Annotated in this window: 53 protein-coding genes, 4 tRNA genes and 1 other annotated feature (1 of these 58 only partly in view); of the genes, 34 read left to right on the top strand and 23 right to left on the bottom strand. The window is 63.0% G+C overall.

The window, feature by feature from the left end:
* The 5 genes from C7H85_RS05415 to tesB form a co-directional block, all read left to right on the top strand.
* On the top strand, positions 1–217 hold the 3' end of the coding sequence (locus C7H85_RS05415; protein WP_106728704.1) for a tRNA/rRNA methyltransferase. It extends 476 nt beyond the left edge of the window; only the last 217 of its 693 coding nucleotides appear in the window; the start codon falls outside the window, past its left edge; the stop codon is at positions 215–217.
* A 220-nt stretch (positions 218–437) separates the two neighbouring features.
* Positions 438–2,897, top strand: coding sequence for a bifunctional aspartate kinase/homoserine dehydrogenase I (thrA, locus tag C7H85_RS05410; RefSeq protein WP_106728703.1), 2,460 nt, complete (start codon positions 438–440; stop codon positions 2,895–2,897).
* Complete coding sequence (thrB, locus tag C7H85_RS05405; protein ID WP_106728702.1) at positions 2,898–3,854, top strand: homoserine kinase; 957 nt, start codon at positions 2,898–2,900, stop codon at positions 3,852–3,854.
* A complete protein-coding gene (gene thrC, locus C7H85_RS05400) occupies positions 3,851–5,125 on the top strand; it encodes a threonine synthase (RefSeq protein WP_106728701.1) in 1,275 nt (424 codons plus the stop codon). Before thrB ends, thrC begins: the two co-directional genes overlap by 4 nt.
* Positions 5,126–5,929: 804 nt before the next feature.
* A complete protein-coding gene (gene tesB, locus C7H85_RS05395) occupies positions 5,930–6,796 on the top strand; it encodes an acyl-CoA thioesterase II (protein ID WP_106728700.1) in 867 nt (288 codons plus the stop codon).
* Positions 6,797–6,839: 43 nt separating this feature from the next.
* Here the strand turns inward: tesB and C7H85_RS05390 are convergent, their stop codons facing one another.
* Positions 6,840–8,027, bottom strand: a complete 1,188-nt coding sequence (locus C7H85_RS05390; protein ID WP_106728699.1) for a dicarboxylate/amino acid:cation symporter — start codon at positions 8,025–8,027, stop codon at positions 6,840–6,842.
* Between the two features lie 205 nt (positions 8,028–8,232).
* Between C7H85_RS05390 and ung the strand changes: the two genes are divergently transcribed.
* Positions 8,233–8,907 carry a uracil-DNA glycosylase gene (ung, locus tag C7H85_RS05385; protein ID WP_106728698.1) on the top strand — a complete coding sequence of 225 codons (675 nt, stop codon included), beginning with the start codon at positions 8,233–8,235 and terminating at the stop codon, positions 8,905–8,907.
* A 174-nt stretch (positions 8,908–9,081) separates the two neighbouring features.
* Here the strand turns inward: ung and C7H85_RS05380 are convergent, their stop codons facing one another.
* Both C7H85_RS05380 and tal read right to left on the bottom strand, forming a co-directional pair.
* Positions 9,082–9,273, bottom strand: a complete 192-nt coding sequence (locus C7H85_RS05380) for a DUF3545 family protein (RefSeq protein ID WP_106728697.1) — start codon at positions 9,271–9,273, stop codon at positions 9,082–9,084.
* 200 nt (positions 9,274–9,473) lie between these two features.
* Positions 9,474–10,427, bottom strand: coding sequence for a transaldolase (gene tal / locus C7H85_RS05375; RefSeq protein ID WP_106728696.1), 954 nt, complete (start codon positions 10,425–10,427; stop codon positions 9,474–9,476).
* Between the two features lie 403 nt (positions 10,428–10,830).
* Here tal and C7H85_RS05370 point away from each other — a divergent pair, with 403 nt between their 5' ends.
* Positions 10,831–12,255 carry an alanine/glycine:cation symporter family protein gene (locus C7H85_RS05370; RefSeq protein ID WP_106728695.1) on the top strand — a complete coding sequence of 475 codons (1,425 nt, stop codon included), beginning with the start codon at positions 10,831–10,833 and terminating at the stop codon, positions 12,253–12,255.
* A 113-nt stretch (positions 12,256–12,368) separates the two neighbouring features.
* On the opposite strand, the gene C7H85_RS05365 is transcribed toward C7H85_RS05370, so the two are convergent.
* Both C7H85_RS05365 and C7H85_RS05360 read right to left on the bottom strand, forming a co-directional pair.
* Complete coding sequence (locus tag C7H85_RS05365) at positions 12,369–12,920, bottom strand: hydrolase (RefSeq protein WP_106728694.1); 552 nt, start codon at positions 12,918–12,920, stop codon at positions 12,369–12,371.
* A 100-nt stretch (positions 12,921–13,020) separates the two neighbouring features.
* Positions 13,021–14,904, bottom strand: a complete 1,884-nt coding sequence (locus tag C7H85_RS05360; RefSeq protein WP_106728693.1) for a methyl-accepting chemotaxis protein — start codon at positions 14,902–14,904, stop codon at positions 13,021–13,023.
* A 450-nt stretch (positions 14,905–15,354) separates the two neighbouring features.
* Here C7H85_RS05360 and C7H85_RS05355 point away from each other — a divergent pair, with 450 nt between their 5' ends.
* The 3 genes from C7H85_RS05355 (at position 15,355) to C7H85_RS05345 (ending at position 17,377) form a co-directional block, all read left to right on the top strand.
* Positions 15,355–15,690, top strand: a complete 336-nt coding sequence (locus C7H85_RS05355) for a YkgJ family cysteine cluster protein (protein ID WP_106728692.1) — start codon at positions 15,355–15,357, stop codon at positions 15,688–15,690.
* Positions 15,691–15,845: 155 nt separating this feature from the next.
* Positions 15,846–16,664 (top strand): shikimate 5-dehydrogenase, encoded by an 819-nt coding sequence (locus tag C7H85_RS05350; protein ID WP_106728691.1) that lies wholly within the window; start codon positions 15,846–15,848, stop codon positions 16,662–16,664.
* An 80-nt stretch (positions 16,665–16,744) separates the two neighbouring features.
* Positions 16,745–17,377 (top strand): YceH family protein, encoded by a 633-nt coding sequence (locus C7H85_RS05345; protein WP_106728690.1) that lies wholly within the window; start codon positions 16,745–16,747, stop codon positions 17,375–17,377.
* 74 nt (positions 17,378–17,451) lie between these two features.
* Here C7H85_RS05345 and C7H85_RS20225 read toward each other — a convergent pair whose 3' ends face one another.
* The 4 genes from C7H85_RS20225 to nirK all read right to left on the bottom strand — a co-directional run bounded on the left by C7H85_RS20225 (position 17,452) and on the right by nirK (position 21,375).
* A complete protein-coding gene (locus C7H85_RS20225) occupies positions 17,452–18,579 on the bottom strand; it encodes a methyl-accepting chemotaxis protein (protein ID WP_106728689.1) in 1,128 nt (375 codons plus the stop codon).
* Positions 18,580–18,681: 102 nt separating this feature from the next.
* On the bottom strand, positions 18,682–19,221 hold the full coding sequence (locus tag C7H85_RS05335) for an SCO family protein (protein ID WP_106728688.1): 540 nt from the start codon (positions 19,219–19,221) through the stop codon (positions 18,682–18,684).
* Positions 19,181–19,954 carry a formylglycine-generating enzyme family protein gene (locus tag C7H85_RS05330; RefSeq protein ID WP_106728687.1) on the bottom strand — a complete coding sequence of 258 codons (774 nt, stop codon included), beginning with the start codon at positions 19,952–19,954 and terminating at the stop codon, positions 19,181–19,183. The genes C7H85_RS05335 and C7H85_RS05330 overlap by 41 nt, the downstream gene beginning before the upstream one ends.
* Positions 19,954–21,375 (bottom strand): copper-containing nitrite reductase, encoded by a 1,422-nt coding sequence (gene nirK / locus C7H85_RS05325; RefSeq protein WP_106728686.1) that lies wholly within the window; start codon positions 21,373–21,375, stop codon positions 19,954–19,956. The genes C7H85_RS05330 and nirK overlap by 1 nt, the downstream gene beginning before the upstream one ends.
* Before the next feature lie 486 nt (positions 21,376–21,861).
* Between nirK and C7H85_RS05320 the strand changes: the two genes are divergently transcribed.
* Together C7H85_RS05320 and C7H85_RS05315 are read left to right on the top strand one after the other, a co-directional pair.
* A complete protein-coding gene (locus C7H85_RS05320) occupies positions 21,862–22,842 on the top strand; it encodes a calcium/sodium antiporter (protein WP_106728685.1) in 981 nt (326 codons plus the stop codon).
* Positions 22,843–23,021: 179 nt separating this feature from the next.
* Positions 23,022–23,798: a nuclease-related domain-containing protein gene (locus C7H85_RS05315; protein WP_106728684.1), complete on the top strand. Its 777-nt coding sequence runs from the start codon at positions 23,022–23,024 to the stop codon at positions 23,796–23,798.
* An 80-nt stretch (positions 23,799–23,878) separates the two neighbouring features.
* Here C7H85_RS05315 and C7H85_RS05310 read toward each other — a convergent pair whose 3' ends face one another.
* Positions 23,879–27,004: a DEAD/DEAH box helicase gene (locus tag C7H85_RS05310; protein ID WP_106729376.1), complete on the bottom strand. Its 3,126-nt coding sequence runs from the start codon at positions 27,002–27,004 to the stop codon at positions 23,879–23,881.
* A 285-nt stretch (positions 27,005–27,289) separates the two neighbouring features.
* Between C7H85_RS05310 and C7H85_RS05305 the strand changes: the two genes are divergently transcribed.
* Together C7H85_RS05305 and C7H85_RS05300 are read left to right on the top strand one after the other, a co-directional pair.
* Positions 27,290–27,772 carry a nucleoside deaminase gene (locus tag C7H85_RS05305; RefSeq protein WP_106728683.1) on the top strand — a complete coding sequence of 161 codons (483 nt, stop codon included), beginning with the start codon at positions 27,290–27,292 and terminating at the stop codon, positions 27,770–27,772.
* A 110-nt stretch (positions 27,773–27,882) separates the two neighbouring features.
* Complete coding sequence (locus tag C7H85_RS05300; RefSeq protein WP_106728682.1) at positions 27,883–28,260, top strand: TonB-dependent receptor; 378 nt, start codon at positions 27,883–27,885, stop codon at positions 28,258–28,260.
* Positions 28,261–28,348: 88 nt separating this feature from the next.
* On the opposite strand, the gene trpA is transcribed toward C7H85_RS05300, so the two are convergent.
* The 7 genes from trpA to C7H85_RS19705 are packed head-to-tail and all read right to left on the bottom strand — an operon-like array spanning position 28,349 to position 35,023.
* Complete coding sequence (trpA, locus tag C7H85_RS05295) at positions 28,349–29,155, bottom strand: tryptophan synthase subunit alpha (RefSeq protein ID WP_106728681.1); 807 nt, start codon at positions 29,153–29,155, stop codon at positions 28,349–28,351.
* Positions 29,152–30,345, bottom strand: coding sequence for a tryptophan synthase subunit beta (gene trpB / locus C7H85_RS05290; protein ID WP_106728680.1), 1,194 nt, complete (start codon positions 30,343–30,345; stop codon positions 29,152–29,154). The genes trpA and trpB overlap by 4 nt, the downstream gene beginning before the upstream one ends.
* Positions 30,342–31,730, bottom strand: a complete 1,389-nt coding sequence (trpCF, locus tag C7H85_RS05285; RefSeq protein WP_106728679.1) for a bifunctional indole-3-glycerol-phosphate synthase TrpC/phosphoribosylanthranilate isomerase TrpF — start codon at positions 31,728–31,730, stop codon at positions 30,342–30,344. The genes trpB and trpCF overlap by 4 nt, the downstream gene beginning before the upstream one ends.
* Positions 31,724–32,731, bottom strand: a complete 1,008-nt coding sequence (trpD, locus tag C7H85_RS05280) for an anthranilate phosphoribosyltransferase (protein WP_106728678.1) — start codon at positions 32,729–32,731, stop codon at positions 31,724–31,726. Before trpD ends, trpCF begins: the two co-directional genes overlap by 7 nt.
* Positions 32,728–33,324, bottom strand: coding sequence for an aminodeoxychorismate/anthranilate synthase component II (locus C7H85_RS05275; protein ID WP_106728677.1), 597 nt, complete (start codon positions 33,322–33,324; stop codon positions 32,728–32,730). Before C7H85_RS05275 ends, trpD begins: the two co-directional genes overlap by 4 nt.
* Positions 33,317–34,867 carry an anthranilate synthase component 1 gene (locus C7H85_RS05270; protein WP_106728676.1) on the bottom strand — a complete coding sequence of 517 codons (1,551 nt, stop codon included), beginning with the start codon at positions 34,865–34,867 and terminating at the stop codon, positions 33,317–33,319. The genes C7H85_RS05275 and C7H85_RS05270 overlap by 8 nt, the downstream gene beginning before the upstream one ends.
* A gap of 18 nt (positions 34,868–34,885) precedes the next feature.
* Positions 34,886–35,023 (bottom strand): hypothetical protein, encoded by a 138-nt coding sequence (locus C7H85_RS19705; RefSeq protein ID WP_158260065.1) that lies wholly within the window; start codon positions 35,021–35,023, stop codon positions 34,886–34,888.
* 21 nt (positions 35,024–35,044) lie between these two features.
* Positions 35,045–35,147: a sequence feature (Trp leader region), on the bottom strand.
* 109 nt (positions 35,148–35,256) lie between these two features.
* Between C7H85_RS19705 and rnm the strand changes: the two genes are divergently transcribed.
* Genes rnm through rluB form a run of 3 tightly spaced genes read left to right on the top strand, consistent with a single transcriptional unit; the run spans position 35,257 to position 37,658 of the window.
* Complete coding sequence (gene rnm / locus C7H85_RS05265) at positions 35,257–36,081, top strand: RNase RNM (protein WP_106728675.1); 825 nt, start codon at positions 35,257–35,259, stop codon at positions 36,079–36,081.
* A 23-nt stretch (positions 36,082–36,104) separates the two neighbouring features.
* On the top strand, positions 36,105–36,725 hold the full coding sequence (locus C7H85_RS05260) for an L-threonylcarbamoyladenylate synthase (RefSeq protein ID WP_106728674.1): 621 nt from the start codon (positions 36,105–36,107) through the stop codon (positions 36,723–36,725).
* 9 nt (positions 36,726–36,734) lie between these two features.
* The gene (rluB, locus tag C7H85_RS05255; protein ID WP_106729375.1) at positions 36,735–37,658 is read left to right on the top strand and encodes a 23S rRNA pseudouridine(2605) synthase RluB; all 924 of its coding nucleotides are present in this window, start codon (positions 36,735–36,737) and stop codon (positions 37,656–37,658) included.
* A gap of 200 nt (positions 37,659–37,858) precedes the next feature.
* On the opposite strand, the gene C7H85_RS05250 is transcribed toward rluB, so the two are convergent.
* The 6 genes from C7H85_RS05250 to C7H85_RS05225 form a co-directional block, all read right to left on the bottom strand.
* Positions 37,859–38,830, bottom strand: coding sequence for an alpha-L-glutamate ligase-like protein (locus tag C7H85_RS05250; RefSeq protein WP_106728673.1), 972 nt, complete (start codon positions 38,828–38,830; stop codon positions 37,859–37,861).
* Entirely contained in the window at positions 38,823–40,337 is a 1,515-nt protein-coding gene (locus C7H85_RS05245; RefSeq protein ID WP_106728672.1) for an inactive transglutaminase family protein, read from the bottom strand. Before C7H85_RS05245 ends, C7H85_RS05250 begins: the two co-directional genes overlap by 8 nt.
* Before the next feature lie 5 nt (positions 40,338–40,342).
* Positions 40,343–41,113: an ATP-dependent zinc protease family protein gene (locus C7H85_RS05240; RefSeq protein ID WP_106728671.1), complete on the bottom strand. Its 771-nt coding sequence runs from the start codon at positions 41,111–41,113 to the stop codon at positions 40,343–40,345.
* Complete coding sequence (gene cmoB, locus C7H85_RS05235; RefSeq protein ID WP_106728670.1) at positions 41,106–42,113, bottom strand: tRNA 5-methoxyuridine(34)/uridine 5-oxyacetic acid(34) synthase CmoB; 1,008 nt, start codon at positions 42,111–42,113, stop codon at positions 41,106–41,108. Before cmoB ends, C7H85_RS05240 begins: the two co-directional genes overlap by 8 nt.
* Positions 42,110–42,838 (bottom strand): carboxy-S-adenosyl-L-methionine synthase CmoA, encoded by a 729-nt coding sequence (gene cmoA, locus C7H85_RS05230; RefSeq protein WP_106728669.1) that lies wholly within the window; start codon positions 42,836–42,838, stop codon positions 42,110–42,112. Before cmoA ends, cmoB begins: the two co-directional genes overlap by 4 nt.
* 187 nt (positions 42,839–43,025) lie before the next feature.
* On the bottom strand, positions 43,026–43,868 hold the full coding sequence (locus C7H85_RS05225) for a DUF72 domain-containing protein (RefSeq protein ID WP_106728668.1): 843 nt from the start codon (positions 43,866–43,868) through the stop codon (positions 43,026–43,028).
* Between the two features lie 283 nt (positions 43,869–44,151).
* On the opposite strand from C7H85_RS05225, the gene aspS reads away from it, so the two are divergent.
* The 17 genes from aspS to C7H85_RS05140 all read left to right on the top strand — a co-directional run bounded on the left by aspS (position 44,152) and on the right by C7H85_RS05140 (position 55,476).
* Positions 44,152–45,933: an aspartate--tRNA ligase gene (aspS, locus tag C7H85_RS05220; RefSeq protein ID WP_106728667.1), complete on the top strand. Its 1,782-nt coding sequence runs from the start codon at positions 44,152–44,154 to the stop codon at positions 45,931–45,933.
* Between the two features lie 3 nt (positions 45,934–45,936).
* The gene (gene nudB, locus C7H85_RS05215) at positions 45,937–46,398 is read left to right on the top strand and encodes a dihydroneopterin triphosphate diphosphatase (RefSeq protein WP_106728666.1); all 462 of its coding nucleotides are present in this window, start codon (positions 45,937–45,939) and stop codon (positions 46,396–46,398) included.
* A complete protein-coding gene (locus C7H85_RS05210; protein WP_106728665.1) occupies positions 46,385–47,125 on the top strand; it encodes a YebC/PmpR family DNA-binding transcriptional regulator in 741 nt (246 codons plus the stop codon). Before nudB ends, C7H85_RS05210 begins: the two co-directional genes overlap by 14 nt.
* A 168-nt stretch (positions 47,126–47,293) precedes the next feature.
* Entirely contained in the window at positions 47,294–47,815 is a 522-nt protein-coding gene (gene ruvC, locus C7H85_RS05205) for a crossover junction endodeoxyribonuclease RuvC (protein WP_106728664.1), read from the top strand.
* A 125-nt stretch (positions 47,816–47,940) separates the two neighbouring features.
* On the top strand, positions 47,941–48,546 hold the full coding sequence (ruvA, locus tag C7H85_RS05200) for a Holliday junction branch migration protein RuvA (RefSeq protein WP_106728663.1): 606 nt from the start codon (positions 47,941–47,943) through the stop codon (positions 48,544–48,546).
* Positions 48,547–48,549: 3 nt separating this feature from the next.
* On the top strand, positions 48,550–49,557 hold the full coding sequence (ruvB, locus tag C7H85_RS05195) for a Holliday junction branch migration DNA helicase RuvB (RefSeq protein ID WP_106728662.1): 1,008 nt from the start codon (positions 48,550–48,552) through the stop codon (positions 49,555–49,557).
* 167 nt (positions 49,558–49,724) lie between these two features.
* Positions 49,725–50,135, top strand: coding sequence for a tol-pal system-associated acyl-CoA thioesterase (ybgC, locus tag C7H85_RS05190; RefSeq protein ID WP_106728661.1), 411 nt, complete (start codon positions 49,725–49,727; stop codon positions 50,133–50,135).
* Positions 50,125–50,805 carry a protein TolQ gene (gene tolQ / locus C7H85_RS05185; RefSeq protein ID WP_106728660.1) on the top strand — a complete coding sequence of 227 codons (681 nt, stop codon included), beginning with the start codon at positions 50,125–50,127 and terminating at the stop codon, positions 50,803–50,805. Before ybgC ends, tolQ begins: the two co-directional genes overlap by 11 nt.
* Entirely contained in the window at positions 50,805–51,230 is a 426-nt protein-coding gene (tolR, locus tag C7H85_RS05180; RefSeq protein WP_106728659.1) for a protein TolR, read from the top strand. Before tolQ ends, tolR begins: the two co-directional genes overlap by 1 nt.
* 7 nt (positions 51,231–51,237) lie before the next feature.
* The gene (gene tolA, locus C7H85_RS05175; RefSeq protein ID WP_106728658.1) at positions 51,238–52,350 is read left to right on the top strand and encodes a cell envelope integrity protein TolA; all 1,113 of its coding nucleotides are present in this window, start codon (positions 51,238–51,240) and stop codon (positions 52,348–52,350) included.
* A gap of 2 nt (positions 52,351–52,352) precedes the next feature.
* Entirely contained in the window at positions 52,353–53,651 is a 1,299-nt protein-coding gene (tolB, locus tag C7H85_RS05170; protein ID WP_106728657.1) for a Tol-Pal system beta propeller repeat protein TolB, read from the top strand.
* A gap of 26 nt (positions 53,652–53,677) precedes the next feature.
* On the top strand, positions 53,678–54,196 hold the full coding sequence (pal, locus tag C7H85_RS05165) for a peptidoglycan-associated lipoprotein Pal (RefSeq protein WP_106728656.1): 519 nt from the start codon (positions 53,678–53,680) through the stop codon (positions 54,194–54,196).
* A 94-nt stretch (positions 54,197–54,290) separates the two neighbouring features.
* On the top strand, positions 54,291–54,974 hold the full coding sequence (gene ybgF, locus C7H85_RS05160; protein ID WP_245879582.1) for a tol-pal system protein YbgF: 684 nt from the start codon (positions 54,291–54,293) through the stop codon (positions 54,972–54,974).
* Positions 54,975–55,120: 146 nt separating this feature from the next.
* Positions 55,121–55,196, top strand: a tRNA-Lys gene (locus C7H85_RS05155).
* Positions 55,197–55,203: 7 nt separating this feature from the next.
* Positions 55,204–55,279: transfer RNA gene (locus C7H85_RS05150), tRNA-Val, on the top strand.
* Between the two features lie 37 nt (positions 55,280–55,316).
* Positions 55,317–55,392, top strand: a tRNA-Val gene (locus tag C7H85_RS05145).
* Positions 55,393–55,400: 8 nt separating this feature from the next.
* Positions 55,401–55,476 (top strand) — tRNA-Lys (locus C7H85_RS05140).
* Positions 55,477–55,527: the final 51 nt, after the last annotated feature.

Genomic DNA, 55,527 nt, shown 5'->3' with positions numbered 1-55,527 from the left:
GGAAAACGAGGAAAAAAGCGGCGTTCACACCGAAAATGCCCAATTACGGGTACTGCAGCAAAAAACAGAGCAATTATTTGATCTTGTCGGAGTATCGCAGCAGGAAAAACTGGCGGAGTGGGTCCGTGACCGATTGCCTATGCTGGAACAACGGGATCTGAATCTGCTGCATCTGCTGTATAAAGACCTGGCCCGCGCCCTGAGCGACAGGGATTGAAGTTGACAAGCAGGGAGGCTCGGGTTATTGCTATGCCATCCGTTTTTCGAGGTTGTCCGTCATGTTGCCGAGTGCAAGCCGCATTACCGCCATTATTATTACCGGTACCACCACTGGTGGCACTGGGGCGGGCTGATGCGCTGACGACAAACAGATTTGAATCCAAGAGCCCGTATCCCAACCAGATGCGGGCTTTTTCGTTTTACACAGGGAGTAATGAATGCGTGTCTTGAAATTTGGCGGCACTTCTCTGGCCAATGCCGAACGGTTCCAGACCGTGGCCGATATCGTGGTCAACAATCAGCGCCAGTCCCAGGTCGCCCTGGTGCTGTCGGCGCCGGCCAGGGTCACCAATCACCTGGTGGCGGTGGTGGAGCAGACCATCCGCGGCCTGGATCCGGCCCCGGTGCTGAAGGACATCGAACAGATCTTCCACGCCATCATCGAGGGCCTCCAGGCCGCCCACGGCAACCTGGAGGCGGAGGCGCTCAAGGCCCAGGTGGATCGGGAGTTGGGCCAGCTCACCCGCCTGCTACAGGGCGTCAGCCTGCTGCAACAGTGCCCGGACAATATCCAGGCCCGCATCCTGAGCCGGGGCGAGGCGCTGTCCATCGCGGTGATGGCCGAGCTGCTCAAGGCCCGCGGCGAGCAGGTGGAAGTGATTTCTCCCCAGGCCATGCTGCTGGGCGAGGGCAGCTTCCTCGAAGCCCACGTCAATATCGAAGTCTCCCGCCAGCGCTTCCGCGACCAGGGCCTGCGCAGCGACTGCGTCTACCTGATGCCGGGCTTTACCGCCGGCAACGACAAGGGCGAGACGGTGATCCTGGGCCGCAACGGCTCCGACTACTCCGCCGCCGTGCTGGCCGCCTGCGTGGACGCCGAATGCTGCGAGATCTGGACCGACGTGGACGGGGTCTACAACTGCGATCCGCGGCTGGTGCCCGACGCCAAGCTGCTCAAACAGCTTTCCTACAAGGAAGCGATGGAGCTGTCCTACTTCGGCGCCAAGGTGCTGCATCCCAAGACCATCGCGCCCATCGCCCAGTTCCATATCCCTTGTCTCATCAAGAACACCGGCAACCCCCAGGGTGAAGGGTCGCTGATCGGGCCCGAGTGCAGCGACGACGATCTGCAGGTCAAGGGCATCTCCGATCTGGCCGGCATGACCATGATCAACATCTCCGGCCCGGGTATGAAGGGCATGGTGGGCATGGCCGGCCGGCTGTTCTCCTGCGTGTCCCGTGCCGGGGTCAGCATCGTGCTGATCACCCAGAGTTCGTCCGAGTACAGCGTCAGCTTCTGTATCCACAGCTACGACAAACACAAGGCGCAGAAGGCCATCGCCGACGAGTTCGCCCTGGAGTTCAAGAACAACCTGCTGGAGCCGCTGGACGTGCTCGACGATCTGGCCATCATCTCCCTGGTCGGCGATCGCATGCGCACTGCCAAGGGCGTGTCGGCCCGCTTCTTCAACTCCCTGGCCGAGGCCTCCATCAATATCGTGGCCATCGCCCAGGGCTCCAGCGAGCGCTCCATCTCGGCGGTGATCCGCAAGGAAAAGACCACCGAGGCGATCAAGGCCTGCCACCAGAACTTTTTCTCCAGCCGCCAGTTCATCGATGTGTTCCTGGTGGGCTGTGGCGGCGTGGGCGCGGCCCTGCTCGAGCAGATCCGCCGCCAGCAGCCGGTGCTGGAAGCCCAGGACATCGGTATCCGGGTAGTGGGTATCGCCAACTCCCGCAAGATGGCGCTGGACCGCAACGGCCTCAACCTCAACGAGTGGCGCGACCGGCTGGAGCAGGCCCATGAAGCCTTCAACCTGGAGCGGGTGGCGCGGATGGTGGAAGACAGCCACCTGATCAACCCGGTGCTGGTGGACTGTACCTCCAACGAGCAGATCGCCGACCAGTACGCCGACTTCCTCGCCGCCGGCTTCCACGTGGTGACCCCCAACAAGAAGGCCAACACCGCCAGCCTGGATTACTACCGCGAGCTGCGCCGTACCGCCCAGGCCACCCGCCGCAAGTTCCTCTACGAGACTAACGTGGGTGCCGGCCTGCCGGTGATCGAGAACCTGCAGAACCTGATCCGCGCCGGCGACCAGCTGAAGGCGTTCGGCGGCATCCTGTCCGGCTCCATGTCCTACATCTTCGGCAAGCTGGACGAAGGCATGAGCTTTGCCGACGCCACCCGCATCGCCCGGGAGAACGGCTTTACCGAGCCGGATCCGCGCGACGATCTGAACGGCATGGACGTGGCGCGCAAGCTGCTGATCCTGGCGCGGGAAGCCGGCATGGAGCTGGATCTGAGCGACATCGAGGTGGAGATGGCGCTGCCGCCGGAGTTTGATGCCGACGGCGACATCGAGAGTTTCATGGCCCGGCTGCCGGAGGCCAGCGCCTACTTCGAGGCGCGGGTGGCCGAGGCCGCCGCCGAAGGCAAGGTGCTGCGTTACGTGGGCTCCATCGAAAACGGCCACTGCAAGGTTGCCATCAAGGCGGTAGACGGCGATGATCCCCTGTTCAAGGTCAAGGACGGCGAAAACGCCCTGGCGTTCTATACCCAGTATTACCAGCCGATCCCGCTGGTACTGCGCGGCTACGGCGCCGGTGCCGATGTCACCGCCGCCGGTGTGTTCGCCGACCTGTTGCGCACCCATAACTGGAAGCAGGAGATCTAAATGAATGTTGTAGCGTACGCCCCTGCCTCTACCGCCAATGTGAGCGTGGGTTTTGATGTATTGGGGGCCGCGTTGGCCCCCCTGGACGGCACCCTGCTGGGTGACCGGGTGTTGGTGGGCGAGAGCGACGGCGACTTCAATCTGGTCAATGTGGGTCCCTTCGCCCACAAGCTGCCGGACGATTTTACCCAGAATATCGTCTACGACTGCTATGTGGCCTACGGCAAGGCGCTGGCGAAAAAGGGCCGCGAGCTCAAGCCGCTGGTGATGACCCTGGAGAAGAACCTGCCGGTGGGCTCGGGGCTGGGCTCCAGTGCTACCAGTATCGTCGCCGCCTTCGTGGCGCTCAACGCCTTCCACGACGGGGCCATGAGCGAGCACGAACTGACCCTGCTGATGGGCGAGCTGGAAGGGCAGATTTCCGGTTCAGTTCACTACGACAATGTGGCGCCCTGCCACCTCGGCGGCATGCAGCTGGTGTTGGATGAAGCCGGTGTGGTCAGCCAGTCGCTGCCGGTGTTCGACGAGTGGTACTGGGTGCTGTGCTATCCGGGCATCAGCGTGTCTACCTCCGCCGCCCGTGCTATCCTACCGGCGCAATACCGCCGGCAGGACTGCCTGGCCTATGGCCGCCGGCTGGCGGGCTTTGTGCACGCCAGCCACACCGGCCAGGAGAAGGTGGCCGCCGCCATGCTGAAGGACGTGATCGCCGAACCCTATCGGGCCCAGCTGATCCCCGGCTTCAACGAGGTGCGTGAACACGCCGCCACCATGGGGGCGCTGGCCACCGGCATATCCGGCAGCGGCCCTACCGTGTTCTGCGTGATGAAAGACCTGCATCAGGCGGAAAAACTCAAACACTGGCTGGCCGACCACTTTATTCAGAATCAGGATGGCTTTTGCCATATTTGCAAACTCGATGCCGAGGGCGCTCGGGTAACAGGAACAGAGCTATGAAGTTGTACAACATCAAGGATAATACCGAAACCATCGATTTTGCCGGTGCCGTCAAGCAGGGACTGGGCCGGGGCCAGGGCTTGTTTTTCCCGGAAAGCCTGAGCCCGCTTGCCAACGTGGAGGCCCTGCTGGAGCTGCCGCTGGTGCCGCGCTCCGTGGCCATACTACAGCACCTGATCGGCGATGAAATTCCGGAAAGCACCCTCGCCGCCATGGTGGAGCAGGCCTTTACCTTCCCGGCGCCGCTGGTGAAGGTGGACGATCACACCTACGCCCTGGAGCTGTTCCACGGGCCGACCCTGGCGTTCAAGGACTTCGGCGGCCGCTTCATGGCCCAGTGCCTGGCCACCCTGAGCAAGGATGGTAAGATCACCATCCTTACCGCTACCTCCGGCGACACCGGCGCCGCCGTGGCCCACGCCTTCTACGACCTGCCCAACATCGAGGTGGTGATCCTCTACCCCGAGGGCAAAATCAGCCCGCTGCAGGAAAAGCTGTTCACCACCCTGGGCGGCAATATCCGCACCTTCGCGGTGCAAGGCGACTTCGACGCCTGCCAGGCGCTGGTCAAGCAGGCCTTCGACGACGAAGAGCTGAAAGCGGCGGTGGGTCTCAACTCCGCCAACTCCATCAACATCAGCCGGCTGGTGGCCCAGGTGTGCTACTACTTCGAGGCGGTGGCCGAACTGCCCGCCGAGCAGCGGCACAAGGCGGTGATTGCGGTGCCCTCCGGCAACTTCGGCAACCTCACCGCCGGGCTTATCGCCAAGGCACTGGGCCTGCCGGTGAAGCGCTTCGTGGCCGCCACCAATGCCAACGACACGGTGCCGCGCTACCTGGAAAGCGGCAGTTGGGATCCCCATGCCACCGTCGCGACCCTGTCCAACGCCATGGACGTGAGCCGCCCCAACAACTGGCCGCGGGTGGAAGAGCTGTGCCGGGTCAAGGGCTGGAAACTGTCCGACATCGCCTCCGGCGCGCTCGACGATGAGCAGACCAGGGACGCGCTCAAGCGGCTGTTCGCCCAGGGTTACCTGTGCGAGCCCCACGGCGCCATCGCCTGGGATCTGCTCAACAAGGAGCGGGGCAAGGACGAGGTGGGCATCTTCCTGTGCACCGCCCATCCGGCCAAGTTCAAGGAGAGCGTGGACGAGATCCTGGGCCAGGATATTCCGCTGCCCGGCCCCCTGGCCAAGCACGGCGCCATGGAATCCCTGTCCGAGGCGATCCCCGCCGACTTCGCCGCCCTCAAGGCGAAGATGATGAAATAACCAACCTGGAGCGCAGGCGGCCCGCCTGCCTTGCCGCGCAGCGGCAATATGGAACAAGGGGCGGAGGCATTCACCATTGCCTTCGCCCCTTTTTTGTTGAGGGAAGGGCTGCTGGCCGACGGCAGGGTCGACTTCCGTCGAGCACCCGCTTCTCCGCTATCCGCCATCGCTGCAAGACCTTGTAAGAGATCTCTCAATAAGGCTGGAGACAAGGCGGTTTGTTGGCGTGGATTTTGGTAACGGTTTTCTGTAATTGTTTGTTATTCAATGATTTTCACCAATTGTTTGTTTTGTGTTCAGCCGGTAACCCTCCCCGGGTCAATTGAGCCGGCCCGCTAAATCCGTATAGTTAATAGCAACAGCAAGGCAGGCTGGCTTGTCAGGAAGACAAACGGCAGGAACGCCTTACAGGGACATCCGGCAGGAGCCGGAACAGGGATTAAGGAAGCGATGCCGGAGAGGAATCCGGCAGCCAGGAGGCAAGGGACCGGGCGCGGATCGCCAAAGGAATGACTGAAGGAACGGTCAGGGATACCTCCAGGAAGGAGCGGTTAGTGGCAGGACGCGGCTAGTCAGGATGATGCAGGAACGCCCCGACGGATCGGGAAGGGGAAGACTCGGGACGGGTCGGGTCAGGGAATGCAGGGAGCAATCAGGTTCAGGGAACAAACCGACGACGCCTAAAAGGGGCAGCCAGCTGGCTGCCCCTTTTCTATTGCGCCGTCGCCCGTACCCAGGGGCTACCCCCGGCTTGTCGGCTTATGTTAACTTGTACGACCAGTTGAATTAACCAGGTAACGAGCCATGAGTCAGGCATTGGAGAACTTATTGACGCTGCTGGCGCTGGAGCCGTTGGACGACGGCCTCTACCGTGGTCAGAGCAAGGATCTGGGCTTTGGCGCCGTGTTCGGCGGCCAGGTCATGGGACAGGCGCTGGCGGCGGCCAAGTACACCCTGGCGCCGGAGCGGCCGGTGCATTCCTTTCACTCCTATTTCCTGCGGCCGGGAGACGTCAGCAAGCCCATCATCTACGATGTGGAGAACATCCGCGACGGCAAGACCACCTCCACCCGCCGGGTGCAGGCGCTGCAATACGGCAAGCCCATCTTCTACATGACGGCGTCGTTCCAGCAGCCGGTGGCGGGCTTCGAGCACCAGGCGCCCATGCCACAAGTGGCGGGGCCGGAAGGGCTGGTACCGGAGAGCGAGCGCATCGCCGCCCTGGCCGGCTTTCTGCCGGAGCGGGTCAAGGACAAACTGCTGGCGGAAAAACCGATAGAGGTGCGCCAGGTGAATTACGTCAACCCGATGAAGCCGGAAAAGATGGCGCCGGTGCGCCATATCTGGCTCAGGGCCAACGGCACCCTGCCGGACGATCCCCGCATCCACAAGTACCTGCTGGCCTACGCCTCGGATTTCAATTTCCTGCCCACCGCCCTGATGCCCCACGGCCATTCGTTCTGGGAGCCGCAGCTGCAGGTGGCGACCATCGATCATTCCATGTGGTTCCACCAGGACTTCCGTTTCGACGACTGGGTGTTCTACGCCATCGAAAGCCCGCGCGCCATCGCCGGCCGGGGCCTGGTACAGGGGCATTTTTATACCCGGGATGGCAAGCTGGTTGCCACGGCGATGCAGGAGGGGATTATCCGTCCCAGGCAGGAAGAATGAAAAAAGGGCCTGGCGGCCCTTTTTACTGAGTGATGGCTGGCTGTCAGGCCTTTTCTGCCTGGGCGGGGCTTGCTGCCAGGGCGGCATCTTCGCCGGCGAACCGGTCGACCCACAGGGCGATGACACCGTCACCGGTGACGTTGCAGGCGGTGCCGAAACTGTCCTGTGCCATGTAGAGCGCGATCATCAGGGCGATGGCGCCCTCGCCGAAGCCGAGCATGGTGCCGAGCAGGCCGATGGCCGACATCACGGCGCCGCCGGGGGCGCCCGGCGCCGCTATCATCACCACGCCCAGCATCAGGATAAAGGGCATCATGGTGGCCAGCGACGGGATGGTCAGCTGTTCGGTGAGGTACATCACCGCCACGGCACAGGTGGTGATGGTGATGGTGGAGCCGGACAGGTGGATATTGGCGGTGAGCGGCACGGTGAAGTTGGCGATGCCCTCGCGCACGCCGTTGGCCTTGGTGGCGCGCAGCGACACCGGAATGGTGGCGGCGCTGGACATGGTGCCCAGGGCGGTAAAGTAGGCGGGCAGCATGTTCCTGATAAGCGTGAGCGGGGAGCGTCCCATGGCCAGCCCGGTGAGGGTGTACAGGGTGGTCAGCCAGAGCCAGTGCATCAGTACCGCCAGCAGCAGCACCACGCCGAAGGTCTTGAGGGTGTTGAACACGGTGCCTTCCAGCGCCATCTCGGTGAACACGCCGGCGATATAGACCGGCAGCAGCGGGATGATCACCTTGGCCAGCAGCAGGTCGATCACGTCACGGGCCTGATCGGACACCTCTTTCAGCGCCCTGGCCTGCAGGGCGGAAATGCCGATGCCGAACACAAAGGCGGCCACCAGGGCACTGGTGACCCCGAACAGCGGCGATATTTGCAGGGTGACGAAGGGGGCGAGTTTGCTGCCTTCTTCGGCGGCCACCTGGCCGGCAGGGCTGGCCAGCATGGGAATGAAGGTGCTGGCCACCAGGAAGGCGACGATGCCGGCCACCAGGGTCGAGGTGTAGGCCAGGCCGATGGTCTTGCCCAGCAGTTTGCCCGATTTCTGGGGCAGGCTGGCGATGCCACTGGTGATGAAGAACAGGATCAGCAGCGGTATGGTGAAGGAGATCAGCTGTCCGAACAGCATCTTGAAGGTGAGCAACAGGCGGGCCAGCAGCTCGGGGGCGAACAGCCCGATGACCAGACCGGACAAAATACCGGCGATAAGCTTTATGATTAGCGACATAATTGACCTGCTATAGTGCTTAATTTTGTTAAATTGACGTTAAGCCAGATGCTTAGGCTGACAATTTATCACAATAAGGATTATGTTACTGCTCGTTTTGGCGATTTCATGAGCTCGCTAACAAAACGAACCACAGAGCCGGGCTTGCAGGGGAAATATCGAGCTTTTAAGCTAGGCGCTTTATCTCGAACGGAAAGCACAGCGCATGACACTGACCTGGAGCCAGGTGATCGGACACGAAAAAGAACAGGCCTACTTCCAGCACGCCCTGGCCGTGGTCAAGCAGGAGCGGGCGGCCGGCAAGGTGATTTATCCGCCGCAGCAGGATATTTTCAATGCCTTCAAGTACACCGAGCTGGACGACGTCAAGGTAGTGATGCTGGGCCAGGATCCCTACCATGGCCCCGGCCAGGCCCATGGATTGTGTTTTTCCGTCCTACCGGGGGTCCGGGTGCCGCCGTCGCTGGCCAACATGTACAAGGAGCTGAGTGCGGACATCCCCGGGTTTCAGATCCCCGGGCACGGCTACCTGGAGCCCTGGGCCCGCCAGGGCGTGCTGATGCTCAACACCGTGCTGACGGTACAGGCCGGCCAGGCCCACTCCCATGCCAAACTGGGCTGGGAAACCTTCACCGACCGGGTGATCCAGGCGGTTAACGAGCATTGCCGGGGGGTGGTGTTCCTGCTGTGGGGCAGCCACGCCCAGAAGAAGGGTGCCATGATCGACCGGCAGCAACACCATGTGCTGGCGGCGCCGCACCCCAGCCCGTTATCGGCCCACCGCGGTTTTTTCGGCTGCCGGCACTTCTCCAGAACCAACGAATTGCTCACGCAGCAGGGCAGGGCGCCCATCGACTGGCAGCTGCCTGAGCAGATGTAGCGGCTGCTTTAGGCGCAGGTCATCGCGGTTCTCGCTACGCGGCAATGCAGGCGAGCCGCCTGCGCTCCAGGAACGGCGCCTGCCTCCAAAGCCAAGGCACGGGCATTGGGGCGCGGCCCGCCCGCCTCTCGCAAAAAAGGCGCCCGAGGGCGCCTGAAGGTTTTTCTTCGTGCTCTACAGCTCAAGCCCTTCCAAACCGCCTTCAAATTCGAAGGCGCAGTCGAGCAGCTGAAGTTCTTTTTGTAAGCGCTGTTTGTCCTTTAGGGCTTCTATTTCCCGCCATTTGCGCTTTTTGGCAGGCTCGCGCGATGAACTGCGCGGGGACCGTTCAACCACAAAGTCCTGATCGAAGCTGAACCTTTCCATGGGGCTCCCTCCTGTTGGCTATCAGTTGTAGTCACATTTGGATATATCACAGCTCGTTCTAAAATAGAATCTTGTTATGACATTTTTATTAAGCGGGAGAAAAGAGCAGGAAAGACGCGTTTCCGTCTTCAAATGGATACTTTTTTATACGGTGTTTATGGCCGCCGGTGCGGCGGCCTGAGGGGATTGCGGTGGCGGGGTTACAGCATCTCTTTCAGCATGGCTTCCAGCTTGCCCTGATCCACCGCGAAGTTGCGGATGCCTTCGGCCAGCTTTTCGGTCGCCATGGCGTCCTGATTCTGTTCCCAGCGAAACTCGGCTTCGGTCATGGGCGCGGGGCGGGTCTGGGTGGCGCCACTGTCCTCGAGTTTCCGGATGACCTCGCCGTCGGCCTGGCTCAGCTCTTCCAGCAGGTTGGGGCCTATGGTCAGGCGATCGCAGCCGGCCAGCTCGAGGATCTCGCCGGTGTTGCGGAAACTGGCACCCATCACCACGGTCGTATAGCCGTGCGCCTTGTAGTAGTCGTAAATGCGGCTCACCGACAGGACGCCTGGATCTTCTGCCGGCGCATAGTCCTTCTGGTCGGTGTTTTGCTTGTACCAGTCGAGGATACGGCCCACGAAGGGTGAGATCAGGTAGGCGCCAGCTTCGGCACAGGCCCGGGCCTGGGCGAAGCTGAACAGCAGGGTCAGGTTGCAGTTGATGCCTTCCCGCTCCAGTACCTCGGCGGCACGGATGCCTTCCCAGGTGGAGGCCAGCTTGATCAGGATGCGCTCGCGACCGATGCCGGCCTGGTGGTACAGATCGATCAGGCGGCGGGCCTTGTCAATGCTGGCCTGGGTGTCGAAGGACAGGCGGGCGTCGACCTCGGTGGAGATGCGGCCGGGGATGAGCTTGAGGATTTCACAGCCGATGTTGACCGCCAGCTTGTCGGAGGCGTCGACCAGTTGCCGGGCCGGGTCCTGGCTGTGGGATTTGGCCCAGGCCACGGCATCGCTCAGCAGGGGGCGGTAGTCCGGGATCTGCGCCGCCTTGAGGATCAGCGACGGATTGGTGGTGGCGTCTTCCGGCTGGTACTTGCGGATGGCTTCGATGTCACCGGTGTCAGCGACGACGGTGGTGAGCTTTCTCAGTTGGGTCAGTTTGTCGGCCATGGATTAAAGGTCCTTTGTGCTGGTTCGGAGCCCGAAACGGGTACAGGGCGACAGTATCTCTTATTCCGGACACTAAAATAAAGCGGAGGCGGCCACGGCGGTTCCGGTGCCCGGACCGGGTCGGAAAAGGAAACGTTTGCGGAATCGATGGCCCTGTATTATGTCCGGACTTGTTGCTTTATGTTGGTTTTATATTTTGATGTTCACGTGAAAATGTTCATTTTTTGCTAAAATTTGGCGATTTTTTCAGACATCTCTATTTTAGTGTGATCTGTGTCACGTGGTGATTTTTGCTCACTGTGCTAGATGTGCTAGATTCCGGTGCGCTGCGGACCAGAGAAGATGATAATAATTCTTATCTGGCAAACACATGCTTAATACTTGGAGAAGCAGAGACTCGCCAATGGATACATTTATCGCTTTTATTAATGACCTGCTATGGGGGTCGGTACTGATCTACCTGCTGCTGGGAGTCGGGGTGTTCTTTACCCTGCGCCTGGGCTTTATTCAGTTCCGCCACTTCGGTCATATGTTTTCCGTGCTCAGGAACAGCCGCAAGTCCGATGCGGCGGGCATTTCTTCCTTCCAGGCGCTGTGCACCAGCCTGGCGGCACGGGTCGGTACCGGCAACCTGGCGGGGGTGGCGGTAGCGCTGTACCTGGGGGGACCGGGGGCCATTTTCTGGATGTGGCTGATCGCCCTTATCGGCATGTCGACCGCCTTCGTGGAGAGCACCCTGGCCCAGCTGTACAAGGTCAAGGATGAAGACGGCAACTACCGGGGCGGCCCGGCCTACTATATGGAAAAAGGCCTCGGCATGCGCTGGATGGGGGTGCTGTTCGCCATTTTCCTGATCATCGCGTTCGGCCTGGTGTTCAATGCGGTGCAGGCCAACTCCATCAGCGCCGCCATGAACGTGGCCTTCGGGGTGCCCGCCTGGCTGACCGGGGTGGTACTGGTGTTCCTGGCGGGTCTTATCATCTTCGGTGGCCTGCGTACCATCGCCCGCTTCGCCGAGCTGGTGGTGCCGCTGATGGCCCTGGCCTACCTGCTGATCGCCCTGGTGGTGGTGGCGCTTAACATCACCGAACTGCCCGGGGTGCTGGCGCAGATAATCAAATCGGCTTTCGGCCTGGAGCAGGCGGGCGGCGGCGCCATGGGGTACGCCATTTCCCAGGCACTGATGAACGGCATCAAACGCGGCCTGTTCTCCAACGAGGCGGGCATGGGCTCGGCGCCCAACGCGGCCGCCTCGGCTACCCCCTATCCGCCCCATCCGGCCTCCCAGGGCTATGTGCAGATGCTGGGGGTCTTTGCCGACACCATCGTGATCTGCACCTGTACCGCCTCGATCATCCTGCTTTCCGGGCAGTTCGAGCCGGGCTCGGGCATCACCGGGGTCGAGCTGACCCAACGGGCGCTGTCCAACGAAGTGGGTGAGTGGGGCAACTCCTTTATCGCCATCGCCATCCTGTTCTTCGCCTTCACCTCCATAGTGGCGAACTACGCCTATGCCGAGAACAACCTGATTTTCCTGGAGCACAACCACAAGGCCGGGCTGCTGGTGTTCCGCCTCTTCGTGCTGGGCATGGTAATGTTCGGCTCCGTCGGTGAGCTGCCCACCATCTGGGCCATGGCTGACGCGTCCATGGGCATGATGGCGCTGATCAACCTGGTGGCGATACTGCTGCTGTCGGGAGTGGCCATCAAGCTGGCCCGGGACTATAACGACCAGCTCAAGCTGGGCAAGGTACCCAGCTTCGATGCGGCCAAGTATCCGGAACTGCATCGCCAGTTGGAAGAAGGGATCTGGGACAACAAGAAGTAAGAGCGACAGAGGTCGATCACAAAGGGGCTGCCAGGAGCAGCCCCTCTTTCGTCTGGCCATTTTTTCCGGTCAGGCCGGTTAATCCCTTTGACCTCACTAGCGGCGGTTGCCGGTCAGGGTTGCTCTCCCACCAGGAACTGTTTGCTGATGGTCTTGAACAGCTCGGTTCCGGATTGGTGCATCAGCTCGAACACCACCATCTCGCGGCTGACGATCCGGGCGCCGGCATCGCGCATCCGTGCCAGCCCCAGTTGCCGGTTCTCCTCGGTGCGGCTGCCGACCCCATCGGCGACCACAAACACCTCTTTGCCCGCCTTCAGCAGATCCATCACCGTCTGCAACACGCAAACGTGGGCCTCCATGCCGCACACGATCACCTGGGAATGGCGTTGCCAGCCCTCGGGCAGGCAGTTGGCCGCCACCGCCGAGAAATGCAGCTTTTCCATCACCACCGGCTGCTCGACCAGCACCGTCAGCGCCTGCTGGGTGTGGCCCAGCCCCTTGGGATACTGCTCGGTAAACAGGATGGGGGTGCCCAGCAGCTGGCAGGCCGAGATCAGCCATTGCAGCCGTGCACTCAGCCGCTCGCCCTCGTCGATGGCCGGGATCAGCTTGTCCTGCACGTCGATCACCATCAGTGTCGCCTTATCGAGTTCCATTAACATCATCTTCTCCCTTGGTTAACGTGCTTTCAGTATGACGCCTTTGACCACCAAATAAAAAGGGCGCCGTGCGGCGCCCTTCTGCCGGTTGTTCCGGACCGTCTTATACCTTGAAGCGGCCCAGCAGCTGATCCTGCTGCAGCATCTGCTCCAGCATGGCCTGGCAGTGTTTCACCTGGGCCAGGGCACCGCTGGCCACATCCTGGCTGATGTCGCGGATATTGGTGGTGTTCTGGTTGATCTCTTCGCTGGTGGCGCTTTGCTCCTCCGCAGCGGTGGCGATCTGCAGGTTCATGTCGTTGATCTGGCTGATGGCCACACGGATACGCACCAGTACCTCGTTGGCCTCGGCGGCATCCTCCGCGGTCTGGGAGGCCAGCTCGCGGCTCTGTTTCATCTTGTCTTCCGCCAGGCGCACGCCGGCCTGCAGTTTTTCGATCATGTCGCCGATCTCCTGGGTCGACTGCTGGGTACGGGACGCCAGTGAGCGCACCTCGTCGGCCACCACCGCGAAGCCCCGGCCGGACTCGCCGGCCCGGGCTGCTTCGATGGCGGCGTTCAGCGCCAGCAGGTTGGTCTGCTCGGCGATGCCGGTGATCACCGACAGGATGGACTCGATATTGCGGCTGAGCTTGGCCAGGTCGTTGACCGAGGCCATGGTGTCTTCCATGTCGGCGGCCAGGCGCTCTACCGCCTGGGTGGAGCGGGACACCACCAGGGCGCCCTGCTCGGTTTCCCGGTTGGCGGCGTTGGCGGCTTCGGCGGCGCCCTGGGCGTGCTGGGCCACTTCGGTGGCGGTGGCGGCCATCTCATGCATGGCGGTGGCCAGTTGATCCAGCTCTTGCAGTTGCGACTGCAACCGGCTTTCCGCCTGCTCCGACTGCTCCGAGGTCTGTTCGGTGCTGGCCTTGAGCTGGCGCGAGCTGTCCATGACATCGGCGATCAGTCGCTGCAAATGGGTCAGGAAACCGTTGAACTCGCTGGCGACCTGGCCAAAGTCGTCCTGGCGGGTCACCGGCAGGCGGCGAGTCAGATCGCCCTGGCCACTGTTGACCTCGACCAGGGAGCGGTGCAGGCCGTTGAGCGGCTTGAGCAGGCTGGTCATCAGCACCACCAGGACTGCCAGGCTGATCAGCACCCCGAGAATGGCGATGATCAACGCCTGCCATTGCAGGCTGTCGGCTTCGGCCATGACCGCGGCTTCATCCAGGATCACCCCGATATACCACTTGGCGCTTTGCAGCTCGGCCAGCGGGGTGAACGACACCCAGTGCGGCTTGCCTCCGAGTTCATGGGTGGTGAGGCTGTTGCCGAGGGCGGGGGTGGTGCCTTCGAACAACTCGCTCAGCGACTTGCCGTTCAGCTCGCTGTTCGGGTGGGAGATGATGTTGCCGTTTTCGGCCACCAGGAAGGCGTAACCGGCGCCGTCGAAGTCGATGACGTTGATGGCGTCGGCCACCGTCTGCAGGCTGATGTCACCGCCGAAGGCACCCAGGGGGCGTCCCTTGTCGCTGAGCTTGGCGACGGCGGAGATCAGGATCTCGCCGGTGGTGGCATCGGGGTAGGGCTCGGTCAGGGCGGCGCGGGGGGAGCCCATGGCCACCGAATACCAGGGTCGCTGGCGGGCATCCCAGCCGGCGGGATTCCAGCCGGGATCGCTGCCGATGGGGCGGCCGTTCTGGCTGTCGAGCCCGCCGAAGACCAGGATGAACTCGTCCTTCAGCAGCGGCAGTCTGAAGGTGCTCTGCACCTGCTCCGGGCTGAAGTCGCGGTCGATGTTCTGGGCCACCATGTCGATAAGGCCGAGCTTGGCGTTGAGCCAGTTTTCTATCTGTTTGGCCAGGGTGGAGCTGGTTTCGCTGATGGCCGCCGCCGTCTGGCCACGCAGGCTGTCGCGCACCTGGGAGATCTGCAGCCAGGACAGCACGCTGACGGTAACGAGCAGCACGGCGGCGGCCGTGAGGCCAACTTTATGGGCTATTTTCATACAACTGGGTCCCTGTAGTTATTGTTTGGTCGAGAGCGGCTCATACTTTAGTCGTATGGCTCAGAGTAAAATACTGAAAAAAAATTAAATTTTTGTCATATTCTGCGATAGAGCACAGTTTTTGCCGTGGTACCCCATTCAGCGTTGTTTCATTTGAAGCCATACGTCCGCACCCGGGCGGAAGCCGCTTTTTTTGTGTATCGGCCGCCGCGCCGACCTCTTGATTACGGATTGCTTTCGATTTATTTATAAGGCCCTGATTGCCCGCCGTTGCCGGCAATATGGTTCATTTGGCCCTTTAATGAGGAGAAGACACCGGCCAGCGCGTCACGAGGCTTTGCCTCAAACGCCAATCCTTTCCCGTTGTTATGCTGACGGATCCGACGCCGTCCCCTTAATTCCATCTTTGTTTCTCGTCACTGTTTAGTTTTGCCAGGAGGTAAGGCGTTAATGAGTGGTGGCAATCCCTGTCTGAGCTGCGGCGCCTGCTGCGCCTTTTTTCGTGTTTCCTTTTACTGGGGAGAAATCCACAGCGAGTTCCAGGTGCCCGACGCGCTGACCGAAGCCGTGAGCCCCACCCGGCTGGCGATGCTGGGCACCAACCAGGCCAGCCCGCGCTGTGTGGCGCTGGAAGGCGAGGTGGGCGGCTGCGTATCCTGCCGCATCTACTCCAACCGGCCGAGTCCTTGCCGGGAGTTCGAGGCCTTCGATGCCGACGGCGCCTGCAACCGGGCCCGGGCTGCCTACGGCCTGCCGCCGCTGGGGGATCATCCGGTGGCCGCCTAGGCGTTTCGGTCATTGGGGCGCGAGGCGGTCGTTTTTTTCCGGCCAGGGAAGGCCGGGGGCGGGGCAGGGGGAGCCCATCGTGGTACAGTGATGAATGGCACCCATAATCCTGCCGCCATGTTCACCGTTACCACCACCATAAAGGATGCGCTTTGATGACCAGACCCATCACCAAGGACACCACCCTGTGCATGTCGCTGGCCGCCAGGCCCGGCAATTTCGGCACCCGCTTTCACAACTACCTGTACGATGCCCTGGGGCTGGATTATCTCTACAAGGCGTTCACCACCAGGGATCTGGCGGCCGCCATCGGCGGCGTTCGCGCCCTGGGGATCCGGGGCTGCGCGGTGTCGATGCCGTTCAAGGAAGCCTGCATCCCCATGGTGGACGAGCTGGATCCCTCGGCGCAGGCCATCGACTCGGTCAACACCATCGTCAACACGGACGGCTATCTGAAAGCCTACAACACCGACTACATGGCCATCGCGGGGCTGCTGGCGCAATACCGGGTGCCGTCCGACACCGTATTCGCCCTGCGCGGCAGTGGCGGCATGGCCAAGGCGGTGGCCTGCGCCCTGCGGGACGCGGGCTTTGGCCGGGGCTATATCATCGCCAGGAACGAAGAGAAGGGGAAAAGGCTGGCCGGGCTGTGCGGTGTCGAATGGCGGCCGGACATGGACGGCGTGGCGGCCCGGATGCTGATCAACGCCACCCCCCTCGGCATGGCCGGCGGTGCCGAGGCGGAGCGGCTCGCCTTCGGCGCCGAGGAAATAGCGCGGGCCGGGATCGTCTTCGACGTGGTGGCGCTGCCGGTGGAAACGCCGCTGATCCGGGCCGCCCGGGCGCGGCAGAAAACCGTGATCACCGGGGCCGAGGTGTTCGCCATTCAGGCGGTGGAGCAGTTCGTGCTCTATACCGGCATCCGCCCCGACGAGGCGCTGTTCCGGCAGGCGGCGGCCCACGCCCGGGGCTGAGCCGGTGCCGCGGGCAATCTGTGCTGGCCTTTTTCGATTTGTCCGGTAGGCTTGAAAGCAAAAACGAAGGAGTGTGCCGAATGGAAATGCTGTCCTCCCTGGAACAAAGGGTGATTGGCTGCCTGATCGAGAAACAGGTGTCCACCCCCGAAGTCTACCCCCTGACCCTGAATTCCCTGGTCAACGCCTGCAACCAGAAGAGCAACCGCGATCCGGTGATGAACCTCGGCGAAAAGGAGGTGCAGTCGGTGCTGAACACCCTGATCGCCCGTCGCCTGGTCAACAACGTGGCCGGTTTCAATGCCCGCGCCGCCAAGTTTCAGCATCGCTTCTGCAACACCGAGTTCGGTGAGCTGCAGTTCGGCCCCGGTGAGCTGGCCATCGTCTGCGAACTGCTGCTGCGCGGCCCCCAGACCCCCGGCGAGCTGCGCAGCCGCACCCCGCGGCTGCACGCCTTCGACGACGTGACCCAGGTGGAAGCCTGCCTGCAGAGTCTGACCGACAAGGGTCCCTTCGTGGTCAAGCTGCCGCGCCAGCCCGGCAAGCGGGAATCCCGCTACGCCCACCTGTTCGGCAATACCGACTATGCCGCAGCCGAGGTCGAGCAGGAGTCCGGCGGTCAGGATCGGGAAGCCGAGCTGCAGGCGCGCATCCATGAGCTGGAGGCACAAGTGCAGCGCCTGCAGGCGCGTCTCGATGAGCTGGAAGGCTAGGGCGGGGAGGGGAGGGCGGCCCGCCTGCCTCTCCAGAAGCTTTGTGCTGGTCAGCTTTTACCCTGTTCGGCGCGCTAGGCTGCCTGCCGCGCCGTCTTCTCCCCGGTTTCCCGCAAGGGGGCCAGCATCTGCTCGATTCCCTTGAATACCCTCAGGTTGGCCTGCTCCATCTCGGCCAGGGCGGCCAGCGCCCGCGGGTAATCCTGCTCGTAATAGCAACGAATGGCCTCCCGGGCGAACCGGTGCATGGCCTGGTGCGGTGTTTCCAGCGCCCGGTAGTCGGCCTGCCCGGCATAAAGCGCCTTGCCTTCCCCCTGGTAATACCACTGGCCCAGCCGGCACTGGGTTTCATCCGGGATCTGCTCGGGGCGGCGCTCCGACTGTCCCATCAGCACCCGGTAAACTTCCAGCTTGAGCTGCAGCTCCTCGATGTTGGCCAGCTCCACGCTGGACAACCGGGCGGCGCCCACCACCGCCTGCTCCATATGATGTGCCAGCTGGCTGAGCTGCTCCATCTCGCCGGCGGCGGAGGCGGATTCCTGGGCGCAGAATTCGGCCAGGCGCGCGCTTTCGGTCATGGTGCCGCGGGTGTTGCGGGTTTCCTGCTGAATGGCATCGACCAACCCGGCAATTTCGGTGGTGGCCTGGCCGGTGCGCTCGGCCAGCTTGCGCACCTCGTCGGCCACCACCGCGAAGCCCCGGCCGGCTTCCGCCGCCCGGGCGGCCTCGATGGCGGCATTGAGCGCCAGCAGGTTGGTCTGCTCCGCCACTTCCCGGATCAGCTGCACGATTCGGCCGATCTGCCCGGCCTGTTGCGACAGTTTTTCCACCCCGTCGGCGGTGGTATTGGTTTTGGCGGAGAGGGCGTGCAGGTTGTCGACCATGCCGCTGAGAATGGCCTTGGCATGATCGGACTGCCCGGCGGCCCTGACGGCGGCGGCCTGTTCCCGGTTGAGGTTGCTGGACAGGCTGCCGAAGGAAAAGCACAGGCCGTCGAGCGACTGGCCGAAGCTGGTCATGCTGCCGAACACGCCCTGGCCCAGGGCGTCCCGGGTTTCGAGGTCGGCGAGGCGGGCCCTGAGCCGGGCCAGCTCCGCGTCTTTGGTGTCCAGTTCGGCGGCCAGCCGGTGCAGGCGCTGTTGTTGCTGCTGATCCCTGGCTTCCAGCTCGGCCAACCGTTGTTGCGTGCGCTTGAAAAACATCCTACTCCCCCATATCGTCCCGGCCCGGGTTCGGTTGAATATCAATTAAAGGAGTATCTAAAATGCATCATTAAAATGCACGCTTTTTATCGCGGTTGGCGCTCAGGGCCCGAACAGGGTGTCGACCAGCCCTTGGGCGCCCTCGGGCAGCCCGACCTGCTGCACCAGCAGCCGGCCCTGTTCGTCCAGCACCGTGATGGCATTGGAGTGGGAAATTTCGCCGTCGGCCTGGCCCATGTACTGGATATTCAGCGCCATGGCGAGGCGGCGCACCTCGTCGTCGGTGCCGCTGAGCAGGGTCCAGTGTTGGTCCAGGCCGCGATGCTCGGCGAAGTGGCGCAACACCTTGGGGGTGTCTGTCGCCGGGGTGAGCGAGATCAGCACCAGGCCGAGCCGCTGTTGCTGCTCCGGCGTCAGCGCCCGTTGCACCGCCTGCATATGGGCCACGATCAGCGGGCAGGCGGTGCCGCAGTCGGTGTAGATCAGGCCGATTATCCGTTTCTTGCCGGCCAGTTCGGCGATATTCATGGTCTCGCCCTCACTGTTCTGCCAGCGGCTGTCGAGCTGGTAGACCGAATCGCCGGGCAGGGCCGCCCGGGCACTAAAGGCCGCCAGCAACATCAGCATTAGCAGTGATTTCATCGGTTATCTCCTGTGCACAACGAAAACCCAGGTTGCCCAGGGTGTAGGGGGCCTTCAGGCTGGAACGAAAGCCGAAACGCATAAAGGCGGCGTAATCGGACGGATCGGCGCTGCCGGCCGACCCCGAGCCGCAGAACATGCCCTGATCCAGGCTGCTGTCGCCCCGCGACTCGCCGGTGACCAGGGTGGAGTTGAAATCCTGGGTCCATTCCCACACCAGGCCGTGCAGATCCCGTACCTGCCAGTAGTTGGCCGGGCTCTGCCCCACCGCGGGCAGGGTAGCGGTGGCCGGGCGGGCGTACCAGGACAGGATGCGTCGGCTGTAATCCGGCTCGCTGCTGCCGTTGGCGGCCAGCTCCGAGGCCTGGGCGGCGAATTCCCACTCCGCCACCGTCGGCAGCCGCTGACCCCGGGCGCGGCAGTAGGCATCGGCGGCATACCAGGAAACATGGGTCACCGGCTGATCCAACTGGGATTCATCCGGGCTACTTGTGGGCCAGTGCTGCAGATAGCCCGCCTCCACGAAGAGGGCAGCCGCCTGCCCTTTTCGCCAGCGGGGATGGCCGGCCACGAAGTCGGCGAACTGCCGGTTGGTGACCGGGGTAACATCCAGCCGGAACGGCGCCACCCGGGTGAGCGGGCTGTCCTTGCTGAGATACAGCGGCCGAATCTCCCCACCGGGCAGTTCGGCCATCTGCAGCGCCGCCAGACCGAGCAGCAGCGCCGGAATCATCAGTGGGCGCTCCCTTCCATCACGATGGGCTTGCCGGCTTCACGCCGCTTGGCCACTTCGTCCGGGCTGATTTCGCCACCCTGGTTGTCCCAGCTGTTGAGCACATAGGTGAGCACGTTGGCCACGTCTTCGTCGGACAGGCGCATGGCCGGCATGATGCTGTCGAAGGCCTGGCCGTTGACCTTGATCGGGCCCTTGAGGCCGTGCAGCACGATATCGACGGCCCGGGTCGGGTCTTCGTTGAGGAAGTCGGAGCCGGCTACCGGCGGGAAGGCGCCGGGGATGCCTTCGCCGCCGCCCTGGTGGCAGGCCTGGCAGTTGGCCTCGTACACCCGCTTGCCGTACATCATCCGTTCTTCCTTGTTCTTGGCGGTGACCTTGGGATGGCCGTTGGGCATCACCTGTACCGCCGAGCCTTCGGGCAGGTAGACGTTGTCGGCCACCTTGCCGGAGTAGACGATCTTGTCTTCGTCGCCGTCTACCGCCATCATGCCGAGCGCGCCCTTGTTGAAGGCACGGAAGATGGAGTGATCCACCAGGATGAAGTTGCCGGGCACGTCCAGCTTGAATTCCGCCATGGCGGCGCCGCCGGCGGGCACCAGGGTGGTCTGCACGTTTTCGTTCATCAGGTTGCCACCTTCCACGCTGACCTTGTCGAAGATCTCGCCGATGACGTGGAAGGACGACACCAGGTTGGGACCGCCGTTACCCACGTAGAGCCGCACCGTTTCGCCCACGTTGGCGGTGAGCGCCTTGTCGCCGTTGAGCGCGCCCACGGCGCCGTTGAACACCACATAATCGGGTTGCTCCTTGATCGCCTTGTCCATGTCGAAGGGCTGCAGGCCCTGTTCGCCGTAGGCACCCTTGGTATAGAAATCGCCCTGCATCACGTAGTATTCCCGATCCACCGGCGGCAGCCCTTCCTTCGGCTCGACCAGGATCAGGCCATACATGCCGTTGGCGATGTGCATGCCCACCGGGGCGGTGGCGCAGTGGTAGACATAGAGGCCGGGATTGAGTGCCTTGAAGTTGAACACCGAGGTATGGCCGGGGGCGGTAAAGGAGGCCGCCGCGCCGCCGCCGGGGCCGGTGACCGCGTGCAAATCGATGTTGTGGGGCATCTTGGAATCGGGGTGGTTGGAGAGGTGGAACTCGACCTCGTCCCCCTCGCGTACCCGCAGGAACTGGCCCGGCACCGAGCCGCCGAAGGTCCAGAACATGTACTCCACCCCGTCGGCGATTTCCATCACCTTTTCCACCGTTTCCATCTTCACCACCACCTTGGCGGCATGATCCCGGGTGATGGGAGGCGGCACCAGGGGCGGTGAGGTCAGCACGGCTTCCTCCACCGGCAGGGTATTGGCCTGTACGGATAAGGCGAAGGTCATGCTGATGGCGGCGACAAGCTTGCTCAGTTTCATGGGATGCTCCCTGCGCGTTGGCGCTTTAATTGTTGGTTGACAACTAATCTGTATTTCAAATGTAAGTTTGTTCGGGGCATCGTCAAACAGGGCTGATTTGGATCAATAAATGCCCCTGTACCTCCTTGGAGAGAGGAGGCAGTGTGCAATTTATCGACATGGCGCACAGTTTCGGGGAGGAGGAGCCTGGCCTGGCACCCTTGCCATGCCCATCTGCCTCTTTTCATCACCTAAACAAGCTGTCAGAATGGGCGCTTCTTGGGGGAGTAATCGTTCGGTACCCACCGAAACCACTGTCAACAATCTCTGAGCCGAAGGCTTATGGCAGTGGTGTCCTGATGGATTGATGAGACCTGAGACAGCGTGACTTGCCGGGCGGGACGTCACGAGGTCTCCGGTATCCATGATCCCGCCCCGAAGAGCGCCTATGAAATACAACACACCCTTCTGTTTCTTTGTTACCCCGGCCCAGGGGAGAACCTGCTCATGCTGATGTCGTTAGCCGCCATTGTTCTGGGCCTGGCCGTGCTGGTCTGGAGTGCCGACCGCTTCGTGGACGGCGCCTCGGCCACCGCCCGTTATGCGGGCATGCCGCCCTTGCTGATCGGCATGGTGATCGTGGGCTTCGGTACCTCCGCCCCCGAAATCGTGGTGTCGATCATCTCCGCGCTGGAAGGCAACCCGGGCCTGGCCCTGGGCAACGCCTACGGCTCCAATATCGCCAATATCGGGCTGATCCTGGGGATAACGGCGTTGATCAGCCCCATCGCCGTGCACTCCCAGGTGCTGCGCAAGGAACTGCCGATACTGCTGCTGATCACCCTGCTCTCCCTCGGCCTGTTGTGGAACGGCTGGCTGGCGCGCACCGATGCCCTGGTGCTGCTGGGGGTGTTTGTGCTGCTGATGGCCTGGAGCATCATCCAGGGCATGCGCGACGGCAATGACGCCATGGCGGCGGACGAGGCCAAGGAACTGGACGAAAACCGGATGACCCTGAAGCAGGCGCTGTTCTGGCTGGTGGCCGGCCTGGTGCTGCTGATCATCAGCTCGCGCATCCTGGTGTGGGGCGCGGTCAACGTGGCCCAGTCCTTCGGGGTGAGCGACCTTATCATCGGCCTGACCATAGTGGCGGTGGGCACCTCGCTGCCGGAGCTGGCGTCGTCCATCGCCGCCATCCGCAAGAACGAACACGACCTGGCCATCGGCAACGTGATCGGCTCCAACCTGTTCAACACCCTGGCGGTGGTCGGCCTGGCCGGCATCATCCATCCGCTGGAGGTGGCGGCCGAGGTGATCAGCCGCGACTTTATGGTTATGGGCGCCCTGACCCTGTCGCTGTTCGTGCTGGGCTACGGTTTCAAGGAGGGCCGCCAGGGCCGCATCAACCGGGTGGAAGGCGGCCTGCTGCTGCTGGCCTACGGCGGCTACACCACCTGGCTGGCACTGGGCGTGCTGACCGCCGCCTGAGCCGGGGTTTAAGGCAACGACTCCCGCAGGCCCGGCATATGCCGGGCCTGCCTGTTTCTGAGCCGGTATGGCGCATAAGTCGAATGGCGGCGATTCGACACATGTTGTATTGCTTGCCATCGCCAGACGACGATATAAAGGGTGACGAATAATAAAAATGACGATAAACGGGATTTAAAATGGATATCTATACGATGTTGAGCCAGGTTTTCGGCGCCATCTGGTTTTTTTTTCCGGTCTTGCTTGTGCTGGCGATAGTTAGAACCCCCTGGTTCAAGGGGATCTTTGGTGAATTCCAGGTCAATTTGCTGTTTCGGTTTTTCCTGCCCAGGGACAGATACCATTTGCTCAAGGACGTGACCTTGCCCACGGAAGATGGCACTACCCAAATCGATCACATCCTGGTTTCCTGCTATGGAGTCTTCGTGATCGAAACCAAGAACATGAAGGGATGGATTTTCGGCGCTGCGGAACAAAAGCAATGGACCCAGAAACGCTATAAAAAATCCTTCAAGTTCCAGAACCCACTCCATCAGAATTACAAGCACCTGAAAGCCCTGGAGTCGGTATTGGAGCTCAACCCCGACACCTTGTTCTCGGTCATTATCTTTATCGGAGACAGCCATTTCAAAACCCCGATGCCGGAGAACGTAACCTATGCCGGGGGTGGCATCCGTTTTATCAAATCCAAAACCGAAGAGCAGCTCAGCGAAAAACAGGTGCGGGACATCATTTTCTTTATTGAGCAAAAGCGTTTTCAGCGGGGTCTCAACACCAACCGACGGCATGTGGCCCATGTGAAAGCATTGGTCGAGCGCAAGTCCGGGGAGAAGATTTGTCCCAAATGTGGCTCCGGCATGGAACTGAGAGTGGGGCGAAAAGGGAAGTATGCCGGCCGCCGATTCTGGGGCTGCTCTTCCTATCCCAACTGCCGGACGGTGGAAAAGGCTGACTGAATTAAAATACGGCCGGCAGCGGTAGCCGGGGTGGACCGGCGGTATCCCGGCCCCTCGGCAGCCATTAAGCCGGGGGCCCGCTAGTCCAGCACGCTGAACTCCCTGAACAGCCGCACCGGCAGCGGGTACTCCAACTGCCAGGTGATGTTCATCGGTTTGCTACCATGATAACGAACGAAGTGCACCGGGCCGCAGGCGCGGTAGGGGGCATGCTTGTCGATGCGCACGAACAGTTGAAAGCGCCAGCCATGGTGTTCGCTGTCGAGGTAGCGGCGACCGGCCGGGGTATGGGGACCGGCGCTGTTCTGCGACTGCCAATGGAACTGGTGCTGGCTGATGGCGTAGTCGTTATAGGCCACCCCTTCGTGCAGGGCGGTGCTTTTATCCAGGGTGACGAACAACAGCTCGGTTTTATGTTCTTTTAGCGTCAGTACCCCGGCCTGGAAAGGGGTGCGTTTCTCCTCGGTCAAAAAGCCCACGGCGGTGAGAATTTCCCGGCTGTGATAAGCCGCATGCAGCTTAAGCGGGGTATGCTCCAGCCCGGGCAGCGGCGGGTACTGATGTTGGGTCCTGGCATCCAGGTAGCGGCCGAGCTGAGCCAGCTCGTCGCACACCGCCGGCGCCTGGGCCAGCCGTTCGAGAAAGGCCTGGGCCGAGCCGGTCTGGCTTTGCTGGCCATCTATCTGATAGGCCAGCATCTGCAGCCGCTGCCGTTGTTGCTCATTGTCGATGACGTAGCGGGCCTGATGCTCGGCTACCTGGCCGAGCAGCTGTAGTTGCTCCGGATCGTCCAGGTGCAGCAGGCTGTTCAGGCGACGACTGAGATAACGCTCCTCTGCGGCGGCGGCTCCCGGCAATAAACCGGCATCCCGTTGCAGATTGGTCCAGCCGCTGTTGTTGCCGCCACGATAGAGATCGTCCAGCTCCAGTTGCTGCTCGTGCAGAAAATCCCCAAGCACAACCCGACGGTTTCCCGTCAGGCTGACGTAGGCGTGCAGCTCTTGTTGTAGGCGGCGCCAGTTCTGATTCAGCGCCTGTTTCAGGCTGCTCAGAATATGTTCCTGGGCCTGTTTTTGCAGCTGGATATGGCAACCGCTGGGCAGGCGGCCAAAGCCGTTTTCTATGCAGTCGACCACCTCGCGGCGCGACAGGCCGGTGATGGCGCCATAGAGCAGATCGAAACGGAACCCCTCTTTATGCTGGCCGACAAAGTCCAGGATAAGACAGCTTTCCTTGCCCTCGAACAGGCGCAGCCCCCGGCCTATCTGCTGTTGGAACAGGGTGGCGCTCTGGGTGGGCCGCAACAGCAGCAAGGTGTTGACAAAGGGCAGGTCGACACCTTCGTTATAGAGATCGACCGTCACCAGGGCGTGGATCTCGCCGCGCTCCAGTTGCCTGGGCAGATCCCGCCGCTCCTTGGATGAGCTTTCCCCGGTGATCACCCGGGCGAGGATGCCGGCCTGCGCAAACTGCTCCGCCATAAATTCCGCATGGGCGATGCTCACGCAAAACACCAGGGTTTTACCCCGGCGAGGATCGTCCACCAGCTGTTGCCAGGCGCGGATCACCGCGGCGGCGCGCACCTGGTTGCCGGTCAGCAGGTTATCGAGGGCCTTGAGCTCACTGGCCTGCTGCCAGGGAATGCCCCGATAGTCGGTGTCATCGTCGCAGGCGTAATATTCGAAGGGCGCCAGCAATTGCAGATCCAGCGCCTGCCACAGGCGTAGCTGCGCCGCCGGCGAGCCATCCGGCCGGTTATCGAAATGGCGCAGGATATTCTTGCCATCGGCCCGCTCCGGGGTGGCGGTGAGGCCCAGCAGGCAAGCCGGCTTTAGGGTGGAAAGCAGGGTGTCGAAGCTGTTGGCCTCGATATGGTGGCATTCGTCGACGATCACCATCTGCCAGTAACCTGCGGTTTGCTCTGTTACCAGCTTGCGGGCATTGAGGCTCTGGATGGTGGCGAACAGGTGGTGATCCTGCTCGGGTTGGTGCTCGCCGGTAAAGAGATCGCCGAACTCCGCCTCGCGCAACACCAGGCGAAAGGTGCGCATGGCCTGCAGCAGCAGCTCTTTGCGGTGGGCGATAAACAACAGCCGTGGCCAGCCACCCTGTTTGCGGGCCAGCCGACGGTAATCGAACGCCGCCATCACGGTTTTGCCGGTGCCGGTGGCGGCGACCAGCAGGTTGCGCATCCGGCCATGCTCCCGTTCGTTGTCCAGTTGCTCCAGAATATCCAGCTGAAAGGGCTTGGGCTCGATATCGAAGAAGGTGGGGGTGGCGATCAGATCCCGCCCGGACTCGCGCTTAAGCGCCTTGGCCAGCTCGTTACGGTGCGTCGGATCGTCCGGGTCATAGGGTCGGAACTCGCCGTCTTCCCACAGGGTTTCAAAATTTGCCTGCGCCCGTTGAAAGAGCGGGTTCTGGCCTTTTTCGGTGAATTTGACCGTCCATTCCAGCCCACCCATCAGGGCGGCACCGGAGAGGTTGGCGCTGCCCACATAGGCGGAGCCGAAACCGGTGTCCCGCTCGAAGATCCAGGCCTTGGCGTGCAGCCGGGTGCGGCGGCCGTCGAGTGACACCCGGACTTCGCAGTGGGGCAGCCGAGCCAGCATGTCGAGCGCCTTCTGCTCGGTGGCGCCCACATAGGTGGTGGTCAGTACCCGGATCTTGGCCTGGCTGGCGCCCCCGGCATCGGTGCTGGTGATCCGTTTGAGCACCTCGATGATTTTGCGCACCCCCGACACGGTGATAAAGCTCACCAGCATATCCACGCTGTTGCACGATGCCAGCTCGGCGGTCAGCTCATGCAGCAGGGCGGGAGAGCCCTTGCCGGCGGTAAACAGCCAGGGCTGGGCTAGGCCGATGGCCGGCAGATCCGGCTTTCGCCGGGCTGGATAAAGCGAGCGCAGCACCCGGGGCGGGGTACACAGCAGATCGGGCGCTTCGCTCTGGTTCAGGCGCCGACGGGAGTATTGCAGGATATCGTTGATAAGCTCGGCCTGCGCTTTCACCTTGGCCTCTTTGTCACCAGCGACGCCAGCCAGCAACTGCGACAACTGCTCGGCCAGGGCATCGGCTAGGCGTTCGTGGCTGAACGCCGGGTTCAGCGCTTCGGGTTCGGCACTGAGCCCGGAGCGCTCCAGTGCTGCTGCTATCCCTTGGGTGGTCAGCAGATCGTAGAGTCCCTGTGCCAGTGGCTCGGTCATCTTGTCTTTCATCAGGGGCCGGGCACCGATCTGGAGCCGGCGTGAAGCCAAAGGCAACCATAGAGGGGCGCCATATCGACGGATACCGTATTCCGGTAGAAGCTGAGGGCGTTTTGCTGATAATAATCCACTGGCCGGCGCCGATAGTAAAATCAATGATGGTTCAGTACCTTATCAGAGTTCCGTCGGCGGCACAGCACCCGGTTGCCGGCGTGGCGGGTTTTGTGCCGGCCGGCATGGCATGAACGACGGGGTTAATCGGCCAGCAGTGAAACGGAGGTAAAGATGGCAATTAGCGAACAGGATAAACGGCACCTGCGCCGTTGTGTGGAGTTGGCGGCACAGGCGCTGGCGGCGGGGGATCAGCCGTTCGGCTCCGTGCTGGTAGGGGCGGATGGCGCCGTGCTGGCGGAGGATCGCAACCGCATCCACAGCCGCGAGCCCACCTGGCACCCGGAAATCGCCTTGGCGCGCTGGGCCGCCGAGCATCTCACCGAGCAGGAGCGGGCCGCCGCCATCCTCTATACCTCGGGCGAGCACTGTCCCATGTGCTCCGCCGCCCACGCCTGGGCGGGGCTGGGGCGCATCGTTTACGCCAGCTCCTCGGCCCAGTTCGAGCAGTGGTGCCGGGAGTGGAAGCGGCCGCCGTCGCCGGTGGCGGCCCTGTCCATCCATCAGGTGGTGCCCGGCCTACCGGTGGACGGGCCCGAGCCGGCCTTGGCGGCGGAGCTGCGTGAGTTGCACCGGCGTTATTTCGAGCGCGGATAGCCGGAGCTGTTCACCCTGCCCGGTTATTTGCCGGCGCGGACGAGGCGCCGGCCCGCAACGGGGCTTAAGCTGATGGAGTCGAAACAGCGGCGGTAACGAAGGGGAACATCATGCGGTTTGGCAAACTCTACGTCATCTGTGGCCTGGTATATGGCCTGCTGGGGCTGACCCTGGGCATCGTCATGGCCTCCAGCCACAACTACGGGCAGCACGTTACCCATGCGCACCTGTTGCTGATCGGTCTGGTGCTGTCCGTATTGTACGGCGTGATCCACCAGCTGTGGCTGACCACGCCGAATCGCTGGCTGGCCCGGCTGCAGTTTGGCGCCCATCAGTTGGGGGCCGCGGTGATCGGGGCGGGCCTGTTCCTGCGCTACGGCGGCCTGCGCCCGCCCCAGGTGGTGGAGCCCTTCCTAGCGGTGGCCTCCCTGCTGGTGCTGGCGGCCATGGTGCTGATGCTGGTGATGGTGTTGTGCACCAAGAGATAGGCGGGGCGCGATGGCGCAGATGGCGGGCCCGGCCAGGGCGGCGGGCAGTGGCCAGCGGGGCCGGAGTGATGCACTCCGGCCCTTTCGGTTATGGGCGGGTGGCGGCCTTCATGTTCTGCACGAAGGTGATCAGGGCGTCCAGCATGGCCTGTTCGTCGTCCAGGTGCTGTTCGATGATCTTGACCACGGCGGAGCCGGAAATGGCGCCGGCGGCACCGGCGCGGACGGCGTCGCGCACCTGCTCCGGGCTGGAGATGCCGAAGCCGAGCAGCGAGGGTGGGGCGCCGAATTCCTTCAGCCTGGCCAGCAGGCTGTCCACCGGCATGCCGGCCTTGGTTTCGGTGCCGGTCACCCCGGCGCGGCTCAGCAGGTAGGTGTAGCCCGAGCCCATTTCTGCCACGGTTTTCAGGGTGTCGTCGTTGCCGTTGGGCGGCGCTATGTAGATGCTGGCGATGCCCGCTTTGTCGGCGGCGGCCTTGAAGGGGGCCGCCATTTCCACCGGCACGTCGGCCACCAGCACCGAGTCCACCCCGGCGGCCAGGCACTGGGCGTAGAAGTTGGCCGGGCCCGGCTTGTACACCAGGTTGGCGTACACCAGCAGGCCGATGGGCAGCTCCGGGTATTTTTCGCGGATCTGTGTCAGCATCTCGAAGCAGGTGGCGGAGCGGGTGCCGGCCGCCAGCGCCCGCACCGTGGCGCCCTGGATGGTGGGGCCGTCGGCCACCGGATCGGAGAAGGGAATGCCGAGCTCCAGGGCGTCGGCGCCGCCGGCCACCAGGGCGTCGATCACCCGGAGCGACTGGCCAGGGGTGGGGTCGCCCAGGGTCACGAAGGGCACGAAGGCGCCCTCACCGGCGGCGTTCAGCCGGTCGAACAAAGACTGGTAACGGCTCATTTCAGCACTCCTTTCTGCTCCAGGATTTCGGCCACGGTAAAGATGTCCTTATCGCCCCGGCCGGAGAGGTTGACGATCAGCACCTGTTCCTTGTCGGGCTCGGCCTCGGCCATCTTCAGGGCGTAGGCCAGGGCGTGGGAGGATTCCAGCGCCGGTATGATGCCCTCAAAGCGGGCCAGGGCCTGGAAGGCGTCCAGCGCTTCGTCGTCGGTGATGGACTCGTAGCGGGCGCGGCCGATGGAGGCCAGGTAGGCGTGCTCGGGGCCGACCGAGGGAAAGTCGAGCCCGGCGGACACCGAGTAGGACTCCTCAATCTGGCCGTCGTCGTTCTGCATCAGCAGCGAGTGCATGCCGAAGAACACGCCCTTGGTGCCGTGGCGCAGGGGCGCGCCGTGCTCGCCGGTGTCGATGCCCTTGCCGGCGGGCTCGATGCCGATCAGCTCCACGCCTTCTTCATCGATAAAGTCGGCGAAGATGCCGATGGCGTTGGAGCCGCCGCCGACACAGGCGATCACCGCGTCCGGCAGCCGGGTTTCGCGCTCCCTGATCTGCACCTTGGCTTCCTCGCCGATCATGCGCTGGAATTCGCGCACTATGGTGGGGAAGGGGTGCGGGCCGGCGGCGGTGCCCAGCATGTAGTGGGTGGTGTCGTAGTTGGCGGCCCAGTCGCGCAGCGCCTCGTTGCAGGCGTCCTTGAGGGTGGCCGAGCCGGAGTGCACCGGTATCACTTCGGCGCCCATCAGCTTCATGCGGAACACGTTGGGCTTCTGCCGCTCGCAGTCCTTGGCGCCCATGTACACCCGGCACTTCAGGCCCATCAGGGCGCAGGCCAGGGCGGTGGCCACGCCGTGCTGGCCGGCGCCGGTTTCGGCGATGATTTCCCGCTTGCCCATGCGCTTGGCCAGCAGCGCCTGGCCCAGGACCTGGTTGGTCTTGTGGGCGCCGCCGTGCAGCAGGTCTTCCCGCTTGAGGTAGATGCGGGTCTTGGTGTGGGACGCCAGGTTGCGCACCCGGGTCAGCGGGGTGGGCCGGCCGGCGTATTCGCACAGCAGCTCGCGGAATTCCCGCTCGAACTCGGGATCCTGCTGGGCGTCGACAAAGGCTTGTTCCAGCTGCAGCAGGGCCGGCATCAGGATCTGGGGCACGTACATGCCGCCAAATTCACCGAAAAAGGGATTCAGTAAGGTCATAGTGTATTCCTGCGTCCGTAATGTCTGAGGGCGGCAAAGGCCGCGTTGAGTCTGACCGGGTCTTTCTGCCCGGGGGCGCTTTCCACGCCGGAATTGAAATCCAGCCCCTGGCAGCCGAGGGCGGCGGCGCGGGCGGCGTTGTCCGGATTGAGGCCGCCGGCGAGCAGCGCCTTGCGCTTGTCGATGCCTGCCAGCAGTGACCAGTCGAAGGCCTGGCCGGTGCCGCCACTCTGGCCGCCGGCCTTGGTGTCGAACAGCAGCCGGTCGGCGTTTTCCGGCAGGGCGGGCAGGGCATTCGCCACCGCCACCGCCTTCCAGATTTCCACCCCTTCGGGCAGCATCTCGCGCAGGGACTCGATATAGCCCTCATCCTCGTCGCCGTGCAGTTGCACCGCCTTCAGCCCCAGGGTGCGGGCCAGCTCGGAAATCTCGGTGCGCTTGTGGTTCTGGAACACGCCCACGTAGTCGAGGGGCGCGGCCCGGGTCACGGCTTGCGCCTGCTCCAGGCTCACGCAGCGCGGGCTTTGGGCCACGAAGATAAGGCCACCGAAGGCGGCACCGGCGGCATGGGCGGCGGCGGCGTCTTGTGGGCGGGTCAGGCCGCACACCTTGTTGTCGCCCAGCACCAGCCGGCGCACGGCGAGATCCAGGTCATCCTGGCTCATCAGCGAGCTGCCCACCAGAAAGCCGTCGGCGTGGGCGGACAGTGCCTTCACCTGGGCGTGGTGATGGATGCCGGATTCGGAGATGACGATGCGATCGGCCGGGATCAGGGCCGACAACTCCCGGGTGCGGTCCAGGTCGATGGACAGATCGCGCAGGTCCCGGTTGTTGATGCCGATAACCCGGGCGTCGAGCCGCAGCGCGCGCTCCACTTCCTCGGCGCTGATGACTTCGGTCAGTATGCCCATATTGAGCGCGCGGGCCACGGCGGCCAGTTCCCGGTACTGGTCGTCGTCCAGCACCGACAGCATCAGCAGGATGGCGTCGGCCTGGTGATGGCGGGCCAGCTTGATCTGGTAGGGGTCGATGATGAAGTCCTTGCAGACAACCGGCTGGCTCACCTGGCTGCGTACCCGGGTCACGAACTCGAAGCTGCCTTGGAAGTATTTTTCGTCGGTCAGCACCGAAATGGCCGAGGCGTAGCGGCCGTACACACCGGCGATGGCGTCGATGTCGAAGTCGGCGCGGATCAGGCCCTTGGAGGGCGAGGCTTTCTTGCATTCCAGGATAAAGGCCGGCTGGCCGGCGGCCAGGGCCGTCTCGAAGTCCCGATCGCTCGGGCCCAGGTCGGCTTCAAAGGTGTCCAGGGGCTGGACCTGCTTGCGCTGTGCGACCCAGATTTTCTTGTCGGCAACAATCTTGCCGAGAACGGTACTTAACATTGACTCAACTCCGCCAGTCTGGTGGCTACATCCATTGCTCGGCCGGATTTTAACACAGCCAGCACCTGCTCCACGCCTTCTTTCAGGTTGTCGGCCTGGCCGTTCATCACCAGCAGCGGCGCCACGTTCATGGCGATCACGCTCCGCTGGGCGTCGCTGCCCCTGCCCGCCAGCAGATCCAGGGTGATCAGCTTGTTTTCGGCCGGGGTACCGCCCTGGATGGCGCCGATGTCGTAGCGCTTCAGCCCCAGCTGCTCGGGGCTGAGCTCGTAGTGGTCGATGGCGCCGTCCCGGATCTCCGCCACCCGGGTGGTGCCGTGGATGGCGATTTCGTCCAGGCCGCTGCCGTGCACCACCATGCCCCGCTCAAGGCCCATGGCGACCAGGGTCTCGGCGATGGGGGTGACCAGCTGCCCGGCATAAACGCCGAGCAGCATAAAGTCGGGCCGGGCCGGGTTGATGAGCGGACCCAGCACATTGAAGATGGTGCGGGTCTTGAGCGCCTGGCGCACCGGCATGGCGTGGCGGATGCCGCCGTGGTAGTGGGGCGCGAACAGGAAGCAGACGTTGACCTCGTCCAGGCAGCGGCGGGCGCTGTCCGGGCTCAGATCGAGGCGGATGCCGAGTTGCTCCAGCAGATCCGAGGAGCCGGACTTGGAGGAGACGCCACGGTTGCCGTGCTTGGCCACCTTGATGCCGCAGGCGGCGGCCACCAGCGCCGAGGTGGTGGACACGTTGATGGTGTGCATGCCGTCGCCGCCGGTGCCGACGATGTCGCAGAAGGGGTAGTCCGGGCGCGGGAAGGGGCTGGCAGCGGCCAGCAGGGCACTGGCGGCACCGGCGATCTCCTCCGGGCTCTCGCCCTTGATCTTGAGGGCGGTGAGCAGGGAAGACAGCACGATGGGATCCATTTCGCCGCGCAGCAGCTGGCCGAACAGGGCCTGGGATTCTTCCCGGCTGATGTGCTCGCCCCGGTAGAGTTTTTCCATGGCCTGGTTCATGCGGTGGGCTCCTGTGCGGTGATGAAGTCGAGGCTCTGGGCCAGCAGGCGGGCCCCGTCGGTGGTCATGATGGACTCGGGATGAAACTGGAAGCCCAGCACCCGTTGGGCCCGGTCCAGCACCGCCATGGTCATGCCGTGGTAGTCGGCCACCACGTCCAGGCCGGCGGGAATGTCGGTGCCCACCAGGGAGTGGTAGCGGGCCACCGGCAGCGGATGGGGCAGGCCGGCGAACATGTCGCGACCCGAGTGGTGGATGAGCGAGCTCTTGCCGTGCTTGATCTCGCCCGCGCTCTCCACGGTGCCGCCGTAGTGCTCCACGATGGCCTGGTGGCCCAGGCAGATGCCGAGCACCGGGAAGCGGCCGATGCACTGCTTCAGCAGGGCTGGCATGTTGCCGGCCTCGGAGGGCTTGCCCGGCCCGGGGGAGAGCACCAGCACCGGCTGGTCGGCGGCGTCCATGGCGGCCAGCAGTTGGGCTACCGGCACGGTGTTGCGGTAGATGTGCACGGTGGCGCCCAGGGCGCGGAACTGATCCACCAGGTTGTAGGTAAAGGAGTCGTAGTTGTCGAGCAGGAAAACGGTATTAGCCATGGGTCACCTCCGCCAGGGTCTTGCCGTGAGCCAGGGCGATGGCATTGAGTACCGCCGCCGCCTTGTTACGGGTTTCGTCCGCTTCCGACTGGGGGTTGGAGTCGTACACCACGCCGGCGCCGGCCTGCACATGGGCCAGGCCCGAGCTGACGAAGGCGGAGCGGATCACGATGCAGGTGTCCATGTCGCCCAGGCCGTTGAGGTAGCCCACGGCGCCGCCGTAGCTGCCCCGGCGGCTGTGCTCCACGTGGCGGATCAGGTCGCTGGCGCGGATTTTGGGGGCGCCGGTCAGGGTGCCCATGTTCATGCAGGCCTGGTAGGCGTGCAGGGCGTCCAGGTCGGCACGCAAGATGCCCACCACCCGCGACACCAGGTGCATCACGTGGCTGTAACGATCCACGCTCAGCAGATCCTTTACATAGCGGCTGCCCGGCTCGCTGATGCGGGCGATGTCGTTGCGGGCCAGGTCCACCAGCATCAGGTGCTCGGCGGTTTCCTTCTCGTCCTGGCGCAGGTCCAGCTCGATGCGGCCGTCCAGATCCAGGTTGATGCTGCCGTCCGGGTTGAAGCCGCGCTTGCGGGTGCCGGCGATGGGATACATTTCCACCTGGCGATTGGCGTGGTCGAATTTCACCGAGCTCTCGGGGCTGGCGCCGAACAGGATGAAGTCCTGATCGTTGACGTAGAACATGTAGGGGCTGGGGTTGGTCTGCTTGAGCTTGCGATAGGCGGCCAGGGGGCTGGGGCAGGGCAGGCTGAAGCAGCGGGAAGGCACCACCTGGAAGATGTCGCCCACCATGATGTGGCCCTTGAGGGTTTCCACGTCGGCGCGGAATTCGGCGTCGCTCTTGTTGGCATGCACCTGGCCGGTGAAGGGGGCGTCCGCCTCGGGCTCGGCGTGCACCTCGCCGCAGGCGGCGGCCAACTGGTCGAGGCGCGCCTGCAGCCGGTCCTGCTCGGCCGGGTCGAACACGCAGGCGGCCAGGCGGCCGGTTTCCTGCATGTGATCCAGGGTGATCAGGGTTTCGGCCAGGTAGAAGCAGAAATCGGGGCAGTGGTTGATGCCCTCGCTGACCTCGGGCAACTGCTCGAAGGCGGCGATCAGATCGTAGGCGAAGGTGCCGGCCATAAACAGGTGCTGCTGGCCCTGGTCGGCGGTGAAGCGGGTCAGGATGAGGCGCAGGGTTTCCAGCACCGAGGTGGCCTTGAGCCGGCTGTCTTCGTCCAGGTTGGCATCGGCTTCCGGCACCGTCACCACCAGCTGATGGGCCTGGCGTTCGCCGCTGAGCTCACGCTCGACCAGGTCCAGGGCGGGCAGGCCGTTGGTGTTGAGGGCGGTGAGGGTCACGCTGTGGCGGTTGCATACCAGCCGGACGCAGGCGTCCAGCATCAGCAGGCTCTGGGTGCCGGCCTTGGTGTCGATTTCGGCGGACTCCAGCAGCACGCTGTTGTCGCCGGGGGTGGTGAGAGCGGCGAACAGGGCTAGGGGGTCGCCGGTATAGGGAGCATCTTGCAGTAAAACGTGGAGCTGACCATGCGCCATGGGGGTGTTCCTTTTTAGTTAGTCGCGGTCATCAGGAATTTGCCTGATCACCTGGCTGGCAATATCGTCATCGGTTATGGATACAAAGGCCGCTTGCAGCGGCAGGAACCGGGGCCCGGATTGCCATCGCCAAAAAACTGTTCTGGTCGGTTTCATCGCATCACCTTTTGCTGGATAATAAAAAAGCCCGCACGGTTGCGGGCTTTTATGTGTGCTGAGACTTTAAGACGAATACAGCAATTCACACTACCCGCGTTCAGGGAGTGTGCCACCACCAAATGGTCAGAGTGGAAATTTGCCGAAACATCGCGCTCTTCTCGTCAGTCAGAAACTGGGTACAGTTAAACGATATTCGGGGGTGCAAGTCAACCCCGACCACAGGATTTTTTATGCGAATCGATCTGCACAGCCATTCCACCGCCTCCGACGGCCGGCTCAGCCCCAGCGAACTGCTGGCCCGGGCCGCGGCCCAGGAGGTGGAGGTGCTGGCCCTGACCGACCACGACACCGTGGCCGGCCTGGCCGAGGCGCGGCAGGCGGCCGAGCGGCACGGTATCCGGCTGGTGGACGGGGTGGAAATCTCGGCCCTGTGGGAGCACAAGGAGATCCATGTGGTGGGGCTCAATATCGATCCCCAGCATGACGGGCTGGGTCGGCTGCTCGCGGCGCAGCAGCAGCGACGCGAGGCCCGTGCCCGGCTGATGGCCGAGCGGCTGGAAAAGGCGCGGTTTCCCGGCGCCTATGAAGGGGCCCGGGCCATTGCGGGCGATGCCCCCATTACCCGCACCCACATGGCCCAGTGGCTGCTGGAGCAGGGGGCGGCGGACTCCATGGGTAAGGTATTCCAGAAGTTTCTGAGCCGGGGCAACACCGGCTATGCGCCGCCGGACTGGTGCCCGCTCGGTGAGGCGGTGTCCGTTATCCAGCAGGCGGGCGGGGTGGCGGTGCTGGCCCATCCCACCCGTTACGATCTGTCCAACAAGTGGATCAAGAAAATGCTGGCGGCCTTCGCCGAGGCGGGGGGCGACGCCATGGAGGTGTCCATGGCCCAGCAGAGTCCCCAGGAACGTGCTAATTTGGGACAGTGGAGCAAGGACTTCAACCTTGCGGCCTCTGTTGGGTCCGATTTTCACTTTCCCAGCCATTGGCGGGAGCTGGGCCGGCAGCTGTGGCTGCCCAAGGAAGCGACCCCCGTCTGGGCGCGTTTTCTCTGATAACAATCATTCCGGGAGGAATTATGAGTCAATATTTCGAAATTCACGCCGACAATCCCCAGGCCCGCCTGATCAACCAGGCGGTGGCCATCGTACGCCAGGGCGGGGTGCTGGTGTATCCCACCGATTCCGGCTATGCCATCGGCTGCCTGGTGGGCGACAAGAATGCCATGGAGCGCATTTGCCGTATCCGCAAGATTGAAAAGGATCACAACTTCACCCTGGTGTGCCGGGATCTGTCCGAGCTGTCGTTCTACGCCCGGGTCGACAACGGCGCCTTCCGTTTGATGAAGAACAACACCCCCGGCGCCTATACCTTTATCCTGCATGCCACCAAGGAAGTGCCCAAACGGCTGCAGAACCCCAAGCGCAAGACCGTCGGCCTGCGGGTGCCGGACAACGCCATTACCCTGGCGCTGCTCGAGGCGCTGGGCGAGCCGCTGATGTCCTGCAGCCTGATCCTGCCCGGCGAGAGCGACGCCGAATACGATCCGCACCTGATCCGCCAACGGCTGGAAAAACTGGTGGATTTGATCATCGACGGCGGTGTGCTGGATCCCCGGCCGACCACCGTTATCGATCTCTATGATGACCTGCCCGTTATCGTGCGCGAAGGCGCCGGCGATATCCGGCCCTTTGAATAAGTGAATGACATGACTGAAAAACTGCAAAAAGTACTGGCCCGCGCGGGCAAGGGCTCACGCCGCGAAATCGAGGCGCTGATCAGCCAGGGGCGGGTGAGCGTGAACGGCAACGTGGCCCACCTGGGCGACCGGGTCACCGGCAACGAGCAGATCCGGGTGGATGGCCACAGCGTGGAAACCCAGCCCCAGGCCGAGATCATCTGCCGGGTGCTGGCCTATCACAAGCCGGAAGGCGAGGTAAGCACGCGCAAGGATCCGGAAGGCCGCCCCACGGTGTTCGACCGCCTGCCCAAGCTGCAGGGCGCGCGCTGGGTGGCGGTGGGCCGGCTGGACGTGAACACCTCCGGCCTGTTGCTGTTCACCACCGACGGCGAGCTGGCCAACCGGCTGATGCACCCGCGTCACGAAATCGACCGGGAGTACGCGGTACGGGTGTTCGGCGAGGTGGACGAGGCCATGCTGCAGCGGCTGCGCAAGGGGGTGATGCTGGAAGACGGCATGGCCAAGTTCGAGACCCTGAAATACAGCGGCGGCGAAGGCATGAACCATTGGTTCCACGTCACCCTGAAGGAAGGCCGCAACCGGGAAGTGCGCCGGCTGTGGGAGTCCCAGGACGTACAGGTGAGCCGGCTGATCCGGGTGCGTTACGGCAAGATTGAACTGCCCCGTACCCTGCCGCGGGGCGGCTGGGCCGAGATGCCGCTGGAGCAGGTCAACTACCTGCGCCGGGAAGTGGGGCTGGCACCGGAGGAGCAGAGCAAGGTGGACATGCACGCCCCCGAGCGTTACAAGCAGGTGGCCCAGATCCGCAAGGCGGTGCGCAAGCACAACTCCCGGGTGAAGAGCGCCGGCACCGGCGCGGCCCCGAAAAAACCGGCCGCCGCCCGTCCGCGCAGCTCGGGCCCGCGCCAGAAGAGCAAAACCCGGATGTAAAAGCAGCGCAAAGCTGGAAGCCTGAAGTTTGAAGAAAAACGGCGCCGGGAGTCATCCCGGCGCCGTTTTTGTTGATGTTGTGGGCCGCCTGCGCCTCACGCAGCCGTAGGGTCCACTTCAGTAGACCATTCCGACAACGGCGCCGGGGTTCGGTCGAATAAATTCGACCCTACGACGACCCTTGCGGTTTGCCTCCAGCCTCAGCCTTCGGTCGCGAATTCCCGCCGGGAAAAGGCCACCCGCTCCTCCGGGGTCATGGTGACCTTCTTGCCCAGTTTTTCAATCTTGCGCAGCCGGGGCACCAGGCCGGCGGCGTTGGCAGTCTGGATGGCGAGCCCGGGGCGGGCATTCAGCTCCAGCAGCATGGGACCCTTCTGCTTGTCGAGCACCATGTCGGTACCGATATAGCCCAGCCCCGACATCTCGTAGCAGGAGGAGGACAGGCTCAGCAGCTCTTCCCAGTAGGGCACCTTGAGCTCGAGCAGATCCCGGCCGGTATCCGGGTGGTAACGGATGGGCAGGTTGAACTGCACCGCCCGGATGGCGCGGCCGCTGTTGATGTCGAGCCCCACGCCCACGGCGCCCTGGTGCAGGTTGGCCTTGCCGTCGGAGGCGTCGGTGGACAGCCGCATCATCGCCATCACCGGAAAGCCCTTGAACACGATAACCCGGGTGTCGGGCACGCCTTCGTAGGAGAAGCCGTCGAACACGTCGTCGAAGTTGATCAGCGCTTCTATCAGCGCTACGTCCGGCTTGCCGCCGAGGGAGAACAGGCCGGCGAGGATGTTGGACACATGCCGTTCCAGGTCGCCGATGCTCTCGACCTTGCCGCTGGGCTTGACGAAGTTGGTCCTGTCGTGGCGCTCGATCACCACTATGCCCTTGCCGCCGGAGCCCTTGGCGGGCTTGACGCAAAAGCCCGGCCAGTCCTTGACCAGCTCCCACAGGTGCGACACCTGATGCTGGAACTCGATCACGCCCACCAGCTCGGGTACCGTCACCCCCGCGTCCAGGGCGATTTTCTTGGTCTTCAGCTTGTTGTCCACCAGCGGATAGAGCCGGCGCGGGTTGTAGCGGCTGATATAGGAAATGTTGCGCCGGTTCATGCCCATGATGCCCATGCGGCGCAGGGCAAAGGGCGAGGCGTATTTCTCAAGCAGGCTCTTAAACATCTTTCTGCTCATCCACCAGCGGCTTGAAGCGCTTGAGTTCGGTCAGGCGGTAGCCGGTGTAGTTGCCCAGCAGCAGCACCGCGGCCATCACGATCAACTGCAGCCCGAGGAAGTTGAAGGTCAGGTGGCGTACCAGCTCGTTGTTCATCGCCAGGAAGGCCATCACCGCCACCAGCAGCGAGCCGCCGCCCTGCTTGACCACTTCCTTGGGGCCTTCTTCTTCCCACAGGATCGACATCCGCTCTATGGTCCAGGCCAGGATGATCATCGGGAAGAAGGTGATCTTCATGCCCTCGGTCAGGCCCAACTGGTAGGCGACGATGCTGAAGAAGCCGATCATGCCGATGACCATGATGATCACCGCCGATATTCGCGCCACCAGCAGCAGGTTGAGGTGCGAGAGGTAGGAGCGCAGCACCAGGCCGGTGCCCACGATCAGCAGGAAGCCGACCAGGCCGGTAAGCAGGCTGGTCTGGATAAAGGCCATGGCGATCAGCACCGGCATGAAGGTGCCCGAGGTTTTCACCCCGACGATAATGCGCAGGAACACCACCGCCAGCACGCCGATGGGGATCAGCAGTATGCCCTTGAACAGCGCCTGCTCTTCCAGCGGCAGGTTGTAGAGCGAGACGTTGATCCAGTCGGGCTGATCAAACTTCTGCGCCAGGGCCACGTTGACCGGCTGCTCCTGCTGCAGCATGGTGAACGTCACCCGGGAGTTGCTGCCGCCCACCAGATCCAGCACCGGGGCCGAATGGTATTCCCACAGTAGCAACTGCTCCTGGCGCCCCTGGCTGCCGGTGGCCGGGTTGAAGATGTCGTATTGCTCGCCCTCGTAGACCTGCACTATGTCCACCAGCGGCTGGCGGCGGCGGCCGTCTTCCAGTTGCAGGCCCTTGAGCAGCCGGGCCGGCACCCCGGCCCGGTGCAGCAGTTCCACCAGCAGCGGGCCGGTTGCCTTGTACTGGGCCAGCAGCTCGGCGTTCTGGCCCCGGTTGCTCAGCTCCTTGAGCAGTTCCCGGGTCAGGGTAATGCCGTCGGAGGAGCGCTCCTGGGCGATGGCCAGCACCTGATCCATGGCGGTGGCGTAGGGCTCGGCCACCTCGGTGCTGGTGACGTCCGGGATCTGGCTCGGCAGCGGCCCCCTGGCGAAGGGATCCAGCATCATGTCGACCTTGTAGTACAGCTCCTGGTCGCCGGTGGCGGAGCGGATTGACCATTCCGCCCGGCTGCTGCCTTCGGCCTCGACAAAGGACAGCCCGTAGCCGGGAGAGGCGGCGGACTCGTTCATCAGGGTGAAGCCGGGCTGGCTGCCGGGGATGGCCAGCGAGGCCTTGACCGGGTTGCCGCTGGCCTCGAATTCCACCTTCGCCTCGATGGACCAGATCTGGCGCTTTTCACCGGGCAGCCAGGGCACTTCATACACGAAGTGGCGATGCAGCATCAGCGCCAGGCCGACCAGGAACAGGGCGGCCACGATCAGATAAAAGGGCTTGCGTGAGTACATGTTGTTTACTCGTTGGAAGAGGCGGGACGCTTGGGCTTGCCCTGCACGTTCTGGCGGGCGATATCCACCACGGCGATGTCTTTCAGGAATTCGCGCCCCAGCAGCACCGGATAGGTCATCTGGGAACGGTCGGTCAGGGTGAACTCGGTTCTTTCCGACAACCGGCCCAGGCGCATGGTCAGCGCCACCACCGGCCTTCTTTCGGTGCTGTCGGCCGAGGCCTGGCGGATACGCACATAACGCACCAGCGGGGTTTCCACCGGCAGCTTTTCGTCCACCCCCTCGTGGGCCAGGTTGAAGCTGACCCAGGGGTTGCCGTCGCGCTCGAATACCGTAATGTCCTGGGCACTGAGGGAAGAGGTGGTGGCGCCGGTGTCGATACGGGCCGGGAAGCTGTCGTTGACCGCATCCAGCCACACATCCTCGGTTTCGCCCACGATCAGCTTGCCGTCCCGGGTTTCGTTGTCGGGATACTCGGCCGGGGCTTCGCGGCCGCCGGCGGACGGCGGCGGCGGCGGGGGTGGGGTGGTCATCTGTCTTTTCAAGATATTGAGCTCCTGTTGCAGGGCGGTCATATAGGCATGATGGTTGCTGCTGAGCTGGGCATTCTGCTGGAACATGGTGTCCACCAGACGGGCCTCGAGGCTGGCGAGGGAAGCCTCGAGCCGGGCTTCGGACACGGGGTTGGGCTCGGGCTGCGCATCCGCTTGCGGCTTCTGGCTGGCACAGGCGGTCAGCAGCAGGGGTAATACCAATATTGTCGCAGCTTTACTCATACCTTCCCTCTTGTTGATGTTGGGGGTCGACCGGCTTGCTGGCGATGATGATCGCGCGTTTGGGGGCCGGGTAACCTTCAATGGTTTTGCCGATGTCTTGCGGATCCAGAAAATCCGCCAGCGATTCGTTGCGCATCCAGTCGGTGCGTCGTTGTTCCTGCAGGGTGGTGGTGCTTTCGTCCACCACCCGTATCTGTTCGAAGCCGCATTTTTCCAGCCAGCCGACCAGGGCGGCGCTGCTGGGAATGAACCAGACGTTGCGCATCTTGCCGTAGCGCTCGCCCGGTACCAGCACCCGGTGTTCGTCGCCGTCGACGACCAGGGTTTCCAGTACCAACTCGCCGCCACCGCGCAACTGGGCCTTGAGCTGCAGCAGGTGGTCGATGGGCGAGCGGCGGTGATAGAGCACGCCCATCGAAAATACCGTGTCGAAGGCGCGCAGTTCGGGCATTTCTTCTATGCCTAAGGGTAATACTTGAATCCCTTTATGACCATTGGCGAAGTGGCGCACCGCCTCGAACTGGCAAATGAACAGCTGGGAGGGATCGATGCCCACCGCCATCCTGGCGCCGGCGCCCAGCATCCGCCACAGGTGGTAGCCGCTGCCGCAGCCCACGTCCAGCACATAGCGGTGCTTGAGAGGGCTGATATGGGGCACCAGCCGATCCCACTTCCAGTCGGAACGCCATTCGGTATCGATGTGGATGCCGTGGATCTCGAAGGGACCCTTGCGCCAGGGATGGAACTGGCGCAGCAGGCTTTCTATCTTCTTCTGCTCGCCGGGGGCAACCTCGCCGGGGCGACCGATGGTGACGCCCTGGCCCAGCTCGACATGCTCGGTGGCTATCTTCGGCAGCTTGTGCAGCGCCCGCACCCAGCGGGCAAAGTCGCCGTGCAGGTGCTGTTTCTGCCAGTCGTGCAACTGGCCCGGCAGGCAGTGCAGCCAGTGGCTCAGCCGGGTTTTGGCGATCTGCTGGTAGAAGTCGCTGAAATCGATCATTTGATGGCGACCATGGAGCCGAAGTTGAAGCACTGGAACCACAGGTCCACATGGCGGAAGCCGGCGCGGGCGAGCCGTTCCCTGTGCTGCTCCGGGGTGTCCGGGCGCAGCACGTTTTCCAGCGCGTTGCGCTTCTGGCTGATTTCCAGCTCGCTGTAACCGTTGGCGCGCTTGAAGTCGTGGTGCAGATCGATCAGCAGCTCGTTGACGGTGTCGTCGGCGCTCTTGAACTTTTCGCTCAGAACCAGCACCCCGCCCGGGTTCAAGCCGTGATAAATCCGGGTCAGCAAGGCTTCCCGGCGCTCGGGGGCGATAAACTGCAGGGTGAAGTTCAGCACCACTACAGAGGCATTTTCGATGGCGATGTCGCAGATGTCCGCCTCGATCAGATCCACCCGGGTGTCGGACCGGAAGGACGCCAGGTGCCCGCGGGCCCGTTCCAGCATGGCGGCGGAGTTGTCGACCGCGATGATGCTGCACCCGGGCTGGCTCAGGTTGCGGCGCATTTCCTGGGTGGCGGCGCCGAGGGAGCAGCCCAGATCGTACAGGCGGCTGTGGGGCCGGGCGAAGCGGGCCGTGATCATGCCGATGGCGGAAATGATGTTGGAATAGCCGGGCACGGAGCGCTTGATCATGTCCGGGAAGACGTCGGCGACTTTTTGGTCAAAGCAAAAATCACCGAGCTCGGCGATAGGCGCGGCGAAAATATGATCTTTTGATGGCATGGCGATATTTCTGACGACCTTGGCTCGGGGCGCAGCGGCTGCGCAAAATTGGCCGGTATTGTAAAAGAAGCGCCGGGTGTTGTCTTGCGGGCGGCCAGGCTTGGCAAAAATTTATTTTTATCCATACCTGCACCGAATCGGATCAGGCACGCGGCAGCGGCGGTGCCGCGTGCCCCGTCCTCCCGGGCTAGAACAGCTCTCCCTGGGGCGCAGCGGCCTGGCCGGGAAAGGCCGGCAGCGGCGCCTTCAGCGCTGCGGCAATCTCTGCCGCCAGTTGCGGCGCCAGCCGGTTGTCGGCGGTGTGCACGAACAGGTAGACCGACTTGCCTTCGTCCAGCCAGCCGCGCAACCTGGGCAGCCAGGGTTGCCAGTAGCGCCGGTTGTAGCCGGGCTCCGGATGGCCGATAAAACGCACCATGGGGCTGTTGCCGGTGCTGATGATATGCACCGGCACCCTGGGTTTTTTGCCCTGGGCATCGGCCAGCGCCGGGGTGGCGGGCGGGCAGGAGAACACCGGCCGCGAGTCCATGATGATGCGGTTGACCCCGCGTTCCAGCAGCAGCCGGTTGAGCCGGCGCTCCGCCTCGCCCTTGGCAAAAAAGGCCGGGTGGCGCACTTCCACCCCGTATTCGATGCCGCCCGGCAGGGCATCCAGCAAGGGCTGCAACTGCGCCAGCTGCTCGGGCCCGGTGGCCCCGGACAGCTGCAGCATCACCATGCCGAGCTTGTGGTGCAGGGGGGCCAGGTGCTCGACAAAATCCCGGGCCGCGGCGATGTTATCGCCCAGCCGGCCCTGGTGGCTGACCTGGGAAGGGAACTTGAAGGTGAAGCGAAAATGGTCCGGGGTCTGGGCTTCCCAGCGCAGCAGGCTGCGTTGCTCGGGCACGCCGTAGAAGCTGGTATTGCCCTCCACGGTGTTGAATACCCGGGCGTAATCCCCCAGGTGCTCACTGTTTTTCAGCCCCCGGCTCAGCAGGTGGCCGGGCCAGTCGGGATGGGACCACTGGCTGAGGCCCAGATATAACGGCATATGACTCCTTCGTCGAAACATTAAGCTGGAAGCCGATCAAGTTGTTAGAGGATTCAGCGCCGTATTTTCAGGCCCGTTAAGACCGGCAGACTAAACCTGACGTCGAACTGGCCTTGGTATCGACCGTCACCATATGATGTTGCTTCCAGCTTCCGGCTTAATGCTACCGCGAAGCGGTTGGATCCCTGTTCGGGTTTTCCATTATACTAGCGCGCTGTTTGCTGACAAATTCAGTCCCGCGGCCTGGGCGGCCGTGCGGCAACACCATAATAGGAAGACATCCATGCGCACTCATTATTGCGGGCAGGTCAATGCTGCCCTGGTTGGCCAGAGCGTGACCTTAAGTGGCTGGGTACATCGCCGCCGCGACCTGGGCGGTCTTATCTTCATCGATATGCGCGATCGGGAAGGCCTGGTGCAGGTGTTTTTCGATCCGGACAAGGCCGGGGCCTATGAGAAGGCATCCGAATTGCGCGCCGAATTCTGCATTCAGATCAAAGGGGTGGTGCGGGCCCGTCCCGAATCCCAGGTGAACCGGGACATGGCCACCGGCGAGGTGGAGATCTTCGCCCACGAGCTCACCATCATCAACAAGGCTGCCCCCCTGCCGCTGGACTTCAACCAAAACAACTCGGAAGAGCAACGCCTCAAGTACCGCTACCTGGATTTGCGCCGCCCGGAGCAGGCCCGTTTCCTGAAAACCCGCGCCAGGGTTACCAGCCGGGTGCGCCGCTTCATGGACGAGCAGGGCTTCCTCGACATCGAGACCCCCATGCTGACCAAGGCCACCCCGGAAGGCGCGCGCGATTACCTGGTGCCGAGCCGGGTGCACAAAGGGTATTTCTACGCGCTGCCCCAGTCGCCCCAGCTGTTCAAGCAACTGCTGATGATGAGCGGCTTCGATCGCTACTACCAGATCGTCAAATGCTTCCGTGACGAAGACCTGCGCGCCGACCGCCAGCCGGAGTTCACCCAGATCGACGTGGAAACCTCCTTTATGACCGCCGATGAGGTGAGGGCCGTCATGGAGCAGCTGGTGCGCGAGCTGTGGCAGGACCTGGCCGGCGTGGATCTGGGCGCCTTCCCGGTGATGACCCATGCCGAGGCCATGCGCCGCTACGGCTCAGACAAGCCGGATCTGCGTATTGCCCTGGAGCTGACCGACATCGCCGATCTGGTGAAGGAAGTGGACTTCCAGGTGTTCGCCGGCCCGGCCAACGATCCCAGGGGCCGGGTGGCGGCCCTGCGCGTGCCCGGTGGCGCTGCGCTTTCCCGCAAGCAGATCGACGAATACGGCAAGTTCGTCACTATTTACGGTGCCAAGGGCCTGGCCTGGTTGAAGGTGAACGAGGTCGCCAAGGGCCTGGAGGGCATCCAGTCGCCGGTGGCCAAGTTCCTGAATGAATCCATCGTGGCCGAGCTGCTGGCGCGCACCGGCGCCCAGGACGGCGACGCCATCTTCTTCGGCGCTGATTCCGCCAAGGTGGTGGCTGACGCCATGGGCGCGCTGCGGCTCAAGGTGGGCAAGGATCTGGGACTGGTGGAAGAGAGCTGGAAACCGCTGTGGGTAGTCGACTTCCCGATGTTCGAGGAGGAAGACGGCCGGCTGTACGCCATGCACCATCCCTTCACCGCCGCCAAGGAGGTTTCGGTCGCCGAGCTGGAGGCCAGCCCGCTCGAGGCGGTGGCCAACGCCTACGACATGGTGATCAACGGCTACGAAGTGGGCGGCGGTTCGGTGCGTATCCACCATAACGAGATGCAGCAGACGGTGTTCCGCCTGCTCGGCATCAACGCCGAGGAGCAGCAGGAGAAGTTCGGCTTCCTGCTCGACGCCCTGAAGTACGGCACCCCGCCCCACGCCGGCCTGGCCTTCGGCCTGGATCGCCTGGTGATGCTGCTGACCGGCACCGACAATATCCGCGACGTGATCGCCTTCCCCAAGACCACCACCGCCTCCTGCCTGCTGACCGATGCGCCCAGCCTGGCCAATCCGGACGCGCTGGCGGAGCTGGCCATTCGCACCGAGCTGCCGGCGGCCCGCACCGACAAGACGGAACAGTAAGGCGTGGCCTGGAAGCACCCGGAATCGGTGCTGGTCCTCATCCATACCGAGGACCAGGTGCTGCTGCTGCAGCGCAAGGATAACCCGGACTTCTGGCAGTCGGTCACCGGCAGCCTGGAGCCGGGGGAGCGTCGCCGCCAGGCCGCCGAGCGCGAGCTGGAAGAGGAAACCGGCCTGCGGCTCGACCACGGCCTGCAACTGGTGGAAACCGGCCACCGGGTGCGCTTCGAAATCTATCCCCGCTGGCGGCATCGCTACCGCCCGGGGGTCACCCATAACTGGGAATACGAATTTTGTTTGTGCCTGCCTGCACCGCTCGAGGTGCAGTTGAGCGAACACCTGACCCAACGCTGGCTGCCGCTGGAAGAAGCCATGCGCACCGCCAGCTCCTGGACCAACAGGGACGCCATCGGCAGGCTGATTAACCGCAAGAACAACGGAGCAGAGACTTATGGCAGGTCATAGTAAATGGGCCAATATCAAGCACCGCAAGGCGGCCCAGGATGCCAAGCGCGGCAAGATCTTCACCAAGCTGATCCGTGAGCTGAGCACCGCCTCCCGCGAGGGCGGCTCGGATCCGGCCACCAACCCCCGGCTGCGGGCGGCCATCGACAAGGCGCTGTCCAACAACATGACCCGGGACACCATCGACCGGGCGGTCAAGCGCGGCGCCGGCGAGCTGGACGGCCAGGTGCTGGAAACCATCATCTACGAAGGCTACGGTCCCGGCGGCACCGCCGTGATGGTGGAGTGCATGACCGACAACCGCAACCGTACCGTGTCCGAGGTACGCCATGCCTTCTCCAGAAGCGGCGGCAACCTGGGCACCGACGGCTCGGTGGCTTACTTGTTCGAAAAGAAAGGGGTGATCAGCTACCAGGAAGCGGACGAAGAGACGGTGATGGAAGCGGCCCTGGAGGCCGGCGCCGAAGACGTGGTGGTGAACGATGACGGCTCCATCGACGTCTACACCCTGTGGGACGAGTTCGGCGCCGTCAAGGATGCGCTGGATGCCGGCGGGCTGACCGCCGACAACGCAGAAGTGACCATGATCCCTTCCACCAAGGCGGAGCTGGACGAAGACACCGCGCCCAAGCTGCTGCGGCTTATCGACATGCTCGAGGACGCGGACGATGTGCAGGAGGTCTACCACAACGGCGAGATCTCCGATGAACTGGCTCAAAAGCTGTAAGCGGTATGCTTGAAGCTGGAAGCAGCCCGACGGCGACGGTGGATTGGCAGAGCCGGTTTGGTATAGGTCAGGGTCTGTTAGTGTCACCACCCTGCAAGTGTGGCGTTGCTCCAGTCAGCGGCTCGATCTGCTTCCAGCTTATAGCTTCCAGCTTCCGGCTTTATTGATATGTCGATTATCCTCGGTATCGATCCCGGCTCGCGCATCACCGGCTACGGCGTGGTGCGTCAGGCCGGCAACAAGATGGAATACCTCGGCTCGGGCTGCATCCGCATGGCCGATGACGCGCTGGCGCCCCGGCTGAAAAAAATCTACGACGGGGTGAGCGAGATCATTCTGCAGTTTCGGCCCGAACTGTTCGCCATCGAACAGGTGTTTATGGCGCGCAACCCGGACTCGGCGCTGAAGCTGGGCCAGGCCCGGGGCGCGGCCATCGTCGCGGCCGCCAATGCCGGCCTGGAGGTGGCGGAGTATTCCGCCCGTCAGATCAAGCAGGCGGTGGTCGGCCAGGGGGGCGCTGACAAGGCCCAGGTGCAGCATATGGTGTGCAAGCTGCTGGCCCTGCCTGGTACGCCCCAGGCCGATGCCGCCGATGCCCTGGCGGTGGCCCTGTGCCACGGCCACACCCGCCAGGGCCTGATCAGCATGGCCGGCCAGGTACGCGGCACGGTACGGGGACGGTTGCGGTAATATCGGGGACTGGGGACTGTCCAATCCCCAATCTCTAATCCCGAGTCCCTGTGTCCAATGCATGGATATTTATCCAGTTATTCATTATGCTTGCGCCACACAGAATTGGTTAGCGGGGAGCCCCAGTGATAGGTCGGTTGAAAGGTATCATCAGCGAAAAACAGGCACCGGAGATCCTGCTGGATGTGAACGGGGTGGGCTACGAGATCACCCTGCCGATGAGCTGTTTCTACGAATTGCCCAAGACGGGAGAGCCGGTGACCCTGCTCACCCATTTCGTGGTGCGGGAAGACGCCCAGCTGCTGTTCGGTTTCAACACCAGGACCGAGCGGGCCCTGTTCCGGGAACTGATCAAGACCAACGGCGTGGGCCCCAAGCTGGCGCTGGCCATCCTCTCCGGCATGACCGCCGACCAGTTTATCCATAACGTGGAGCAGGGCGAAATCGGCGCCCTGGTCAAGCTGCCCGGGGTGGGCAAGAAGACCGCCGAGCGGCTGATCGTGGAGATGCGCGACCGGCTCAAGGGCTTTGGCGGCTATGACCTGTTCAATCCGGCACCCGAGTCGGCGACGTCCGCGGTCCTTGCCGACAGCGCCCGGGACGAGGCCGTGGCCGCGCTGCTGGCGCTCGGCTACAAGGCGGCCCAGGCGGAGCAGGCGATGAAGCGAATCGCCAAGCCCGAGATGAACGCCGAACAGCTGATCCGGGAAGCCCTGCGGAGCATGGGATAAGTCATGATAGAAGCGGACCGTTTTATCAACCCGGCCCCCCGGCGGGAAGAAGAAGCCATCGACAGGGCCATCCGGCCCAAGGCGCTGGCCGACTACCGCGGCCAGGATCATGTGCGCAGCCAGATGGAAATCTTTATCGAGGCGGCCCGCCGGCGGGAAGAGGCGCTGGATCACCTGCTGATCTTCGGCCCGCCCGGCCTCGGCAAGACCACCCTCGCCAATATCGTCGCCAATGAGATGGGGGTGAGCATCAAGACCACCTCGGGTCCGGTGCTGGAAAAGGCCGGCGATCTGGCGGCCATGCTCACCAACCTGGAGCCCGGCGACGTGCTCTTTATCGATGAAATCCACCGCCTGAGCCCGGTGGTGGAGGAGATCCTCTATCCGGCGATGGAAGACTACCAGCTCGATATCATGATCGGCGAAGGCCCGGCGGCCCGCTCCATCAAGCTCGAGCTGCCGCCCTTCACCCTGGTGGGCGCGACCACCCGGGCCGGCTCCCTGACCTCGCCGCTGCGTGACCGTTTCGGCATAGTGCAACGGCTGGAGTTTTACCAGGTGGCGGATCTGGCCCATATCATCAGCCGCAGCGCCGACAAGCTGGGACTGACCATCAGCGAAGAGGGGGCCTTCGAGATGGCGCGCCGGGCCCGGGGTACGCCGCGCATCGCCAACCGGCTGCTGCGTCGGGTGCGGGACTTCGCCGAGGTCAAGGGCAGCGGTGCGATCGACGCCACCATCGCCACCCAGGCGCTGGACATGCTGGATGTCGACAAGCAGGGCTTTGATTACATGGATCGCAAGTTGCTGCACGCGGTGCTCGACAAGTTCCTGGGCGGTCCGGTGGGGCTCGACAACCTGGCGGCGGCCATCGGCGAAGAAAAGGAAACCATCGAGGACGTGATCGAGCCCTACCTTATCCAACAGGGTTTTTTGCAGCGCACCCCCCGGGGCCGCATCGCCACCCCCCGGGCCTACCTGCACTTCGGCTTCGAGCTGCCGGAGTCCTGACGGGAGCTGAAAGCCGGAAGCCTGAAGTCGACCGAGTGGCGGGCAGACCCGGCTTCCGGCTTTCGCTCCCGGGTCAGCCAGTGTCGTGCCGGCCCGGGCTTGTCTTCTTTCCCTCATATGACTCAGGTATAGTATCCGCATCTTTTCAGCCGGACCGATGATGGTTAATGTCTGACACACAGTTTTATTGGCCGGTGCGTATCTATTACGAGGATACCGACGCCGGCGGCATCGTTTATAACGCCAACTATTTGAAATTTATGGAAAGAGCGCGCACGGAGTGGCTGCGGGCCCGGGGCGTGGAGCAGGACCGGCTGCTGGCCGACGGCGTGGCCTTCGTGGTGCGGCGGCTGGAGCTGGATCTGCGCCGTCCTGCACGTTTCAATGATGCATTAAAAGTCACCGTGACGGTGAAAATGCTGAAACGTGCCTCTATTGTGTTTGAGCAGGAAATTCTGGATGATGCCGGCCTTTGCCTGGCCAGAGGCGAAGTGGTTATCGCTTGCGTCCAGGTTGCTCATATGAAACCTTTTGCCATTCCTGAACCGCTGATGGGAGTATTGTCAGGTGCACGCTGAAATTTCGTTTATCGGGTTGTTTTTGGAAGCCAGCCTGCTGGTTCAGCTGGTGATGCTGCTGTTGCTGGGCATGTCCATTCTGTCCTGGGCCCTGATCATCAACCGGCGCAAGGTGCTGAGCACGGCACGCAGCGATGCGGATCATTTCGAGGACAAGTTCTGGTCGGGTTCCGATCTGAGCCGCCTTTACCATGAAAGCAACGCCCGTCGTGATGACCTGGCCGGCATGGAGCAGATCTTTCACGCCGGCTTCAAGGAATTTGTGCGCCTGCAAAAACAGGGGCGGGCCCAGGACAGCATACTGGAAGGCACCTACCGCACCATGCGGGTTGCGCTGTCCCGGGAAGTGGACCGGCTGGAAACCAACCTGTCGCTGCTGGCCACCATCGGCTCCATCAGTCCCTATATCGGCCTGTTCGGTACCGTTTGGGGCATCATGAACGCTTTTATCGCCCTGGCCGAAGTGCAGCAGGCGACATTGTCGATGGTGGCGCCGGGGATTGCCGAAGCCCTGATCGCCACCGCCCTGGGCTTGTTTGCCGCCATTCCGGCGGTTATCGCCTACAACAGGTTCAGCTACCAGGTGGAGCGCCTGGAAAACCACCTGGCCAACTTCATGGATGAATTCTCAACCATTCTCAACCGTCAAGTGATGACAGGTGCGAACTGATGCATGGGTATCAACGCCGGCGCCGTAAAAGGGTCGCCGAAATCAACGTAGTTCCCTATATCGACGTGATGCTGGTGCTGCTGATCATCTTCATGGCCACGGCACCGGTCATTACCCAGGGGGTCAAGGTTGACCTGCCCCAGGCCGAGGCGGAAATGCTGCCGGAAGACAGCGAAAAACCGCTGGTGGCCTCCATCGACGCGGACGGGCGCTATTTCCTCGATGTGGGCGACAGCCGGGACGAAGCGGTCGACCTGCTGGAGCTGGCGTCCATGGTGCAGAACCAGCTGAGGACCACCCCCGAGGCACCGGTGGTGGTGAAGGGCGACGCCAATGTGCGCTACGACGCGGTGATCCAGCTGATGGCCACGCTGAAGGCGGCTGGGGTGCCGTCCGTCGGCCTGATGACCCAACCGGAGCAATAACGGACCCATGACCGAGCAAGGCGGTATTCGCAAATCGTTGCTGGTCTCGCTGGCCTTACACCTGGCCATCGGGGTGGTGATGCTGGTGGGCATTAATTTCAGTGCCCCCAAACGGCCGACACAGGCGGTATCCATTATCGAAGCCACCATGATCGACGACGGCCTGGTGGCGGCCCAGGCCGAGCGTCTGGCCGATATGCAGGCCCGGCAGCAAGAGGCCCAGGCCTCGGAGCAGGCCAGGCTGGAAGCGGAGCAGGCGGCGGCGGAAGAAGCCGAGCGGCTGGCCGAGCAGCAGAAGGCGGCGGAAGAGGCGGCGCGGCAGGCGGAGCAACAGCAGGCCATCGCGGCTCAGCAGGCGCAGGCCGAGCAGGAACGCCAGCAGGTGATCGAGCAGCGCAAGGCCGAGGAAGCCCGCAAGGCGGAAGAGGCGCGCAAGGCCGAGGAAGCCCGCAAGGCCGAGGAAGCGAGAAAGCAGGCGGCCGCGGAGCAGGCGCGTAAAGCCGAGGAAGCAAAAAAGCAGGCGGAAGCCGAACAGCAGCGCAAAGCGGAAGAAGCCAGGAAGCAGGCGGAAGCCGAGCAGCAGCGCAAGGCCGAAGAGGCGCGCAAGGCCGCCGAAGCCAAAAAACAGGCGGAAGCCGAACAGCAGCGCAAGGCCGAAGAGGCACGCAAGGCCGCCGAAGCCAAAAAACAGGCGGAAGCCGAACAGCAGCGCAAGGCGGAGGAAGCCAGGAAACAGGCACAGGCGGACGCCGAGCGGAAAAAGCGGGAACAGGAGCAGGCGTTGAAAGATCTGGAGGCGCTGATGGGCTCCAGCCCCACGGGGTCGACCTCTTCCAAGGCGTCGGCCGGGGAAGTGGATCGTTATACCGGCATGATTATCGCAGCCATCAAGCGCAACTGGCTGGTTGATCCTACCATGGTAGGCAAGCAGTGCCGCATCAGCGTGCAGGTGGCCGCCGACGGACTCATTCTCAGGATCAGCGAAGGGCAGGGGGATGCGGTGGTCTGCCGCTCGGCGCAGACGGCGATCAGAAAGACCGGCACCCTGCCGATGCCCAAGGATCCTGAAGTAAGCAAGCAGTTACAAAACCTGAATTTGACGCTGATACCGGAGCTCTAGTGATGACAAAAAAATGGTTGTGGTTATGGCTGCCGCTGCTCCTGCTCGCAGGGCGGGCTCAGGCAGCACTGGATATCATTATTACCGGCGGCATCGACAGTGCCCGCCCGGTGGCGGTGGTGCCCTTTCAGTGGACCGGCGGCGGTGCCGTACCCCAGGATCTGGCGGCGGTGATCGGCAGCGACTTGCGCAACAGCGGCATGTTCCGTCCGCTGGAGGTGAGTGCCCTGCCGCAGCGAGTGACACGGGCCAGCGAGCTGAATCCCGCCCTGTGGGGCTCCCGTCAGGTCGAGGCGGTGGTGGTAGGCACCATAGAGCCGGCCGGTGGGGATCAGTACCGTATCAGCTTCGAGCTGGCCGATGTGCTGGACAGCAACGGCGCCCAGTTGCTGGAAAGCCGCAGTGCCACCGTGCCGGCAGCCCAGTTGCGCCAGTACGCCCACCGCATGGCGGACATTATTTTCGAGAAACTGACCGGCATCAAGGGCGCCTTCCTGACCCGGATTGCCTATGTCACCGTGCAGCACGGGGCCGAGTATCCCTACCAGCTGATGATTGCCGACTACGACGGTTTCAACGAGCAGGTACTGCTGCGTTCGCGTGAACCGCTGATGTCCCCCTCCTGGTCGCCGGACGGCCGCAAGCTGGCCTACGTTTCCTTCGAAAACAAGAAGGCCGAAATAGTGGTGCAGGACATCTACAGCCAGCAACGCCAGGTGGTGAGCTCCCAGCCCGGCATCAACGGCGCACCGCGCTGGTCACCGGATGGCGGCCGTTTGGCGCTGGTACTGTCCCGGGACGGCCAACCGGAAATATATGTACTCAATCTTGCCAGCAAGCAGTTGACCAGGGTGACCCAGAACCGCACAATCGATACCGAGCCCGCCTGGTCTGCCGATGGCAGCGCCCTGTATTTTGCGTCCGAACGGGGCGGCCGCCCGCAGATCTACCGGGCCGATCTGGGTTCAGGCGACACCCGTCGCGTGACTTTCCAGGGCGACATGAATCTGGGCCCCAGTGTGACCGGCGATGGCAACAGCCTGGTGCTGGTCAGTCGTTCTCAGGGTCAATACCGAATTGCTCGTCAGGAGCTGGATAGCGGTCATATGCAGGTGTTAACAGAAACCCAGCTGGATGAATCGCCAAGCCCGGCACCAAACGGCACTATGATCATCTATAGTACCACCTATCAGGGCCGCCAGGTGCTGTCCCTGGTGTCTATGGATGGTCGCTTCAAGGCCAGGCTGCCAGCACGAAGCGGTGATGTTCGTGCACCGGCATGGTCACCGTTCCTAAACTAAACCGTTGCAATATCTAAGGAAAAATGATGCAAATGAAAAAACTGCTTCAGAGTCTGGCCGTAGCTCTGCCCATGTTGACCCTGGCTGCATGTAGCTCCACCAGTGATTCCGATGCGATGACCGGCACCGATGGCAGCTACCAGGGCGGTGTGCAAACCGGCGGCGCCGGCGGTGCTTTGTCTGCCGAGGAGCAGATGCGTCAGCAGTACGAAGCCCTGCGTCGTGAAAACGTGATCTACTTCGAGTTCGATCGCGACGAAGTGACCGGCCACTACGCCCAGGTGCTGGAAGCGCACGCCAGCTTCCTGCGTTCCAACCCCTCCGTCAGCGTGCTGGTCGAAGGCCATGCGGACGAGCGCGGCACCCCCGAGTACAACATCGCCCTGGGCGAGCGTCGTGCCAAGGCGGTGACCAGCTACCTGCAGAGCCTGGGTGTCAGCGGTGCCCAGCTGGCCATCGTCAGCTACGGTGAGGAAAAGCCGATCGATACCTCTCGCACCGAAGACGGTTTCTCCAAAAACCGCCGTGCGGTTCTGGTCTACTAAGGTTTGAATCTGTCCTATGAAGATTAAGTTAGCGGCCATTTCGATGGCCGCTGTTTTATCCACAGCGGCATGGGCCCAGGCGCCAGTGGTCAGCGTGGGTAGCAGCGGTTCCGTCAATGATCGCCTGGCCGAGCTGGAGCGCGCCTTCAACGCCAGAAGCCAGGCACAAATCGATCAGCAGCGACAGCTGAACGCCCTGCAGCAGGAAGTCAGCGAATTGCGCGGCTTGCTGGAAGAGCAGAGCTATCGCCTGGAGCAGGTGGTGGAGCGCCAGCGTTCCCTGCTGGCGGCGCAACAGGATGCGGCTGCGCAGCAGCAGGCACCGGCCGCGTCCGCCGGGCGGGGCACCGCCGAGCAGGATGCTGCAGCCTCGGGCGGTGGCAAGGCCTCCGCGCCCGCCGGTGGCGACGAGCAGGCGGCCTATGACAATGCGGTCAACCTGGTGCTGCAGGACAAAGACTACGATGCGGCCATCCCCGCTTTCGCCCGTTTCATTACCCAGTATCCCCAGTCGACCTATGTGCCCAATGCCCATTACTGGCTGGGGCAGCTGCTCTATGCCCAGCAGCGTTTCGACCAGGCCAAGGCGCAGTTTACCCGGGTGGTCGAGGCCTACCAGACGTCCAACAAGCGAGCCGACTCGATTCTGAAGCTGGGCGTCATCGCCAAGGAGCAGGGGGACAACAACCTGGCCAGGCAGTACTTTGAGCAGGTACTGAGCGAATACGGCAGCAGCAGCGCGGCCCGTTTGGCCCAGGAATATCTGGGCGGACTCTAGGCCGGGCGACGATGTTGATGGATTTTTGAGAGAGTCGCTTGATCCTTAAGCAAACGGTAGTAAATGACAATTTTCCTGTTGCGTCCGGCCATTAAATCCGTATTATAGGCCGCCGTTGGCAGGGCAGCTTCAGCTGCCTGGCCAGAGGGTCGTTAGCTCAGTTGGTAGAGCAGTTGACTTTTAATCAATTGGTCGCAGGTTCGAATCCTGCACGACCCACCATATTCCCGGACGCTTAGCTCAGCCGGGAGAGCACCTCCCTTACAAGGAGGGGGTCACTGGTTCGATCCCAGTAGCGTCCACCAGTTTTCGCACTTTTGCAAAAGTGCATCCGGTTTTCGTGGGTGGTTAGCTCAGCCGGGAGAGCACCTCCCTTACAAGGAGGGGGTCACTGGTTCGATCCCAGTACCACCCACCACGAACTTCGGGTCGTTAGCTCAGTTGGTAGAGCAGTTGACTTTTAATCAATTGGTCGCAGGTTCGAATCCTGCACGACCCACCATATTCCCGGACGCTTAGCTCAGCCGGGAGAGCACCTCCCTTACAAGGAGGG

It is taken from the genome of Zobellella endophytica (genome assembly GCF_003012775.1).
GTDB lineage: Bacteria > Pseudomonadota > Gammaproteobacteria > Enterobacterales > Aeromonadaceae > Oceanimonas > Oceanimonas endophytica.
Note: the sequence above shows the minus strand (reverse complement) of the source record. Positions and strands in the feature narration are given on the sequence as shown.

Excerpts from the sequence above, each read along its gene's own strand:
- trpB (WP_106728680.1), bottom strand. The coding sequence starts at position 30,345 with ATGACCTTACTGAATCCCTTTTTCGGTGAATTTGGCGGCATGTACGTG.
- ung (WP_106728698.1), top strand. The coding sequence starts at position 8,233 with ATGACACTGACCTGGAGCCAGGTGATCGGACACGAAAAAGAACAGGCC.
- ybgC (WP_106728661.1), top strand. The coding sequence starts at position 49,725 with ATGTCTGACACACAGTTTTATTGGCCGGTGCGTATCTATTACGAGGAT.
- tal (WP_106728696.1), bottom strand. The coding sequence starts at position 10,427 with ATGGCCGACAAACTGACCCAACTGAGAAAGCTCACCACCGTCGTCGCT.
- C7H85_RS05260 (WP_106728674.1), top strand. The coding sequence starts at position 36,105 with ATGAGTCAATATTTCGAAATTCACGCCGACAATCCCCAGGCCCGCCTG.
- C7H85_RS05345 (WP_106728690.1), top strand. The coding sequence starts at position 16,745 with ATGGAAATGCTGTCCTCCCTGGAACAAAGGGTGATTGGCTGCCTGATC.
- aspS (WP_106728667.1), top strand. The coding sequence starts at position 44,152 with ATGCGCACTCATTATTGCGGGCAGGTCAATGCTGCCCTGGTTGGCCAG.
- rnm (WP_106728675.1), top strand. The coding sequence starts at position 35,257 with ATGCGAATCGATCTGCACAGCCATTCCACCGCCTCCGACGGCCGGCTC.
- C7H85_RS05305 (WP_106728683.1), top strand. The coding sequence starts at position 27,290 with ATGGCAATTAGCGAACAGGATAAACGGCACCTGCGCCGTTGTGTGGAG.
- C7H85_RS20225 (WP_106728689.1), bottom strand. The coding sequence starts at position 18,579 with ATGTTTTTCAAGCGCACGCAACAACGGTTGGCCGAGCTGGAAGCCAGG.
- C7H85_RS05350 (WP_106728691.1), top strand. The coding sequence starts at position 15,846 with ATGACCAGACCCATCACCAAGGACACCACCCTGTGCATGTCGCTGGCC.
- C7H85_RS05270 (WP_106728676.1), bottom strand. The coding sequence starts at position 34,867 with ATGGCGCATGGTCAGCTCCACGTTTTACTGCAAGATGCTCCCTATACC.
- cmoB (WP_106728670.1), bottom strand. The coding sequence starts at position 42,113 with ATGATCGATTTCAGCGACTTCTACCAGCAGATCGCCAAAACCCGGCTG.
- C7H85_RS05275 (WP_106728677.1), bottom strand. The coding sequence starts at position 33,324 with ATGGCTAATACCGTTTTCCTGCTCGACAACTACGACTCCTTTACCTAC.
- thrB (WP_106728702.1), top strand. The coding sequence starts at position 2,898 with ATGAATGTTGTAGCGTACGCCCCTGCCTCTACCGCCAATGTGAGCGTG.
- C7H85_RS05335 (WP_106728688.1), bottom strand. The coding sequence starts at position 19,221 with ATGAAATCACTGCTAATGCTGATGTTGCTGGCGGCCTTTAGTGCCCGG.
- C7H85_RS19705 (WP_158260065.1), bottom strand. The coding sequence starts at position 35,023 with ATGAAACCGACCAGAACAGTTTTTTGGCGATGGCAATCCGGGCCCCGG.
- trpCF (WP_106728679.1), bottom strand. The coding sequence starts at position 31,730 with ATGTTAAGTACCGTTCTCGGCAAGATTGTTGCCGACAAGAAAATCTGG.
- C7H85_RS05370 (WP_106728695.1), top strand. The coding sequence starts at position 10,831 with ATGGATACATTTATCGCTTTTATTAATGACCTGCTATGGGGGTCGGTA.
- nirK (WP_106728686.1), bottom strand. The coding sequence starts at position 21,375 with ATGAAACTGAGCAAGCTTGTCGCCGCCATCAGCATGACCTTCGCCTTA.
- C7H85_RS05210 (WP_106728665.1), top strand. The coding sequence starts at position 46,385 with ATGGCAGGTCATAGTAAATGGGCCAATATCAAGCACCGCAAGGCGGCC.
- tolA (WP_106728658.1), top strand. The coding sequence starts at position 51,238 with ATGACCGAGCAAGGCGGTATTCGCAAATCGTTGCTGGTCTCGCTGGCC.
- C7H85_RS05380 (WP_106728697.1), bottom strand. The coding sequence starts at position 9,273 with ATGGAAAGGTTCAGCTTCGATCAGGACTTTGTGGTTGAACGGTCCCCG.
- C7H85_RS05355 (WP_106728692.1), top strand. The coding sequence starts at position 15,355 with ATGAGTGGTGGCAATCCCTGTCTGAGCTGCGGCGCCTGCTGCGCCTTT.
- C7H85_RS05365 (WP_106728694.1), bottom strand. The coding sequence starts at position 12,920 with ATGTTAATGGAACTCGATAAGGCGACACTGATGGTGATCGACGTGCAG.
- pal (WP_106728656.1), top strand. The coding sequence starts at position 53,678 with ATGCAAATGAAAAAACTGCTTCAGAGTCTGGCCGTAGCTCTGCCCATG.
- ruvB (WP_106728662.1), top strand. The coding sequence starts at position 48,550 with ATGATAGAAGCGGACCGTTTTATCAACCCGGCCCCCCGGCGGGAAGAA.
- thrA (WP_106728703.1), top strand. The coding sequence starts at position 438 with ATGCGTGTCTTGAAATTTGGCGGCACTTCTCTGGCCAATGCCGAACGG.
- trpA (WP_106728681.1), bottom strand. The coding sequence starts at position 29,155 with ATGAGCCGTTACCAGTCTTTGTTCGACCGGCTGAACGCCGCCGGTGAG.
- C7H85_RS05360 (WP_106728693.1), bottom strand. The coding sequence starts at position 14,904 with ATGAAAATAGCCCATAAAGTTGGCCTCACGGCCGCCGCCGTGCTGCTC.
- C7H85_RS05245 (WP_106728672.1), bottom strand. The coding sequence starts at position 40,337 with ATGTACTCACGCAAGCCCTTTTATCTGATCGTGGCCGCCCTGTTCCTG.
- C7H85_RS05330 (WP_106728687.1), bottom strand. The coding sequence starts at position 19,954 with ATGATTCCGGCGCTGCTGCTCGGTCTGGCGGCGCTGCAGATGGCCGAA.
- C7H85_RS05320 (WP_106728685.1), top strand. The coding sequence starts at position 21,862 with ATGCTGATGTCGTTAGCCGCCATTGTTCTGGGCCTGGCCGTGCTGGTC.
- C7H85_RS05250 (WP_106728673.1), bottom strand. The coding sequence starts at position 38,830 with ATGTTTAAGAGCCTGCTTGAGAAATACGCCTCGCCCTTTGCCCTGCGC.
- C7H85_RS05315 (WP_106728684.1), top strand. The coding sequence starts at position 23,022 with ATGGATATCTATACGATGTTGAGCCAGGTTTTCGGCGCCATCTGGTTT.
- C7H85_RS05225 (WP_106728668.1), bottom strand. The coding sequence starts at position 43,868 with ATGCCGTTATATCTGGGCCTCAGCCAGTGGTCCCATCCCGACTGGCCC.
- C7H85_RS05300 (WP_106728682.1), top strand. The coding sequence starts at position 27,883 with ATGCGGTTTGGCAAACTCTACGTCATCTGTGGCCTGGTATATGGCCTG.
- tolB (WP_106728657.1), top strand. The coding sequence starts at position 52,353 with ATGACAAAAAAATGGTTGTGGTTATGGCTGCCGCTGCTCCTGCTCGCA.
- C7H85_RS05240 (WP_106728671.1), bottom strand. The coding sequence starts at position 41,113 with ATGAGTAAAGCTGCGACAATATTGGTATTACCCCTGCTGCTGACCGCC.
- thrC (WP_106728701.1), top strand. The coding sequence starts at position 3,851 with ATGAAGTTGTACAACATCAAGGATAATACCGAAACCATCGATTTTGCC.
- tesB (WP_106728700.1), top strand. The coding sequence starts at position 5,930 with ATGAGTCAGGCATTGGAGAACTTATTGACGCTGCTGGCGCTGGAGCCG.
- C7H85_RS05390 (WP_106728699.1), bottom strand. The coding sequence starts at position 8,027 with ATGTCGCTAATCATAAAGCTTATCGCCGGTATTTTGTCCGGTCTGGTC.
- ruvC (WP_106728664.1), top strand. The coding sequence starts at position 47,294 with ATGTCGATTATCCTCGGTATCGATCCCGGCTCGCGCATCACCGGCTAC.
- tolR (WP_106728659.1), top strand. The coding sequence starts at position 50,805 with ATGCATGGGTATCAACGCCGGCGCCGTAAAAGGGTCGCCGAAATCAAC.
- C7H85_RS05310 (WP_106729376.1), bottom strand. The coding sequence starts at position 27,004 with ATGACCGAGCCACTGGCACAGGGACTCTACGATCTGCTGACCACCCAA.
- trpD (WP_106728678.1), bottom strand. The coding sequence starts at position 32,731 with ATGAACCAGGCCATGGAAAAACTCTACCGGGGCGAGCACATCAGCCGG.
- rluB (WP_106729375.1), top strand. The coding sequence starts at position 36,735 with ATGACTGAAAAACTGCAAAAAGTACTGGCCCGCGCGGGCAAGGGCTCA.
- cmoA (WP_106728669.1), bottom strand. The coding sequence starts at position 42,838 with ATGCCATCAAAAGATCATATTTTCGCCGCGCCTATCGCCGAGCTCGGT.